Source organism: Chlamydiota bacterium (assembly GCA_016178055.1).
Taxonomy (GTDB): domain Bacteria; phylum Auribacterota; class JACPWU01; order JACPWU01; family JACPWU01; genus JACOUC01.
In genome coordinates this window covers 1-49,367 of sequence record JACOUC010000013.1, presented here as the reverse complement: position 1 = coordinate 49,367, position 49,367 = coordinate 1, and the positions used below count along the sequence as shown (strand labels likewise).

Below are 49,367 nucleotides of genomic sequence, written 5' to 3'. Positions count from 1 at the left end.
TAATCATGTTAGTCTCCTTAAAAATATGTTGATTCTCGATGCTCGATTGTAACTTTTAATTTTTCACTTTTCACTTTTAATTTCTTTTTCTTTTGAACGAATCAAGTTTAGTGCCGAGCCCGCTTTAAACCATTCAATTTGATCCGGGGTGAATGAATGTTTGAGTTCTAGTATTTCCATTTTTCCGTCTGCATGATGAAGGATCATAATAACAGGTTTTCCCGGGGTTAATTGAGCTAAATTTTTAATGCTGATCCGATCGTCTTCTTTGATTTGGTCATAGTCGGAGGGGTTCGAAAATTTAAGAGCTAAAATCCCTTGTTTTTTAAGATTGGTTTCGTGAAGCCGTGCGAAACTTTTAGCAATGACGACCTTGCAGCCTAAATGCCGTGGAGACATGGCGGCATGCTCACGACTCGAGCCTTCTCCATAATTTTGGTCTCCGATAGCCACCCAGCCCAGGTGATTGGCTTGATAATGCCGAGCCGTGGCAGAAAAATTCTTGATTTGCCCATCTAAAATATCTTTTCCAATGCCTGTCTCTCCATTGAAAGAATTAATGGCTCCTGAAAACATGTTGTCACTAATTTTGTCCAAATGCCCGCGATATTTGAGCCATGGACCTGCTGGGGAAATATGGTCTGTGGTGCATTGTCCTTTGGCTTTCACTAAAATGGCCAATTTCTCAAAATCTTGGGGCTTCCATTTTTCGAAAGGTTGCAAAAGTTTCAGGCGCTCACTTTGAGGAGAAACTTCAATCTCAATTTTTGCTCTTTCTGATTCTGGAATGGGGGGAATGAATCCCTGTTCTCCCTCGACAAATCCCTTGGAAGGAAGTTCAGGGGCCGATGGGGGCGTCAGTTTTATTTTTTGTCCGTTAGGGGCCGTTAAAGTATCCTTGAGAGGATTGAAGCGTAAATCGCCGGCCAGTGCCATGGCGGTGACAAGCTCTGGACTTCCAATAAAGGCCAGTGTCTCTGCGCTTCCATCGTTCCTCTTAGGAAAGTTACGGTTGAAAGAGGTGATGATGGAGTTACGCGTGCCAGGTTTAATGTCTTCTCGCTTCCATTGTCCAATGCAAGGACCGCAGGCGTTAGCCAAAACGGTTCCACCCATTTCTGTGAGGGTTTTTAACTGTCCATCTCTTTGAATCGTGTTATAAATTTGATCAGAGCCGGGTGTGATGAGAAAATAAGATTTCGCTTTGAGCCCCAAAGATTTTGCTTCGGCTGCGACGGCGGCGGCCCGTCCGATGTCTTCATAAGAAGAATTGGTGCAGCTCCCGATCAGAGCGGCCGAGAGATGGCTTGGATATTTCTTCTCATCCACCTCTTTGGCCATTTGTGAAATGGCCCTTGCTACATCAGGAGAATGAGGGCCGACCACATAAGGTTCTAAAGTAGATAAATCAATTTCGACAATTTCATCAAAAAAATCTTTGGGATTTTTTTCGATTTCGGGATCGGCCTGAAGCTCTTTTTGAAAAGGTTCTAGTACTGTGACAATTTCTCCACGGCGTGTTGCCTTTAAATAAGTCGCAATTCTTTCATCATAAGGAAAGAGAGATGTGGTGGCTCCGAGTTCAGCTCCCATGTTCGTGATGGTCCCTTTACCCGTGGCGCTGATCGAACGTGTGCCAGGCCCAAAATATTCAATGATTTTGTCTGTCCCGCCGCTGGTAGTGAGAATCCCGCAAAGTTTTAGAATCACATCTTTGGAGGCGGTCCAGCCATTGAGAGCCCCTTTTAAATGAACGCCGATGAGTTTGGGACATTTCACTTCCCAGGGAAGACCGGACATGACATCTGCTGCGTCTGAACCTCCCACGCCGATGGCGAGCATGCCCATTCCACCGCCATTGGGGGTGTGTGAGTCTGTCCCAATCATAAGGAGCCCGGGCATGGCATAATTTTCAAAAATCACTTGATGAATGATCCCCGCGCCCGGATTCCAAAAACCGATGCCATATTTTTGAGAGGCGCTTCTCAAAAAATCATAAACCTCTTTATTAACTTTGAGTGCTTGCTGCATATCTTGAGCAGCCCCTATTCGGGCTTGAATCAGATGATCACAGTGAACGGTGGTAGGAGAGGCCACTGTTTTTCGACCTGCCAACATGAATTGCAAAATGGCCATTTGGGCCGTGGCATCCTGCATGGCCACACGATCAGGCTTTAAAACCAAATAACTTTCACCTTTTTTAAATTCTTGGGTTTCTATATCTATAACATGCGTCGCGAGAATTTTTTCAGCCAAGGTGAGTGGGCGATTAAATTTTTTTCGAGCGAGCTTTAGTTGATCAGCAAAATTTGAATAAAAATTTTGGATAAAATTTTCTTTTTCCATGTCCACATCTCTCCTCATTAAATGGAATATTGGGGAGAAGCATAGCATGGGATCTTTTTCAATTCAACAGAGTCGTGAGGAATTGAGAAATTCTTCCCATCTTTTCTTTCTTCCTTTTTCTGTCTTTTTCAATTTTTGATGTTATTTTTTGCTTCTCTTTGGTACAATTGCCCCAATTTTTCTTAAGGAGTTTGTATGGGAAAGACCATCCGAATCAAAGTACCTGCTTCAACCAGTAATTTAGGATCAGGTTTTGATACCTTAGGCCTTGCCTTAGAACTAGTTAACGAAATTGAAATTTCCATTTCCGGGAAATCTCTTTCAGTGGAGATTGAGGGTGAAGGGGCTCAAGAATTACCTAAGAATGGAAGTAATTTGTTTGTTCAGGCTATGGATTTAGGCTTTAAATCTTGTGGGAAGACGCGTCCTAAGGGATTACAAGTTCGAATGGTTAATCATATTCCCTTGGCTCGAGGTTTGGGAAGCAGTGCTTCAGCGATCATTGGTGGCCTTTTAGCTGCTCAGAAAATTTCTCACAAATCTCTTTCGGATCAAGAGGTTCTTCAGTTGGCTTTAAAGTTAGAGGAACATCCTGATAATCTTGTTCCCGCTTTGGTTGGAGGATTATCTCTCTCTATTTTGGAAGGAAGAGAGGTTGTTTTTTTAGCGCTTCCTATTCCTGTAGGGCTTCAAGTGGTTATGACTATTCCAGAATTTAAGCTCTCGACTAAAAAGGCTCGAGCGGTCCTTCCTAAAAAGGTTCCTTTTCGAGATGCTGTCTTTAATTTGGGTCGTTCCTCTTTCTTGACAGCAGCTTTAGTTGCGGGTAGGTATGATTTATTGAAACTGGCTGTGAAAGATAGGCTTCATCAGCCTTATCGCTTTGTCCTGACCCCCAAAATGAAGAAAGTCTTTGATCTGGCATCTGAAGCTGGAGGATGTGGAACGGTTGTCAGTGGATCAGGCCCCTCGATTCTCACCTTTCTTAATCATCATGATGTTCCATCTGATCTTGTCAAGGCTTTGACGGAACAGTTAGATCATCAAAAAATTCAAGCTCAAGTAAAGGTTTTGAATATTTCTCGCCAGGGGGCAGTGGTGGAGGAAGTATAATCCTATTGAAAAGCCATTGCTTCGTAGGCAGTTTTGCCTCTGATATATCGCTCATAAAGATTTTTGATGATGTTTCGAATTCCGTGGGAGAATTCGAATCGGATCGGTAGCGGCTCGGCTTTAATAAAATCTTGCACTTGAACTTCCTGGATAGAACTTCCAACAATAGAAATTTTGGAAGAGTCCTGGCACCCCACGTTCATTTCTTCGGCTGCTCTTAAGGTAGGAATCTTATGGGGATCCAGTTTGAGAATTTCGCATAAAATACGGTCTATTGCGACGCAATCCTTTCCTCCCATTAGGATGTCTAAAGGTCGGGGCTTCCCATATTCTTCTTTAAAAACAACAAAAACAAAAAAGGTGACATTTCTACTTTTGGTAGAAAGGTGACATTTCTAAATTGGCTTTACATTTAAGAAAAAAAGATTGACTTTCATCAATGTATATTCTAGATTCCTCTACTAATATTTAGCATTTAGCAAGGGGAGAAGACTTGACCAAAGTAATCTTGAAAAAGAATGAATCGGTAGATAAGGCCCTCAGGCGCTTGAAAAAGAAGATTGATAAAGAGGGGATCATGAAGTCGTTAAAACAGCATCGCCATTATGAGAAGCCCAGTCAGAAAAAGCGCCGGAAAATGAAGGAGTCTCGGAGGAAGCGATAAAAAAGTTCGTTGGAAATATTTTAAGGATCCTGGTGAGCTGCGGGATCCTTTTTTATGTCTTTACCCGTCCAGGTATTGATTTTCAATCCTTATCTAAGGCTGTTAAAGACGTGCCTTTCTGGTGTTTTTCCATTGCAGGGCTTCTTTATGGAGCTGTTCTTTTAGTGGGTTGCTTGCGTTGGTGGATTTTACTTCATTCTTTTGGTATTCGTACAAAATTTAATTTAGCCCTTCAGCTTCTTTTCATTGGCCTTTTCTTTAATAACATGATGCCGAGTTTAACCGGTGGGGATGTTGTAAAGGCTTACTATACAGCCCAAGGGACCTCCAAAAAATTTGAAGCGGTTGCCTCTATTTTGCTCGATCGGGTTTTTGGTTTTTTGGCCATGTTTATTTTGGCAACGATTGGAGCCCTGCTCGCATTGAAAGAGGGTGTTTTGACAAGACCGGCAGAAGTCGTTCTCGTAAGTACTCTGTCTTTTTTCCTGGGACTACTCGTTTTTTTGAATTTAGGTTTTTTAAGAAAATTTTCCAGTTTAAGAGATTTTTTTAAAAAATGGACTTGGATGGAAAAAATCCAAAAATTTTACGATGCTTTTACGGCTATTCGCCATAATATAAAAGCAGCCGTTTTAGTTTTCATTTTATCTTTGTTTGTGCAGAGCTTGCTTGTCATTGCCAATTTTGTTTTGGCCAGGGGACTCGGAATAACGGAGATTCCCTTAAAGCAATTTTTCATTCTGATTCCCATGATTGGGTGTGTCAGTGCTTTACCTGTTTCCTTTGCGGGTTGGGGGATTGGGGAGGGGGCGTACCGCACCTTTTTTATGATGGTGAATCCTCTTTATGGAGCGACGGCTGTTTTTCTCTCAATTTTTTATCGATTAATTTCTCTGGGGTATAGCCTCGTTGGTTTTCCGCTTTCTCTGATTTACCGAAAAGGATCAATTGAGGATGGTTAATGGTGAGTGGTGAGTGGAAAAAGCATTTGGTAGAATGTATTAATTTTTTTAGGAGGCTTTTATGAAAGGGATTATTCTGGCAGGGGGTCTGGGGACTCGGCTTTATCCTCTCACTAAAATCACCAATAAACACCTTCTCCCCATCTATGATAAACCGATGATCTATTACCCACTTCAGACTTTGGTCGAAGCAGGAATTGAAGATATTATGATTGTGACAGGTGGAAACCATGCGGGCGATTTTCTAAAGCTTTTGGGGAATGGCAAAGAGTTTGGCTTGAAGGATCTTAATTATACCTATCAGGAAGGAGAAGGAGGCATTGCCGCGGCCCTTTCTTTGACAGAGCATTTTGCAGACAGTCAAAAGATTGTGGTTATTTTGGGAGATAATATTATTGAGCAATCAATTAAAGAATATGTTAAGGCTTTTGCAAAACAGGAAAAGGGGGCAAAAATTTTATTAAAAGAAGTCCCTGATCCTGAACGTTTTGGCGTTCCTGCCTTTGAAGGGAAAAAAATTATTCGAATTGATGAGAAACCTAAAAAACCTCAAAGCCAATATGCTGTCACGGGTGTCTACATGTATGATCCAACAGTTTATGAAATTGCCAAAACTTTAAAACCTTCAGGGCGAGGTGAGCTTGAAATTTCAGATGTGAACAATGCCTATATCCAACAAGGGACGATCACCTATGATCTTTTGAGTGGATGGTGGACAGATGCAGGGACATTCGAATCCCTTTATCGAGCCAGTCAACTGGTTGTAGAAAAAAGGGTCGTTGTACAAAATTTGGTTGGTTAAGGTTTAGCATAGAGTTAATTTAAAAATCAAAAGTCAAAATGCAAAATGACAACCTAAAATCCAAAATTTCTAATGCCATTGCAAGGGAGATATTTTGAGTTTTGATTTGTCATTTTGATTTTTGATGTTTGATTTTTGGATTTCCATGGCCAAGGAGGCAAAAAATATGTCAACGTATCTCATTACCGGTGGAGCAGGTTTCATTGGTTCTAATTTTGTCCATTATCTTTTAAAAAATCACAGTGATACACAGGTGATTAATTTTGATAAATTGACCTATGCGGGTAATCTTGAAAACTTAAGAGATGTTGAAGATGATTCTCGCTATCAGTTTGTTAAAGGGGATATTGCGGATCAAGTTTGTGTAGAGGCTATTTTTAAAAAAGGAATTGATGTTGTTGTCAATTTTGCTGCCGAGACTCATGTGGATCGATCGATTGCAAACCCGACTGATTTTATTCAAACGGATGTTTTTGGGGCGTATACCCTCTTGGAATCCGCCCGAAAATATGGTGTCAAAAAATTTATTCAGATTTCTACCGATGAGGTTTATGGCAGTATTGAATCTGGTTCCTTCAGGGAGACAGATGCTTTAATGCCGCGTAATCCCTATTCAGCGAGTAAGGCAGGGGCGGATCGGCTCGCCTATTCGTACTGGGCCACCTATGAGCTGCCTGTGATCATTACCCGAGCTTCCAATAATTTTGGCCCTTATCAATATCCGGAAAAATTTATTTCTTTGGGGGTTTCCAATTTATTAGAAGGAAAACCTATTCTTGTTTATGGGGATGGCAAAAATATTCGAGATTGGCTTTATGTGGAAGATCACTGCTCCGGAATTGATCATGTGATTCGGCAGGGCCAGGATGGGGAGGTCTATAATATTGCGGGCGGGAACGAGCGAGAGAATATTGAAATTGCTCAGGAGATGGTTCGTTATTTGGGGAAGCCACAGAGTTCCATTCAATTTATTAAGGATCGCCTGGGCCATGATCGGCGTTATTCTTTAAATGCGGATAAATTAAAAAGTCTTGGCTGGCAGCCGAAATCTTCGTTTTTAGAGGCTTTGCATGGTACGATCGATTGGTATCGGGACCATGGTGATTGGTGGAAGAAAATTAAAACAGGCGAATTCAAAGAGTATTATAAGAAGCAGTATGAGCTAAGATAAATGAAAAATTTAAAATGCAAAATGCAAAATATAGGTAGTCATTGATTAAAAACTTGGTTCTACAAGTTAAACTTTACAATTTTCACTTTGAATTTTATGTTTGTGATCCACAACTGTTATGAAACAAAAAATATTGATCACGGGTGCCAGCGGCATGCTGGGTTCGGATTTAGTTGAGGTTTTGAAAGATGAATTTCAGGTGATTCCCCTCAATCATCACGATCTAGATATTTCTGATTCTCATCAAGTGATAAAGATTTTAGAGTTAGAACATCCTTCCATTTTGATCAATGCAGCTGCCTATACCAAGGTTGATCTTTGTGAGACAAATTTTGATCAAGCTCGAAGAATCAATGGGGAGGCGGTCGGTATTCTGGCTCGGGCTTGTGAAGAAAGAAAAATAAAGCTTGTTCACTTCAGCACCGATTATGTATTTGATGGAAAAAAGAAAAATCCCTATGTCGAAGAAGACCTTACCCATCCACTCAATGCTTATGGGCGTTCAAAACTCGAAGGCGAAAAACAAATTTTGACCTGTATAAAGGATTTTTTATTAATAAGAACATCCTGGCTTTTCGGCCTGAAGGGTCCCAATTTTGTTGATAAAATTGTTGAACGGGCTCATGAATATGGCCTCGATTCTCAAAAAGAACTCAAGGTCGTCACAGATCAAATAGGTTCTCCAACTTATTCCCTGGATTTGGCAAAAGCCCTTTGCTTCCTTATAAAAGGAGGCATTCGAGGGGTTTTCCATATCACGAATAGCGGTGTATGCAGTTGGTATGAATTTGCAGTCCAGATTTTAAAAAGAGCAGGTTTAGGAAATGTCCCCGTGAAGCCTGTTCAATCAGAAGAATTTCCTTCCCCTACCCAAAGACCTTCCTATTCTGTTCTTTCAAATGCTAAACTTGAAGGAGAGGGATATTTTATGAGGCTTTGGCAGGTGGGGTTAGAGGCATATTTAAGTCAAGAATCGAAATAAAATAGAATTTTTTATGGATATAAAAAAGATAAAAAATATTTTAAGAATGGGAGAATCCCAAAGTATTGAATTCAAAAAGAACTTTGGCGATGAAGTGATCGAAACCCTTTGTGCATTTGCTAATACAAAAGGAGGAAAGATTTTTCTAGGGGTGAGTGATGACGGGAAAATCGGCGGTCTTAAAATTGTTCAAGAAACCCTGCAAGGATGGATCAATGAAATTAAAAATAAAACAAATCCTTCTCTTTTCCCAGATATTGAAACTCTGAGTTATTCTGGTAAAGAAATTTTGATTTTTAGCATAGAAGAATATCCTGTCAAACCCGTTTCGTTTAGAGGGAGATATTATAAACGGGTTAAAAATTCAAATCACGTGATGGGGGTTGATGAGGTGGTGAGAATCCATCTTCAAACTTTTAATTCTAGCTGGGATTACCACTTAGATCCCAGCCATTCCATGGAAGATATTTCTTTAGAAAAAGTAGATAAATTTATACATCTAGTTAATCAAAATAAAGATACTCCAATAACCGATGATGCCCTTTCGGTCCTTAGAAAATTCGAATTGCTCAGATCAGGAAAAATATCTCATGCTTGTTTCTTGCTCTTTATGAAGGAGGAGTCACTTTTAAGTGCGATTGAGATTGGCCGATTTCAAACAGAGACCCTTATTAAGGATAGTATCAGGATTAAGACAGATCTTTTTTCAGAACTTGAAGGTGTGTTAGGCTTTATTAAGAAGCATTTGAATAAGGAGTACATCATTTCGGGGAATGCTCAACGACAAGAAAGATGGGAATATCCTTTGGAAGCCTTGCGTGAGATTATCATTAATGCCATCGTTCACAGAGATTATTCTAAATCATCGGACTCTGTTATCAAAATTTTTGATGACAGGATAGAATTTTATAATCCGGGCCGGCTCACCCACGGACTGACTATTTCCAAATTAATCAAAGGGGACTACGTCTCTACCATTCGAAATAAGCAAATTGCTGATTTATTTAAAGAAGCCGGAATGATTGAAAAATATGGATCAGGTATTAAAAGAGTGATCGAGGCTTTTAAAAAATACGGTCTTAAATCCCCTAAATTTAAAGAAGTACAAGACGGTTTTTTAATCACTGTTTATCGAAAGACCCCCCAGAAGACCCCCCAAAACACCCCCCAGAAGACCCCCCAGATAAACCCCCCAGAAGTTCAGGGTAAAGTTTCTCTTTCTCGAAAGATTTTAAGGGTTGTAGAGGAAGATCCCACTGTAACGCGCGAGATGATTGCCCAAAAGCTTTCAATCAGCCGAGAAACTGTGAAGGAATACATCCAAAAATTAAGAAAAGAAGGGGTGCTTGAAAGGATTGGGAGTGATCGAGGAGGTTATTGGAAGAGGGTTGAGGAGAAAAGGAATTATGGGATATCTATCCCCCCAGAACCTTTTAAAAATACCCCCCAGAAGACCCCCCAGATAAACCCCCCAGAAGTTCAGGGTAAAGTTTCTCTTTCTCGAAAGATTTTAAGGGTTGTAGAGGAAGATCCCACTATAACGCGCGAGATGATTGCCCAAAAGCTTTCAATCAGCCGAGAAACTGTGAAGGAATACATCCAAAAATTAAGAAAAGAAGGGGTGCTTGAAAGGATTGGGAGCGATCGAGGAGGATATTGGAAGTTGAAAAATCAAAAGGAGAAACGTTTATGATCGACAAAGAGCTTTTAGAAATCTTAGCTTGCCCTGCCTGTCATGGCGATATTGAACTTAAAAATGAAAAAATCTGCTGCAAATCTTGCGGCCGGCGCTACCCCATTAAAGAAGGAATCCCTGTGATGCTGGTGGAAGAGGCGGAGATGGGAACATCAGTAAAACCTTGATTTTTAACCAAAAAATTTCATATTACATCTGAAATAGGACCATTTATATTAATATTAGTCTGATATTTGACCAAAATATGAAACGCTTGATCAATTTTCACTCTATCCCTATTCTGTTTTTGAGAAAATAGATTCCAGGCCTCTTTATGCCGTTGCTTCTTTGGCACACGAAGAACAATTAAACCCAGAATTTGCAATAGGCCGCGGAATTCGACGCAAGATCTTGGCCGCCTAGCCTTTCAGAAAGCCTCGACGTACACTATCATGTACGTCTACGTTTTCTTCAAGGCTATTCGGCTCAAGCTTTTGCGTCTCGGTTCTCGCGTCTATTGCAAAATCTGGGTTAAATAGTTTGAGCACTTTAGTAACGGCTTAATATGAATAAAAAAGGGGTCAGTGTTGGTTGCGGATGTGGAGATTGTAATACCCTAAGCTGCAGGTTATTATAAATAATATTTATGTTTTAATCATAATTTTCATAAAATAACCCTGTATTTTATACAATTTTTGATTAAAATAAGGTTATATAATTTTTTGTTATGAAAGTTAGGCTCATTTTGTAGTCGCCCCATTTATGGGGCCGCACGGACTGCCCGATGAATCGGGCGACTACAAAAAAAGCATGATGGAAAGAATTTTCATCGTACACGATGATCTCGAAGGGTCATTGGAATGATAAGGATAAGTAGTGATGAAAAGAAGTATCGAAAACTATTTTTTAAAGTGGAAGATGGAAAAAGACCGCAGGCCCCTTCTTGTTCGTGGAGCTCGGCAGATAGGTAAATCATTTACAATCAATAAGTTTGGTAAAGAAAATTTTAGAAATCATATTGAAATTAATTTTGAGTTTCGACCCGAATTCAAATCTATTTTTCAGACTTTAGATCCTCAAGAAATCCTTCGCAAAATTAATTTGATGTTGAATGTGAAAATTCATTCAGGGGAAGATTTACTCTTTCTCGATGAAATTCAGGAATGTCCTCAAGCGATCGGTTCCCTTCGTTACTTCTACGAAAAAATGCCTGAATTGCATGTTATTGCGGCAGGATCTCTCTTAGAATTCTCTTTATCTTCGGGCCTTTTTGAAGTTCCTGTCGGAAGAATTCAATACCTTTACATGAACCCTCTTTCATTTGATGAGTTTTTGGAAGCGATCGGCGAACTAGACTTTATGGAGTATTTAAGAAATTTAAATGTCAAAAAGGTCATCGATGAGGCGCTTCACCAGAAAGGGCTTAAACTCCTTAGAGACTATTTGGTGATTGGGGGGATGCCCGCTGCTCTCAAATCTTATGTTTGCGAAAAAGAGTCTGGAAATTATCAAAGAATGCAGCTTCTCTTGCTTCAAACCTACCGCGATGATTTTGGAAAATATGCAAATAAAGTAAAACACTTGTATTTGCAAAAGGTTTTTGCAAGGGCCCCGTTTATGGTGGGTGAGCACTACAAATATGTGAATGTAGATCGAGAAATTCCTTCGAGGGAGCTAAAGGAGGCTCTACATTTACTGACTCAAGCAGGAGTGATCTCTAAAATATGTGCAACCTCGGGGCACGGACTCCCTTTTTCAGTGCATTCTAATGAGAATAAATTTAAAATATTATTTTTGGATGGGGGATTGCTGCAGAGGTCTTGTGGTCTGGATGTTGAGCTTGGATTGACGGATGACTTTTTGGCGGTGAATTCCGGTTCCCTTGCAGAACAGTTTGTGGGGCAGGAATTGATCGCTTACGGAGAGCCTTATGAACGGGGTGATCTCTATTTTTGGAAGAGGGAGAAAATAGGAAGCAATGCTGAGGTTGACTACCTTGTAAGAGCAGGATCCCAGATTGTTCCTATCGAGGTGAAGTCGGGAGTCACTGGAAAGTTAAAGAGTCTTAAGCTCTTTATGGGGGCACATTCGAGTAAGCTGGGCGTTCGGTTTTCTCAACTTCCACTCTCCTTTCATGAGAAAATACTGTCTTTGCCGCTTTACGCTGTCCAGGCAATGCCAAAACTGATGAGAGAACTTTTATGAATGAAATTGACGATGATTCTCCTTATGAAATGATTATTGAGGCTCACCCAAAGGGGTTGGGACTTGATTTAAAATCTCTTTTCCATTATCGCGATCTTTTATGGCTCATGGTGAGACGGGATTTGGTGTTGAAGTACAAGCAGACCTTTCTAGGTCCTCTTTGGGTTGTTCTTCAACCTCTCTTGGTGACCCTTGTTTTCAGTGTTGTATTCGCTAGAATTGTTCGCGTTCCAACAGGGGGAGTGCCTGCGGTTCTTTTTTACTTGAGCAGTTTATTGCCGTGGCTTTATTTTTCTCAATCATTTAATGCGATTTCTGTATCACTTCTGGAACAGGCCCCCTTGTTTGGAAAGGTTTATTTTCCTAGATTAATTGTTCCCATTTCACTGGTTCTCTCTCATTTAATAACTTTCTTAATTCAACTGCTTGTTTTTTCGGGTGTCTATTTTCTTTTTAAAGAAGGAATTGTTGGAGGGGAAAATCCCCTTTCTTTATCTTTGGGAGGGCTTCCCTTTTTACTCCTTCAAACCGCAAGTTTAAGTTTAGGTGTGGGTCTTTTGTTTTCTGCAGTGACAGTGAAATACCGGGATTTAAAAAATCTGCTGGGTATTTTAACCCAAATCTGGTTATACGCGACCCCTGTGATTTATCCTCTCTCAATTGTTCCAGAAAAATGGAAATGGTTAATGGCGATTAATCCGATGGCCTGGATCATAGAAACTTATCGCCATGTATTTTTAGGGTTAAATACGCTTCATCTTGGGTTAGGGATATTATCGATTCTGATGACTTTATTGATTCTGGCAGCGGGAATCATTGCTTTTCAGAAGGTGGAGCGAACATTTGTAGATACGGTGTAAAAATGTCAAAACCTATTATAGAAGTGCAGAATCTTTCAAAACTATATCATTTTGGCTCTCTACGCCCAACCACGCTTAAGGAGGTATTTCAATATGAATGGAGTCGGCGAGTTAAAAAAAGGCTCGAGGCTCGAGGCTCGCCCGCCTCGCCAGACTCGTCCGTTAGGCAAGTCGAGGCTGGGAGGCTCGAAGTAAAAGCCCCACCTCTTCGGTCTTTAGATCGACAAAATTTTTCAGAGGGTCCTAGTCCGGAAACTTTTTGGGCGCTAAAGGATGTTTCATTTTCTCTGGAACCAGGGGAAGTGGTTGGTATTATTGGGAACAATGGGGCAGGGAAATCAACCCTTTTAAAAATTTTATCTCAAATTACCCTTCCGACTGAGGGCCGAGCCATTTTAAGAGGCCGTGTGGGTTCACTTTTAGAGGTGGGTGCAGGTTTTCATCCGGATTTAACCGGCAGAGAGAATATTTATTTAAACGGGGCTATTTTAGGGATGAAGAAATCTGAAATTCAAAAAAGATTTGACGAGATTGTTTCATTTTCTGGGATCGAGAAATTTATTGATACACCTGTAAAACATTATTCCAGTGGAATGTATGTGCGATTGGGCTTCTCAGTTGCAGCCCATTTGGATTCTGAGATTTTGTTTGTCGATGAGGTTTTGGCTGTGGGGGATGTAGAATTTCAAAAAAAGTGTTTGGACAAAATTGAGGAGCTTGTAGGTAAAGGTCGAACAGTTCTTTTTGTGAGTCATGATATGGAAAGGGTTCAGCGGTTGTGTCGGAGGGCCATTTTGATTAAAAAAGGAGCTCTTTCTTTCGATCGATCTTCTGAAGAAGCATTGAACCAATATTTAGGGGGTTCTGAGGATCTTCTAAAACCGAATCTTTCGGATCATAAAATTTCGGGAGTTCAGCTTCATATTCAAATTCTTTCTGAAAATGGAGAACCTGTAAGCGAAATTCCGAGTGGGAAAGGTTTGCGTTTTGTCATTGAGGTCCGTAGTGAAAGACCTATTCAGAAAGCAGATCTGGGAATTGGTATTAATGATGTTTGGGGGCATCGAATTGTAACTTTCCATACGCACTACCAATCTTCTTTGCATTCAAATATTCATGAGAGCGCTGTATTTAAGGTTTTTTGGCCAGAGGTTTTTCTTTGCCCTGGGCTCTATGGCGTAGCAGTAGGACTTCATGAGGATGAGAATATGATTGCTTATTGGCCTAATATCGCTCTCTTAAAAATTTCCACCAGTGACTACTTTAAAACAGGGAAACTACCTAACCCTGATCACCAAGGGCATGTTTTGGCTCGGGCGGTATGGGAAGTTTCAACTGCGTGAATAGTACCCATTCAGATGATCGTAACGTGACTCTTAAAAGGCGTTTAATCAACGTTTTTAAGCATTTTTATTATTCCAGAAAGAAACGTTTTTTCCGGTTCTTCAATGAAAATTTTTATTTAAAACGCTACCCGGATGTTCATGCGGCCGTTGAAAAAGGCCGATTTTCTTGTGGTTTAGAACATTATATTCGTCGTGGACAGGGCGATGGACTCCTCGCGAATTTTCCCTATGAAACTCTTTCATCTTCGTTTTACCAGGAAATAAGTCAGGTTCAGGATGAGTGGGTTTTTTTAAAGGATTTTTTGGCGTCAGATCACCAAATGAAAATTTTGCCTGCACAACACCCTCAGCTTAGTATCATTTTAGATGTTCAAGCAAATTTGGAATGGATTCTGAATATTATTTTGTTGGTCATGAAAGAGAATTTACCTTCGTTTGAAATGATCCTGATTGATCGAGTGGGTCAGGGGGCTCGATCAAAAGATTTATTGGAGAGGATTCAGGCCCTAAGAATTTGTCAAGTGAACCGAAAGGAAAATTTTGTTACGGCTTGTGATCGGGCAAGTGGTTTGGCAAAGGGGGAATATTTATTGTTTTTAGAGCCAGAAATACTCTTCGCCCCTAAGAGTATCACGTCAGCCTTGGAATGCATAACTTCTTCCCATGATGTAGGTGCAGTTGGGGGAAAAGTGGTTTCAAGAAATGGTGTTTTGGAAGAAGCAGGACAATTTTTTTGGAAAAATGGGTCTTTAGTTCGTTACGGATCTTTCAACTCTCCCTTGAAACCCATGTACATGTTCAAACGTGAGATGGATTGTTGTTCAAGCCCATTTTTATTGACAAAGCGAGATTTATTTCTACATCTGGGAGGTTTGGCGAAGGGTTTTAAAACTTTGCAGGCGAGTTTGGCGGATTACAGCATTCAATTGTCCAAATTGAGAAAAAAAATTATTTATAATCCTGATACAGTCATCATTTCTCGGCGGACGTCAGAAGGGTTTCTGAAAAGATTTTTTTTAAAATTTTCAACCAGAGATCGAGGTGTTTTATGCAGACGGCATCAAGATTGGTTCGAAACAAGATACGAATATAAGGAAGAAAATAAGCTTTTGGTGAGACTTCCAAGATCTCAAATAAAAATTTTATATCTGGATGATTTTGTTCCTCATCTATTTTTTGGAGCAGGGTTCCCTCGAACAAATCAGATTCTGTCTGGAATGGTTCACTTGGGGTATTTTGTTACTTTTTATCCTATGAATTCTACAGATGAGAATTGGTCTAGTATTTATAAAGATATTCCCAGGGAAGTGGAGGTGATGGCGGACAATCAAACAATGGGTTTTGATCAGTTTTGGAATGAAAGGGGAAGTTATTATGATCTTGTCTTTGTGAGCCGTCCTCATAGTATGAAAATTCTAAAATCCATTCTTTTAAAGAGTGCTCATGGTGTTAAAAAACCCAAAATTGTGTATGATGCAGAGGCACTCTTTTGTTTGAGGGAAATTGGGCGTAAGCGAGTGATGGGAGAAGGGCTTTCTCCTGAAGAGATGACGGGGCAAATAAGGGAAGAGGTGCAAATGACGGACGGAAGTGATTGTGTTGTTTCTGTTTCAGAGAACGAGAGTAAGCTATTTTTAGAACATGGGGTAAAAAAAGTCCATATTTTGAGCCATTCTGCTCCAGTTATTTTTTCGAAAAATTCTTTCGAAATGAGGAGTGATATTCTCTTTGTTGGACGTCTTGACGGTCTTCTCTCTCCGAACTTCGATGCACTTTCTTGGTTTTTAGATAAAATTTTCCCCCTTTTCTCAAGTTGCCTAAATGAGGATGCTTTCTTCAGAGTTGTGGGATTAAATGCGGATAGCCATAAGGGATTAGAAAAGAATAATAAAATTAGAGTGATGGGGGCGGTGGCCGATTTGAAAAGTATTTATGAGGGGGCCCGAATTTTTGTTGCGCCCACACGTTTTGGAGCAGGAATTTCACTTAAGGCTATTGAAGCAGCGGCTTTCGGAGTTCCTGTCATTGCAACCTCCCTGGTTGCTAATCAACTGGGATGGGAAAATGGGGCTGAAATTTTGATTGCGGATGATCCGAAAATTTTTGCTGAGCAGTGTCTCAAGCTTTATCAGGATAAAGCACTTTGGAAACAGATACAACAGGGCGCTTTTGAAAGAGTTAAAAGAGAATATTCCGAAAATGTTTTTTTGTCTCATTTGAAAGAGATTTTGGACGCAGCGCTTGAGAGATGAGGTGTGATGAATGTCATGGGCTTGATGAATCAAAGATGGTTTAACATTCGTTTGCTTTCCAAAATCCTTCCAGGAGGGGCATGGAAAAATTTTTTGAAGAGGTGCTATTGGAAGTTAAAAAGAAAATGGCAACGGGTTTGGCTATATCAATACTGGATTTATAAGAATACACCGGACAAAAAGGAGTTAAAAAGGCAAAAGGAACTTTCTTCGCAATATAACTATCATCCTCTCCTCAGTATCATTGTGCCGGTCTATAATCCTAAAAAACTGGATCTCATCCAGTGCATTCAGTCCGTTCTCAATCAATCCTACGATCACTGGGAACTTTGCCTGGCGGATGGAGGATCTGATCAATCCTATGTGAGAAAAATTCTGGAAAAATTTTCCAGGCAGGATTCTAGGATCAAAGTATCTTTTCTTCCCCAAAATTTAGGTATTGCTGGAAATTCGAATGAGGCATTGGCCCTCGTAACAGGGGAGTATGTGGGACTTCTGGATCACGATGATTTGCTTGCACCTTTCGCGTTATTCGAAGTGGTTAAACTTTTGAATCAGGATCCAACCTTGGATTTCATTTATTCAGACGAAGATAAGGTTTCCAGAAGCAGCAGGAGGAGACATACGCCTCACTTTAAGCCTGATTGGTCACCAGATACGTTATTGTCTTGTAATTATATTACCCATTTTTCCGTGATGAGAAAAAGGCTTGTCGAGGATGTAGGTAGATTTCAAAAGGGTTTTGATGGTTCTCAGGATTATGATCTTATTCTTCGCGTGACAGGGAAAACTTCTCGAATAGCCCATATTCCCAAGATTCTCTATCACTGGAGGGAATCAGATGCATCTGTTGCTTCGGGTGCCAGTAATAAGTTGTACGCTTATCCTCATGCGAAGAAGGCACTCGAGAGCTATCTCGGTAGAAAGGGGGTAGAGGCTGAGGTTCTGGATGGAAAGGCGCTGAGTCTGTATCGGGTGAAATATCATCTTTCACCGGGTCAAAAAATAACGATTATTATTCCGACCCAAGATAAAGTGGATTTGCTTAAAACCTGTATTGATTCGATTTTTAGGAAGACGGACTACAAGGATTTTGAAATTCTGATTGTTGATAATCAAAGCGTTAAACAGGAAACGTATGATTTTTATGAAAGGATTGGCAAGGAAAAGAGGGTAAGAATAATCCATTATCCTAAACCCTTTAATTTTTCTGCTATGAATAACTTTGCGGTTAGTCATGTTACTTCGGAACATATTCTCTTCTTGAACAATGATACAGAAGTGATCAACAATGAATGGCTTTCGGCCATGCTGGAATTTTCTCAGAGAAAGGATGTAGGGGCTGTCGGGGCAAAACTTTATTATCCAAACGATACAGTCCAACACGCAGGGGTCATTATAGGATTATGGAGGGGAGCTGGACATTCTCATAAATACGCTGCTCGTTCAAGTCATGGTTATATGGGAAGACTAAGTATCATACAGAATTTAAGTGCGGTGACGGCGGCTTGTATGATGGTTCGTAAGGAGGTGTTTGAAGAGGTTGGAGGATTTGATGAGAAGATGGCAGTTGCTTTTAACGATGTGGATTTTTGTTTAAAAATTTGCGAAAAAGGATATCTCATTATCTTTACCCCTTATGCAGAACTTTATCATGATGAATCGACAAGTAGGGGGCGTGACGACACACGTGAAAAAAGATTAAGGTCTCTTCAAGAAATAGAATATTTAAGGGAGCGCTGGAAATTCATCTTTGAAAAAGGGGATCCTTACTATAATCCCAATCTGACTCTGGATAGTGAAGGCTTTGATTTAAAGTTTTGACCTTGGTGCTGGAAGTAGATGAATTTTCAGATGGTCTTTAATCAAACGGTAAAATTTTCTGTGAAAAAAATCCTTTTTTTTACCCAAGGTCCTTTCGAAAACGCCTCTAGCCGTGTGCGTGTTTATCAGTTTCTGCCAGGCTTAGAGAGTTATGGGTATCAGTGCCAAGTTCTTCCTGCGCTCCCTGAAAAGGAGTTTCATCGTTATTATCTTGATTCAACTTTTTTGGGAAAGTGTTCTTTTTTTGGAAAGATGGGACTAGAAAGAATAAAACATCTTTTTCAACTGGGAGGATACGATATTATTTTTTTACAACGTGAGATATTTCCATGTCTTCCTCCCTTTTTTGAAAAAATTATTTCTCTGAAAGCGAAAAAAGTGGTTTTTGATTTTGACGATGCTATTTTTTTTTCCAAAAGAAAGCCCTGGTTATCAGGGTTCCAGGAGTTTAAGATTCGCCGTATTATGGGATGGAGTGATCTTGTGCTTGCTGGAAATGAAACGCTTGCTTCATTTGCGCTTGACTCTCATTCCAATGTTCATCTTTTGCCTTCTGCTGTGGATACGCGGCGTTATGTTCCCCTTGATAAACAGGTAAAATCTTCAGAACTTGTGATTGTATGGATGGGATCTCCCAGCACGCTACATTATTTAGAGGAGATTAGGCCGGTGTTGGAAGAACTTTCTAGAGAGACACCTTTTCAGCTTCGTGTTATTGGGGCTTGTCCCTCGTCTGATTGGGGTATGGGTGCGAAATTCATTCCATGGGATTGGAAGACAGAAGTTCAATATTTACAAACTTCTGATGTAGGCATTATGCCCTTGAAAGATGGGTTGTGGGAAAGAGGGAAGTGCGGCTATAAACTTCTTCAATACATGGCTTGCGGTCTTCCCGTGGTGGCTTCCCCTGTGGGGGTCAATCAAGAGATTGTTGAGGAGGGTGTTAATGGGTTTTTAGCCAAGGACGAGAAGGAGTGGAAGAAAAAACTGATATTGTTACTAAAAGATGCGTCTTTAAGAAAAAAACTGGGAGAGGCAGGTCGAAAAACAGTTGAGGAAAGATACTCACTTGAGCAAGTCTTTTCCTGTTTGCTGAATTTGCTCAACAATTTGATTGAATCATGACGAAGAATTTCACGCGGGATAGAAAGAAAGTTTGTTTTTTTACCACGGACTCCTCTTGGGGTGGGGCGGAAAAGATTGTTTGTGGTTTGATTCGCAGGCTGTCTAGGAAAACCTACGATATTTCTTTGGTGACCTTGAAGGGTGACGATAGATTAATTGAACGTGTGAAGCCTTTTTGTGAGCGCACATTAAATCTTCGTGTTCGAGGTATATTTGACCTTCGGGCGTTTTTCAGATTAGTTCAATTTTTAAAAGAAGGGCAATTTCATATTTTTCATCTTTTTCTCTTTCATGCCAATCTGATCGGCCGTATTTTGGGGCGTTTGCTTCGAATCCCCGTGATTGTTGCGGCTCAGCAGAGCATGGATGTATGGAGGCGATATCCCCATGTTCTTCTGGATAGATGGACCTCCCATCTTTGTGATGCGATTATTTCCTTTGCCCAAATTGGTAAGGAAAGACTTGTTGCGGTAGAAAAGATTTCACCAGAGAAAATACATGTGATTTATAACAGTTTAAATTTGGAGGAAGTACCCAAAAAGCTAGAAGCTGGAGGCATGGAGCTAGAAAAGAAAGAGAAAATGTGTGATGGAAGAGGCGCGAGGGAAGAAAGACGAGGGGAGAAGGACGCAAGGTTTCGAGCCGCAAGCCAGAAGTCATTGGGTATATCTTCCAATGCTGTTGTCGTGGGCATGGTTGCCAATTTTAGAAAAATGAAAGGTCATCGCTATTTTATAGAAGCGGCAGATATTTTATTAAAGGAGAGAAAAGATTTTTATTTTGTGATTGCAGGGGAGGGAAAGGATCGTGAGAAATACGAACTTGAGGTTAAGAAACGGGGGATTACTGGGCGTTTCCGCTTTCTAGGATTTGTAGCGAATATTTATGAGGCCTTGGCTTTGATGGATATTTTTGTTCTTCCCTCTGAATGGGAGGGGCTTCCCCTTTCAATCCTTGAGGCGATGGCGTTTGGGGTTCCTGTGATTGCAACAAATGTGGGAGGAGTTCCTGAAGTGATTGAACATGAAAAGACAGGGCTCTTGATTTCTCCAAGGGATCCGATTGCAATTCGGGATGCTGTTCTTAAAATATTAAATCATCCTGAAAAGACTCAAAAAATGGTTGAAGCAGGATGTTGCCAAATTCAGCAGAATTTTTCCGAAGAGAAGATGATTCGTCAGACCCTTGAGATTTATGAGGATTTGCTGGGGAGAAAAAAATTTTTCTTTAGAACAACCTGATGTTCATGAAGTTTCGGTTTGTAATGGGTCAGTTATGGAGATTTTTGTAGGGGTCCGATTTATCGGACCTGTTCCGCGGTGGCAGGTCACATAAATGTGACTTCTACATAACTGACCCATTATTTCGGTTTATGATTTGTTCTTGACGCTGCATGAAATTTGGTTAAAATTATTTATGTATTAAAATTATCTTAGATCGTTTTAGAAACGAATTACGAAAATAATAATACAATGAACAAAAGATTTGGTCCTAAAGAGATAGAGGTCATTGCCCGGTTGTCTTACGAGAAAATGGACATTATCACTAAAGAGCGGTTTGAAAAGTTCTTTGGCAAATCCATGTTGACCCGTCAAGTCATCTATCAACTCAAGAAGAAGGGGATTTTGGCGTCCATCAGAAAAGGGGTCTACTATTATTCGCCTTTGGAGGCCGGGCCTTTTGGAAGGAAGATCAACGCTTACTTGATCCCGCCTATTCTTTTTCCAAAAGGGAACTATTATGTTGGCTACTCGACGATGTATAACCTCTACGGATTTACAGACCAAATATTTCAGATGTTTCATATTTTAAACACGTCATATCAGGCGAAACGCGTTATCTGCGGTTCCCAGTTCAAACTGATCAGAGTTTCCCCCCGTCGTATGTTTGGTCTTGAAAAAGTCAAAGTCCAAGGATCAGAAATTATCGTGAGTGACCGGGAAAGGACTCTCGTCGATCTTTTCTATTTTCCAGATCCCGTTGGAGGGTTAGGCCAGGCGTTTGAAATCCTAAAATCGCAAGTAATGACGCGGAAAATGGACGTGAAAAAGTTGATCAAATATGCACTTTGGTTTCCCAGTATTTCCACGCGTAAAAGGATTGGTTATATCCTTGAAAAATGCGGGATTCTGGACTCAACACTAAAACCGATATTAAAAAACGTAGCCAAAACTTCGCTGGGGTCTCTTTACGGTACAAAATCACGTCGTGGCAAGATTAATCAGAAATGGAAAGTGATTATCGATGATGCACAAAGATAAAGAGGAATTCCTAAGGGTTCTTAAGAGCACGGCTGCGCAAACACCTTTTGAGATAGACCTTTTAGAAAAAGACTATTACCTTTCTCTTCTTTTGTCAGGCATTCACTCTTTAAGTGATATTGGATAACCATGCTTGTGTACTTGACTTAAAGATGTCGTCCATTATGTAGTCGCCCCATTCATGGGGCAATGCGCTCTTAGCATGAATTTGCCCGATAAATCGGGCGACTACGCTTGACGGATCAAGGTATTTAACGTCAAGTGCACAAGCATATTGGATAAATTTCTAATGGGACTTATATAGATGGAAGAGACTAAAATACTTAACATGATCATATGACAGAAAAAAAGTTCTTAAAACAAAAGTCAATCTCAACCCTTCTGGTTGTTGTCCTTGCTGTTTTGTGGATAAGTTATCTGACCCGTTCGCTTCTTCTCAATGAGTGGGGGATGGAGTTTGGGATTTTACTTGGGAGAAGGGTTTGGGAACTGCTCGAGTTTGGATCAGTGATTTTTGTTTCGGGACTTGTTGGGATAAAGGTGACACGTTTATTTTTACCTCGAATCTCCTATGCCTTATGCTGTGCATATGGAGTGGGACTCGGGTTAGGATTCTTAGCTCTTTATATCTTTTTTTGTGGTCGTCTAGGATTTTTAAGAATGGAGACGGTCATTTATTTCTTTCTTTTTTCGAGTCTTGTGGGGTTTAAGGAAGCTCTTTTATTCATTCGTAAGACGAAAGAGAAATGGATTCGCATCCGGTTAATAGAAAATGCTGATCTTACAACATGGATTCTTCGCGGGGTTGTCATTCTCTCTGGAATCATGCTTTTGACTGGGGCTTATAGTCCTATTCTTGACTATGATTCTTTGGAATATCATGTAGGTATTCCAGATCTTTATCTCAAGGCCGGAAAAATATTTCCCATTTCGAGTAATATGTTTTCCCATTTTCCGATGAATGTCGAAATGTTATATTTGGTTTTTTTACTTTTAGGAAAAGTTGGATTTATAAAACTTTTAAATGTATTTTTTGCGGGGCTCTCAGGTTTTTTGATTTATCAATTTACAGGTCCAATTTGGGGCAAAAAATCGGCTCTTCTTTCACTTGCACTTTTTTTATGCTCCATCCATCTTGCGGGCGTTGCGTGGCTCGGTAAATCGGACCTTGGACTCGTTTATTTCTCTCTAGCAGCCCTTCTCTTGTTTTTGGAGGCAAATTCCAGAAATAGAATGCTTTCAGGTATTTTCGCTGGACTGGCTTTAGGGTCAAAAACGACGGCCTTAATTTATGTTTGGGCCTGTTTATTTTTGGTTGGGGGTTTTCAATTTATCAGGGAAAAGAAAAAAGGAAAAATTCTTTTAAGCGGCCTTCTTTTTCTGATTTTTTCTCTGCTTGTGGTTTCGCCCTGGTGGTTAAAAAATTGGATCGAAACAGGAGATCCGATTTTTCCATTTGGATATCCTCTTTTTCAAAACCATTTTTGGCCTCTTGAACTGTATCAACGCCTCAAGGTTCATTATGGAACCCTATCCTTGACTCATCAAACGAACCTTGCAAATTCTTTTACCTGGATGATTCAACATGCGGATGATTTTATTCCAACGGCTTATATTGGACTGCCCCTGATTTTTCTGTCGCTTAAAGAGCCCAAACTTTTAGCTTTGTTCATCTATGTTAGCGCAGGATATATACTTGGATTTTTGAAAACCACGGGGGACAGTCGTTTTCTCTTACCTGTTTTTCCTGCCCTTTCCATACTCGCAGGGGTATCGTTCACCCAGTTTCGTTCGTCAGTGCCCTTAAGAAGGATCATGGCGTGTGCTTTTTCTATTTTCATGATTTGGAATTTGGGGTTCATGACCCTTTATTTAGAAGGTTTAGGGGCAGAACGTTCTCTCTTCAGCCTGGAATCTACTCCAAAATATTTGCGGCATCGACTCCCTCCCTATCGGGCGGTAGAATTTCTCAATCGAGCAATGAAGCCTGGTGAAAAAGTCCTTTTGGTGGGTGAAGCACGTGTATTCTATCTGAAGAGGGATGTTCTTGCCTCCACTCCCTTTGATGTTCCGGTGATTGTACAGTATCTGGAAGGGGCAAAAAATAGCGGGGAAATTTATCAGCGCCTTCGATCCGATGGGATTTCATACATTCTTATTCATCAGAATGAAATGAGGAGGCTGGATCACTCGTTCCCGCATTGGAGTGATAGAATAGACGGGAGAAAGTTAAATCTGTTTCTTCGAGATTATTCTAAACCTGTTTTTCACCAGGAAAAAGGCGGGATCGATATTTATAAAATTATAAAACCCTGACATTTCTTATCTTATTCTTTTACAATCAGTTAAAGAATTTTTTGTAATATGAAACTTTCACTTTCAATTTACAAGTGAGAATAGGCTTGATTTATGGGGGGATGAAGGCTCTCTTGCAAAATGTGCATTACCCGTTATTCTTCGAGCCGAGTCTCGAGAAGTCGAAGATTTCGAGCCGAGTCGAGAAGAGTCGAGCTCAAAACATTTGTTCTCGACTAGGCTCGAACGGTAAAACTTGCATTTTGTAACAGGCCCATGAAGTAATGAAGCGATCGGATGTGTCCATTTATCCAATCAAAATGATCGATGAGATGTTGAGGAAGAAAATAAAATATGATTAAAGTCAAAGTTTGCCATGTGATTACCCGTATGATTATTGGAGGGGCTCAGGAGAACACGCTTCTTACGGTGGAAGGCCTTTGTCAAAAATCAAATTACGAAGTCACTTTGATTACAGGGCCTGAAAAGGGGCCTGAAGGGGATTTATTAGATCAGCTTCAAACCAACCCATCTTTTCAACTCATTATTGAACCTTCTTTAAGACGAAATATTCATCCTATTCGGGATGTGGTGGCATGTTTAAAACTATTCTTTCTTTTTCGCCGATCGCATTTTGATATTGTTCATACCCATAGCTCTAAGGCTGGAGTTCTTGCAAGACTTGCAGCCCATGGGGCAAGGGTTCCTGTGGTGATTCACACGATTCATGGTCTTCCATTTTATCCGTATCAAAATAAAATGATCAATTTGCTGTATCGCATTTTAGAACGTTGGGCTGCCCGATGGACAGATCGAATTATTACCGTGGCTGATGCCATGCGAGATCAAGCCGTTCAAGCAAAGGTAGCCCCTCTTGAAAAGTTTACCACCATTCGAAGCGGAATGAATTTAAATCCATTTCTTCGAAGAGATTATGATGTAACAAAAATCAGGAGCCGTTTAGGAATAGGCCCCCAAGATTGTGTGATCGGGAAAATTGCACGTCTGTTTCATTTAAAGGGCCATGAATATTTAATCGAAGCTGCCCAAAAAGTGGTGGCTCAATTTCCTGAAGTGAAATTTTTGCTCGTAGGGGATGGAATTTTAAAAGAATCATTGATCGAGAAAATTAAAATGGGGAATCTCGAAAGAAATTTTATTTTTACAGGTCTTGTGCAACCAGAAGAAATTCCTCAACTTATATCAGCGATGGACCTTGTCGTCCATGTCTCTCTTAGAGAAGGCCTAGCAAAGGTTTTGCCGCAAGCTCTTGCTTCTGGAAAGCCCGTCATTTCTTTCGATATTGATGGGGCACGAGAGGTGGTTCAGGAGGGGATAAACGGATTTTTGATCCCTCCATGTGATACATTATCTCTGTCTGAGGCCATGATCAAGTTTTTAAAGGATGCTGATCTATCTCATAAAATGGGTCAGAAAGGAATGAAATTTGTGGATCCTTATTTTAGAAAAGAATACATGGTTGAACAAATCGAGGCCCTGTACTCCAAGCTTTTAACTTTGAACCTTAAACTTTAAACTTTTACCCCGTTGGATAACGGGGTTGAACTGTTTATCATGTGGTTTATCACTTATCTTTATTTAATCGCATTTTCATTTTTGCTTTCCCTTCTTTGTGTAAAGGGATCGATAGGGCTTGCCTTAAAAACACATCTTTTTGATGATCTATCCCCCAGAAAATTGCAAAAAAAACCTGTTCCGCTTTTGGGGGGATTGGGAATCATGGGGGCATTCTTTGGAACGGTTTTCTTTAATGTTATTCTCTTGAGCTTTTTTAAAAATTCACCTGTTTTTCAAGCTTGGATCCCTCAAGATGTCGTTCGATATATTCCAGGGGCTTTATCGACCGTTCATAAACTGTTTTTTATTTTACTTGGGAGCCTCATCGTTTTTTTTGTAGGACTGATCGACGATATTGTTGAACTGGGGGCATGGCCTAAGTTAATCGTTCAAATCATCGCGGCTCTCTTTTTATTTTTTTCAGGGATTCGCATTACCCTTTTTACACACGTTCCGGGAATGAGTCTTTTCCTAACGGTGCTTTGGGTCGTGGCGATCACCAATGCTTTTAACCTCTTGGATAATATGGATGGCCTTTCTGCCGGAATTGCAGTGATCTCAGGCCTTTTTCTCCTTGTGATCTCGATGGCTGAGGGCCAGTATTTTGTCAGTTTATTTCTTTGTGTTTTTATAGGCTCTGTCTTGGGATTTTTAATATTTAATTTTCACCCGGCAAGGGTTTTTATGGGGGATGCGGGAAGTTATCTTTTGGGATTCTTAATGGCCAGTATGACTATTTTGGGCACTTACTATCGAAGAGGAGGATCAACCTCCTTTTCGATTTTAATGCCGGTCCTTGTTTTGGGTGTTCCCCTTTATGACCTTTTAAGCGTTATTTTAATTCGACTTCATCAAAAACGCCCCATCTTTAAAGGAGATAAAACCCACTTTTCTCATCGTTTAGTCCATTTGGGAATGAGTCAGAGAGGAGCCGTGCTATTTCTCTATCTTGTTTCTTTTGCCTTCGGTACTTCCTCTCTTTTGTTGGGGATGATTGAGCCTTGGGGCTTTCTCTTTATTTTTTTACAGGCATCTGCTTTTGTAATGATTATTGCAATGTTAGAGTATTTTGGGAGGATCCATTCAACTTAACGGTATGATTATAAAATCGGAATATTTAAATCGCGGCAAATTTTTCTCCCGAGAAAATCATTTACTTCTGTGTGACGAGGAACAGAGGAGGTTTTTTGGTTGGTGGGATTCCAATAAATCGAATGCTTTTTCCCCTCACGAAAGAGAAGACAGCCATACGATTGAAGATGACGAAGAAGTTCCTTTCGTTTCATTAGACGGCAATCGAAATGGGTTCTTCAATTACATTCTTACCATGACTTCGGTGAGCAAGTGCACGGTTAGCTTCCAAAACCATTTGCAATGCCTCTTTCAAATTTTTTTTCGCTTCGGAAAGTGTTCGTCCTTGGGTATTGACTCCAGCTATTTCCTCAACATAAGCGACATACCACTTTCCCTGTTTGCTGTAAACTGCAGTAAATTGTCCAATCATAATAAAATACTCCTCAAGGGAAATACTATCACATGAACTTGTCTTTTTCAATAGACGGGGTTTTAAAGCGGATATTGATCTATGGGGTTTGTCTAATGGTTATTCTACGCCCCTTAGTGTCCGGTCTTGTCTATCCCAACTCAAATTACCTTTTTTTGATCAGTGCCCTTTTTTTAGGATTTGTTGGGTGTTTGAGATCTATTTTCCTTGGAAAATTTTTGGTTCAAAAATCGGTGAATCATCTTTTTCATCTTATTTTTCTAATCCTCTTTTTACTTTCATGGTTTCATTCCCAGAACATTCAGGATGGGATTCAATTTTTTTTAAATGTTGCAACGGCTCTTTTGATCTACTTTCTCGTTGTTCATGTTTTTGAAGATGAAAGGGATTTGCTTAAACTGATAGGGACGCTTCTGGTCACGGGTGGGATCGTTAGTTTCTATGGTCTTTATCAAAGTTTTTTTGGCCTGGCAGAGACCCGGCAATATGTGATGGAACGAATCCCCCTCGATCAACTTTCTCAATCTTTTAGAATTCGGTTAGCGAGTCCACGTATTTTCTCGACTTTGATTTATCCAAATGCGTTAGCCGGGTATTTATTAACGCTTCTTCCTTTATCGCTCAGCGCATTTGGCATTCGAAACCGCAGATTTAAGTGGGTTGTAATGATCTCGATCGCTTTTTTTGGCGCGGTCATTTTTTTGTTGTTTGAGAAGCCTCTTTGGATATGGGTTACGGGTGTAGGTGCATTCGTTTATCCTTTGCTTTATTTTTTTATTTTTTTTCTCTCTTTTTCGAAGGGAGGATTAGTCGTTTTTTTCTTTGTGAGGCTGGCGGCCTACCTTATTTTATTTTTTCGATTAAACCTAAAACCTCCCTTTAGGAAGCGTTTTTTTTGGAGTGTGTTTATTTTAGAGACGTTGATTATTTTTTTCTTTTTGATCAAGGGAGAGAATTTTACTCTAGGAGTTTTTAAATCATCGAGTGCCCGCTACGAATATTGGAAAGCCGCTTTTAAAATGGTTCATGACTTTCCTTTATGGGGGTCAGGGCCTGGAACATTTGGTTCCGTTTATGCCCATTACAAACTCCCAGGGGCCGAGGAAACCCGAATGGCTCACAATAATTTTCTTCAAGTCACTTCAGAGTTGGGGTTGCTCGGAGGGATTGTTTTTTTACTCATCTGGTGTTTTCCAATGGTGACTTATTTTTGTCGAACGGTGAAGCGTGAAAAGGTTTCTTGGATAGGATTGGGGGCTTTTTTAGGAATTTTAGGTTTTTCCATTCATAGTCTCATTGATTTTGATCTTTATGAACCCTCTATTGCGTTGAATGCCTGGACTCTTCTAGCTATTTTACATCAATGTAACTTATCGAAAAAATCAGGGTACACATTTCAAATCTCAACTTCTTTAGGGAAGATGATCAGCATTCTTCTAAGTCAGGCGATGGTGATTTTATTATTGCTGGTTGTAAGAAATTTTTATGTGGCCGATGGACTTTTTCAACAAGCCCAGAAGGTCTCTTTGGAAAAGGATTGGGCGCTTACTTTAGATTTTCTAAATGAGTCGATTGAAAAAAATCCTCTCAATGCCCAAGCCTATTTTTTGAAAGGATCCATTTTGCAAATAGAAAAGAACGAGGCTAAAGCCATTCAGTATTATGGAGAGGCCTGCCAAAAAGATCCTTTTAATCCAGCTTATCCTTATCGTTTAGCCCTTCTTTTTAAACAATCGAAGGAAAAATCATCCAAAGAGATCATCCAAGAAGCGGAATTTTATTTTAAAAAGGCCATCGAAAACTATCCGACTCATCCTCAACTCCATTTTGCATTGGCCCAATTTTATGAAAGCATTGGACGGGCTCAACAGGCCTTGCTAGAATATCGCAAGGTTCGTGAATTTGGAGGAGATGCTCTGGAAGTTCGAAAAAGGATGAGAAAGTTGAAAAAAGAAGTAGGATGTTGCAGATAGATTTGAGAGAAATGGGTCAATAAATCTATGACTAAAGTTCTAATTATTCATGGCCCCAATTTGGGTCTTCTGGGTGAACGAGAGCCTGAAGTCTATGGCCACATGAGTTTAGAGAAGATCAATGAGGATTTAAAGAAGACTGCAAAATTATTGAGCCTTGAAATTAATTTTTTTCAGTCGGATCACGAGGGAGACATTGTTTCCAAGATTGGAAGTCTGTTAAAACAAAAATATAATTATCTTGTGATTAATCCTGCGGCCTATACTCATACCAGTGTGGCGATTCGAGATGCCATTCAGGCGGTAAAAATTCTAACCATCGAAGTCCATCTTTCCAATATTTATGCCCGAGAAGAATTTCGGCAAAAGTCTATGACGGCTCCTGTTGTCTTGGGGCAAATCTCAGGTTTTGGTCCCCAGAGCTACGTTCTTGCTTTACAAGCCATTTCCCTTCTGGAAAAAAAGCATTCGTAAGTTTACATTTTGTTCAAATTAGAACTTTATTGATTCTTGACTCCCTAAATTTTATAATGAGATGCTTTATAAGAGGGTCAACAAACGAGGAATAAAATGCTTGAAGAGTCCTATTCGGAATCAGTTGGAGATGATGTTCATCCGTTCGAAAAGAGTTTAACTCAGATTGAAAATGCTTTGGCAAAAGGAGCGCCAGTAGGTTTGGTCTATCTCGATGCCTCCAAGTTTTGGGCAGTTGAAGAGCATCAAGGTTGGGAATTTGTCGATAAACTCTTTCGCGAAACGGCCAAGTGTCTTTTAACGTTAAAAGAAAAAGTTCCTAGCTTTCTTGAAGTCCTTCCAACAAGCCGTATTTGGAGAGATGATTTTATCGTTTTTTTCGTTTCTAGAGCGAAAACTTGTCTTCAATGGACTGAAGGTTTGCTAACGCGAATGTCAGATATCGTACGAGAACAACTCACCCAACATTTTAAAAACTATCCGGGGATTCAAAATGGTGACATGTTGCAATTTTTCTTGGGCTGGTCATCGATTACTCCAGTTAAGGGACTTCCTCTGGGTGGATTGATTGGGCGGGCGATTCGTGAAGCTATTGATTTTGCGGCTGAGCAGCGTTTTTCAAAAGTTCCTCATTTGGCCTCTGAACTTAAAAAACTGATTGATAATGGGGAAATGACAACTGTTTTTCAGCCCGTGATTTATTTGGCTTCCAAGACCATTTTAGGTTATGAGGCTTTAGCAAGAGGGCCTGAAGGGACTGTTTTTAAAGATCCAGAGACGATCTTTCGGATTGCTTCTCAGGGACGATTTTTAATGAAGGCAGAACGACTGGCAAAAATATCGGCAATGGAATCTGCATATTTGATTCCTAATCAATACAAAATATTTTTGAATATTGAGTCGGAGCTTTTGATCCGTCCCGATGAGATTTTTAAAATGTTAAGGGAAGTGGGCTGTACTTCTGGAAGAATTGTTTTTGAAATCACCGAACGCAAGGCAGTGAAAGATTTTGAGCAGCTTCAAACCATGATTAAACTCATGAAAGAAGAAGGCTATCAATTTGCCATTGATGATGCGGGAAGCGGCTACGCCTCCATGGAATCCATTGCTATTTTAGATCCTCACTATATCAAGATTGATCAATCTATTATTAGGGGGATTGAATCGAACCATGTGAAACAGGACGTGGTTCGAGCTTTTATTAATCTTGTTAAATCTCGTCAAGGGACGCTGATTGCGGAGGGGGTTGAAACCCAAGGAGAAGCTGATATTCTGACCTCTTTGGGGGTCGACTGTGCTCAAGGGTTTTTCTTTGCTCATCCTGCCTTTCCTCCACCGATGTGGGAGGAGAAAACAATTAAAAATTAAAAATTGAGAATTGAAAATTTTCGATAGGAGAATTTATTCATGGTATTTGGAATAGGGGCGGGGATGATCGGTTTATTGATAGGGATTTTTGGGGGGCTTCTTTTTTTTCTTTTGAAATCGAAGTTCTCTCAATCTCAAACTCAGGAGCTTTTGATCCAAAAAACATTGGACAGTTTTCGCTCCGAGGTTAGATTAAGTCTCGATGGGAATGCTCAAGTGGTTCAACAACAATTAGTGGGTATTTTGAAACAGGTGGGTGATCAATTGCATCAAACCCGTCAGGATATTGGAGGGAGGCTTGAGGGTACGGCCCGGGTGGTGGGAGAGGTTCAAAATAAATTGGGCAAGCTTGAAGAGTCTAATCGGCAGATCTTTGAAGTAGGAAAAGACATTGCCCGTCTTCAAGAAATTTTACGAGCTCCAAAATTGCGAGGAGGATTGGGAGAATTTTTTTTAGGAGATCTTTTAAGTCAGATTATTCCTCCAGAATATTATCAGTTACAATATGGTTTTAAATCAGGGGCAAAGGTGGATGCCGTTATTCGTCTTGGTGGAAGGCATCTGGTCAGTGTGGATTCTAAATTTCCTCTAGAAAATTTTTTAAAAGGATTAAGCGCCTCATCGGATCTAGAAAAGAAAACGTATCGTAAGCAATTTCTGACCGATGTCAAAAAACATATTGATGCCATTGCCTCTAAATATATCTCCCTGGATGAAGGAACGTTTGATTTTGCTCTCATGTATATCCCTGCCGAGAATGTCTACTATGAAACCATTATTAAAGATGATACGAGTGAAACAAGTCATTCGCTTTTCCATTACGCTTTAGAAAAGAGGGTCATCCCTGTTTCTCCCAATAGTTTTTATGCGTACTTACAAGTCATTCTTTTGGGACTTAAAGGGATGAAAATTGAAGATAAGGCCTTGGAGACTTTGGGTCAATTGCATCGTTTAGCGGATGAGTTTGGAAAATTTAAAGAAGATTTTGACCGGGTTGGCGCCCATCTTTCTAATGCGTCTGGAAGTTTTGAAAAGGCTGAAAAGCATATGGGAAAGTTTGAAGAAAAACTTTTGCAGGTGGATGCGTTGGAAGGTACGGGCGTTAAAGAACTTGTCTAACCTTAACTGAATGAAACCTTCGGTGCTTGTTTTTCAGTCTCAGGGGCTTGAAAAAATTCTTCAGGAGAAAATTTAAAAAGATTGGCAATGAAGTTTGTAGGGAAGGATTGAACTTGAGTATTATATCTTGCTGTTGAATCGTTATAGAATTCTCTGGCCGATGCAATTTTATTCTCTGTTGAAGTGAGTTCTTCTTGTAAGGCCAGCATGTTTTGATTTGCTTTAAGATCTGGATAATTCTCCACAACGGCAAAGAGGGATTTCAGGGTATCGGTCAGCATGTTATTCGCTTCGGCCTGGGCTTTGACCCCAGAGGCTTGAAGTCCCATGTTCCTTGCCTGAATCACCTTTTCGAGGGTTTCTCTTTCATGCTTGAGATACCCTTTACACGTCTCCACCAAATTAGGAATGAGGTCATATCGCCGCTTTAGCTGCACGTCAATTTGTGCCCAGCCATTTTTGACGCCATAACGGCCTTTGACCAAACTATTATAAGCCCCGATCAGCCATAGGACGATAATCCCAACAACTCCCAACAAAACCCATGTTGCCATATTCTCACTCCCTAATTCTGAAACTCAAGGGAATTGTACAACAATCGTCTTCGGTAGTGTTAATTTAAAATTCAAAAATCAAAATTCAAAATGACAACCTAAAATCCAAAATTTTAAATGCCATTGCAAGGGAGACATTTTAAGTTTTACATTGTCCGACAAGATTTTTGATATTTGATTTTTGGATTTTCACGGTTGTAATGAGAAAATCATATTCGTGACTTTAGCGCTTGTGATATCATGAGTCCTCTTTATAGGAGTCATAAGCCATGATCAAAAATTTAAAACATCGAAGCGGTGCCTTAACAGATGGCCCGGATCGTGCACCTACTCGGGCGATGATGAAGTCGATTGGATTTACGGATGAGGATTTAAAAAAGCCCCTGATTGGAGTTGCGAATACGTGGATTGAAGTGATGCCCTGCAATTTTCATTTGAGAAGGCTTTCTGAAAAGGTCAAGGAAGGGATTCGTCGAGCTGGGGGAACCCCAATTGAATTTAATACCGTTTCTGTTTCGGATGGAATTTCCATGGGAACAGAAGGAATGAAGGCCTCTTTAATCAGCCGAGAGGTGATTGCAGATTCCATTGAATTGGTGGCTCGAGGACATTTGTTTGACGCGGTGGTGGCTCTTTCAGGATGTGATAAAACCATTCCTGGTACTGTCATGGCGCTGGCTCGTCTCAATCTTCCTTCCCTGATGCTTTATGGAGGGTCGATTATGCCAGGACAATATCAAGGGCATGATGTCACGATTCAGGATGTTTTCGAGGCGGTGGGTGCGTGTGCGGCCGGTCGAATGACGGAAAAAGAACTTCATAAACTCGAAGATGTTGCATGCCCGGGTCCTGGAGCCTGCGGTGGACAATTTACGGCTAATACCATGGCGATTGCAATGGAAATGCTGGGGATTTCTCCCATGGGGAGTGCTGGTGTTCCCGCTATGGATCCCAAAAAAGATGAAGTCGCTTTTAAGGCAGGACAATTAATCATGGAGGTCCTAAAAAAAGGACTTACTCCTTACCAAATTATCACTTATAAAGCGATCGAAAATGCCATTGCCTCGATTGCTCTTACAGGAGGATCGACCAATGGTGTTCTTCATTTTTTAGCCATTGCTGATGAAATGGGTCTTCCTTTAAATATTGATGATTTTGACCGCATTAGCTCAAAGACGCCGCTTTTGGCTGATCTTAAGCCCGGGGGCCGTTACGTGGCGCCTGATTTATATCGAGCGGGTGGAACCCGTTTAGTGGCTAAAAGGCTTTTAGATGGGGGACTTCTTAATCCGGATGAAATGACCGTCACAGGAAAAAAAATTGGAGAAGAGGCCCATCTTGCCAAAGAGGCTAAAGGACAATTAGTGGTTAGACCGTTAAATAATCCAATTAAGCCGACAGGAGGTTTTGTCATTTTAAAAGGGAATTTGGCTCCAGAAGGATGTGTGGTAAAGGTTGCGGGTCATGAAAGAATGCTTCATAAAGGGCCTGCGCGGGTTTTTAATTGTGAAGAAGATGCCTTTCATGCAGTTGAGAGTCGTCAAGTTAAGGTGGGTGATGTCGTTGTCATTCGTTACGAAGGTCCTAAGGGAGGACCTGGAATGCGTGAGATGCTGGCCATTACAGCGGCTTTGGTGGGAGAAGGTTTAGGGGATCAAGTGGCACTCATGACCGATGGCCGTTTCTCAGGAGCCACTCACGGTTTAATGGCAGGACATGTTGCGCCTGAAGCTGCTGTAGGAGGTCCCATTGCATCTTTAAAAGATGGGGATATGATTATTTTTGATATTAAAAATCGTCAGTTGAATGTTGAACTTTTAGACACTGAAATCCGTCAAAGGCTTGAAAAATGGAAAGCTCCAGCTTCTCATTATACGAAAGGGGTCATGGCCAAATATGCCCGCATGGTTTCTTCAGCGTCTAGGGGAGCGGTGACGGGATGAGACAATTGCGGATTTCGAATTGCGGATTGCGGACTCGAAAAGCAAAACTTTTTTAGATATTTATTCCTAAAGTCCGAAATTCGAAATCCGAATTCCGAAATTAAAAGGTGGTTAAGAAGAAATGAAAAAACTAATTCTAGCTATTCTTTTCTTAACAGTGCTCAGTGGATCTCTCGTTCACGCCTCTGACCCTTACCGGATCGATATCGAAGGCCCTATTAATTCTGTTCTTGCTGATTTTGTGGTTCAGGCCATGGATCAGGCGCAATCAGAGCGAGCGCCTTTTGTTATTTTACGCTTGAATACTCCCGGTGGTTTTGATGAAGGGATGCGTAAAATTATTGGAAAAATTCTTTTAAGTGAAATCCCGGTGATTGTTTATGTGGGTCCTTCAGGAGCTCGAGCGGCGTCTGCTGGGTTTTTTATTTTGCTCTCAAGTGACTTGGCTGTCATGGCCCCCGGAACCAATACAGGTGCCGCCCATCCCCTTTTGGCGCTTGGGGGTGTTTATCCCTTGGAAGAAGGGAAGGCCTCTACTTTAGTTGAAAAGGTGACCAATGATGCCAAGGCTTATTTAAAAAGCATTGTTGAGAAAAGAGGCCGTAGCCAAGAATTGGCTGAAAAAGGAATTACCGAAAGTAAATCTTTTACAGCTCAAGAGGCACTCGACGGAAAATTAATTGAATTCATTGCAAGGGATGAAAACGAGCTTCTTCAATTCTTGAAAGGAAAAGTGATCAAACGATTTTCAGGGGAAGAGGTCACTTTGCCAAAAGAAATCGGCCCCTTAAAGCCTTTTCAGATGACGCTTCGCCAGAGAATTCTATTGGCCATCAGTGATCCTAATCTAGCCCTTCTTTTAGGACTTTTGGGCCTTCTTCTTCTCTATTTTGAGTTCGCTCATTCTGGAATGATTGCCCCCGGTGTGTTAGGAACCCTTTCTATACTCCTTTCTTTAATCGGTTTTTCTCTCCTTCCCATCAATTTTGTAGGTGTTCTTTTAATTTTATTGGCCTTCGGTCTTTTTATAGCAGAAATTAAGGTTCAGGGGTTCGGAATTTTGGGAATCGGAGGGATTATCTCCATGCTGATAGGGACCTTGATTTTGGTGGATGCTCCTCAGCCGGAACTTAAAATAACTCCTTCTGTTGCGCTGGCTGTCGTTATTCCCTTTGGTTTGATTTTGATGCTTTTGATGAGACTAGCGATTAAGACGTTTAAACGAAAGGTTGAAACGGGCTTAGAAGGAATGGTTGGAACTTTGGGGGTTACGCAGACTGCTCTTTCTTTGGAAGGCAAAGTTCTCATTCGCGGTGAATATTGGGAGGCTGTTTCTTCTCGGCCCATTCCCCAAGGTCAAAAGGTTCGAGTTGTTAAAATTGAAAATTTGAAATTAACGGTTGAGGAAATAAAATAATAAGGAGGCATTATGATTTTTTCGCCCTTGGTGATTATGGTTGGAGTCGTTATTTTTTATTTAATCAGTGTCATTAAAATACTCAATGAATATGAACGGGGTGTCATTTTTAGGCTCGGACGAGTTCTGGGAGAGGCCAAGGGCCCTGGCTTAATCTTTGTTTTCTGGCCCTTAGACCGGATCGTCAGGGTTTCTTTAAGGACCATTACATTAGATGTTCCACCTCAAGACATTATTACAAAAGACAATGTTTCCGTGAAAGTAAATGCGGTCTGTTATTTTCGTGTGGTCAATCCTGTGCGGGCGATTATTGATGTAGAAAGTTATCTTTATGCAACTTCGCAATTGGCTCAAACGACGTTGAGATCTGTATTGGGGGAAGTCGAGTTAGATGATCTTTTAAGCAAAAGAGAAACTTTAAATGTAAAGTTGCAAAATATTTTGGATCAGCATACGGAACCTTGGGGAATTAAGGTCAGCTCCGTTCAAGTTAAACAAGTCGATCTTCCTCCTGAAATGATTCGAGCCATTTCTAAACAGGCCGAAGCCGAGCGTGAAAAACGTGCAAAGATTATTCATGCTGAAGGCGAATTTCAAGCGGCTGAAAAACTTTATCAGGCCGCGAGTGTTATTGCTCAAGAGCCTGCGGCCATTCAGCTGCGTTATTTACAGACATTAACCGAAATTGGCGTGGAAAAAAATACGACGATTGTATTTCCATTGCCGATTAATATTCTTGAAAATCTCTTAAAAAAAGAAAAACGGGACGTTCATTGATTTATTGATTTTCTTATCCCTCGCTTCGAAAATTCTTCTAAAAAACCCTTGAAAGTAGTAAAGAAGTAGAATAGTATTTTTTTGGAGCTAAAAATGATATCCAAATCTCATATCAATGTTACGATCGATCAATCTATTCTTCGCTGGATAGATGCGTTTCGAGGGCAGACCCCGCGATCAACCTTTATCAACCAGCTTCTTTCGAGTTTATCCAGGAAATCCAAGGCCATCTTTGACTGGGGGCTAGAAGAACATCTTGCAGCTGAAGACATCAAACATGGAAGAGTCAACAGATTTAACAACGCAAAAGACGCCGTTCGATGGCTAAAAAGCCGGTAGATTTTACAGACACCTTCAAGCAAAACTATCAACGCATGCCTTTTTCTATCCAGAAACGCTTCGATGAAAAATTGAAATTATTCATGGAAAACCCAATGCATCCTTCCTTAAATATCCATCGGTACAATGAGATATGGGAAGGGTATGTCACCTCTAAGTACCGCTTTACTTTTAGCAGCACCAAAGAAGCCTATCTTTTTAGGAATATTGGACCCCATGGCATCATTGACAAGGGCAAAGTTTAATTTTTAGAAGACAAATTCCTTGATTTTTTGATACCCTTAGCACCAATTCGGGAGCAATTTAGGAGCCTTGTAAAAATGAAACATACGATTTCTGTTTTAGTTGAAAATAAGTTTGGAGTTTTGGCACGGGTGGCGGGACTTTTCAGTGGTCGGGGATTTAATATTGATAGTCTTGCTGTGGGAGAGACTCATGATCCTACTGTTTCAAGAATGACGATTGTTGTTCAAGGGGATGACCTCGTTTTGGAACAAGTGGTTAAGCAGCTCAATAAACTGATAGATGTTATTAAAGTTATTGATATGAAAGGTAAGGAAAGAGTTGAACGAGAATTGGTTTTGATCAAAGTGACTGCAAGCGCTAAAACGCGTTCTGAGATTATGCAGATGGTGGATATTTTTAGGGCCAAAATTGTCGATGTGGCTCATGAGTCTTTGACCATTGAAATTACAGGTGATGAATCTAAGATCCATGGTTTTTTTGATTTGATGAAAGGTTTTGGAATTGAAGAGGTTGCCAGAACAGGGAAAGTAGCACTTTTAAGAGAATGAAAATCAAAAATCAAATTTCAAAAATCAAAATGACAGATCAAAATCCAAAATTTTATAAAGCCTTTGGTTTTTAACTTTTTAAATTTTAGTTTGTCATTTTGCATTTTGATTTTTGGATTTAAAGTTATAAAAGGAGATCGTTATGACCAAGATGTATTACGACAAAGATGCAGATTTAAAATATTTGAAAAATAAAACCGTTGCTGTTTTAGGGTATGGAAGCCAGGGCCACGCCCATGCGCTTAATTTAAAGGATAGCGGCGTTAAGGTCGTGGTAGGCCTTTATCAGGGGAGTCCCTCATGGAAAGAGGCTGAGAAGGCCGGGCTTGAGGTTTTAACCTCTTTAGAGGCAGCAAAAAAAGCGGATTGCATCATGTTCTTAGTTTCAGACATGAAGGCGCCGGAGGTTTATCAAAAGGATGTGGCCCCTTTCCTTAAGCCGGGGAAGTCGATTGCTTTTGCGCATGGATTTAATATCCATTTTGGTCAGATTGTTCCACCCAGCGATGTGGATGTTTTTATGATTGCTCCGAAAGGGCCTGGTCACTTGGTTCGAAGGACGTATACTGAAGGAGGAGGTGTTCCTGCTCTTTTGGCGATTTATCAGGACTCTACGGGTAAGGCCCATGAAGTCGCTTTGGCCTATGCGAAAGGAATTGGAGCGGCTCGGTCTGGAGTGTTGGAGACGACGTTTAAAGAAGAAACAGAAACCGATTTATTTGGCGAGCAAGTGGTTCTTTGCGGTGGATTAACCGAATCGATTCGAGCGGGTTTTGAAACCTTGGTGAATGCGGGTTATCAGCCTGAAGTGGCTTATTTTGAATGCCTTCATGAGGTGAAGCTGATTGTTGATTTAATCTATGAGGGTGGAATTTCGAATATGAGAAAATCTATCAGTGAGACGGCCAAATACGGGGATATTACACGTGGCCCTCGTGTTGTGAATGCTGAGACGCGGGCTCGGATGAAAGAAATTTTAACCGAAATTCAAACGGGTGAATTTGCTCGGGAATGGATTTTAGAGAACAAGGCCAATCGCCCTGTTTACAATGCAATTTTAAAGAGGGATTCGGAACATTCTATTGAAAAAGTGGGTGAAAAGTTACGTAAGTTGATGCCATGGTTGGGTGGAAAAGAGATTAAGAGAAAGCTGTATTAATACTTATTGCGGATTTCGGATTTAAGGAGATTATTCATTAAAAGAGTTGCTGTTTTCAAAAATCAAAATGACAGATCAAAATCCAAAATTTTATAAAGCCTTTGGTTTTTTAACTTTTTAAATTTTAGTTTGTCATTTTGCATTTTGATTTTTGTCATCATGAACTTTCAGTCCACCCAAGTGGGTGAAAATAAAGAACATTATTGTACATTTTTTCTATTTTCATGACTGAATTTTGGATTTTTCGGTCTCGACTATGAACAGTAAATCTGTAGAAAAAATTATTATCTTCGATACCACTTTGCGTGATGGTGAGCAATGTCCGGGCGCAAGTTTGAATCTGCGCGAGAAACTGGAAGTGGCTCATCAATTGGCCGCTCTTAATGTGGATGTCATTGAAGGGGGATTTCCCATTGCCTCTCCGGATGACTTTGAGGCGGTGAAGGCTATTTCTCTTGAGGTCAAAGGGCCCAGAATTGCTGGGCTCGCCCGCTGTGTGGATAAGGATATTGAAAAGGTAGCGCAGGCTTTGGAGAAGGCTTCTCTTTCCCGTATTCATGTTTTTTTGGCAACTTCTAAAATTCATATGCAGTATAAATTAAAAAAAGCAGAAGATGAAATTTTGAAAATGGCGGTAGAAGGGGTTAAAAAGGCAAGGAAGTATGTCGAGGATGTCGAATTTTCTCCAGAGGATGCTTCCAGGACAGAGCCTGCTTTTTTGGCCAAAGTGGTCGAGGCCGTCATTGAGGCGGGGGCAAAAACTGTCAATATTCCGGATACGGTAGGTTATGCCTTTCCAGAAGATTTTGGAAAATTGATTTATTATCTTCGACAAAATGTCAGAAATATGGCTCAAGCTGTGATCAGCGTTCATTGCCATAATGATTTGGGGTTGGCGGTTGCAAATTCCTTGATGGCGATTCGAAATGGGGCTCGCCAAATTGAGTGCACGATCAATGGAATTGGGGAACGTGCAGGAAATGCCTCACTTGAAGAAATTGTAATGACCCTCAAGACGCGAAGGGATATTTTTAAAGATGTAGAAACGCATGTCCGTACGAAAGAAATTATTAAGACCAGTCGCTTGGTGAGTAATTTAACAGGAATGGTTGTTCAACCCAATAAAGCCATTGTGGGCGAGAATGCGTTTGCCCATGAATCAGGGATTCATCAAGATGGGGTATTAAAAGAACGAACGACTTATGAAATTATGAGTCCTGAAGACGTAGGGCTTTCCGCCAGCAATTTGGTCTTGGGAAAACATTCAGGGCGTCATGCCTTTCGTGAAAGATTGAAATTGCTTGGATTTTCCTTGAATCAGGAAGAAATTGACAAGCTTTTTGAAAAATTTAAAGTTCTGGCCGATAAGAAAAAAACGGTTTATGACGAAGACTTGGTTGCCTTAGTGGAGGATGAATTGGCCCAAGTTCCTGAAATTTTTCAATTGGAATATCTTCATATTGCCAGTGGAAATACGACTGTTCCTACGGCTACGGTTCGCCTCAGGAAAGATCAGGAGGTTTTTGAAGATGCGGCCTGTGGAGATGGTCCGGTCGATGCAAGTTACAATACCATTGATCGACTTACTGGGATTAAAGGAAAACTATTGGACTATTCCTTAAGGTCCATCACAAGTGGGAAAGATGCCTTGGGAGAGGTCGTGGTCAAGGTTCAAATTGATTCCCGTACGGTGACAGGGAAGGGAACTTCGACCGACATTCTTGAGGCGAGCGCTCGAGCTTATTTAAATGCCATTAACCGGATTCTTTTTATTAAAGAGAAGAAGGATGTGAAGGGAGTCTAGAGAATTGCGGATTTTGGATTGCGAATTGCGGAGTGAAAAGCAAAGACAGAACGGATTTTAAATAAATAACCTCCTTAAATCCGCAATTCGAAATCCGCAATCCGCAATATTTTTATATGGGTTTTTCATGATGCTTCAAAAAAAATACATCTGTGGTATCTTTGGTTTTCCGATTCGTCACACGGCTTCTCCAGCCATGCATCATGCGGCCTTCCAGTATTTAAAAATGGATGGGGTTTATCTTGCTTTTCAAATTCTTCCTGATGATTTAAAAAAGGCGATTGAAGCTCTTCGTGCTCTTCATCTGAATGGCGTGAATGTCACTATTCCTTATAAGGAGAAGGTGTGTCATTGGCTTGATGAGCTCAGTCCCGAGGCGGCTCAGGTTGGGGCTGTGAATACCATTAAGAATGAGGATGGCAGGCTCATTGGCTTTAATACCGATGTCCAGGGCTTTAAAAAGGCGTTGGAGGAAGGGTGGGGGAGATCTCTTAAAAATGCTCGTTTATTGGTGATCGGAGCAGGGGGAGCCGCTCGAGCGGTGGCCGTTCAAGGAGCCCTATCGCGAGTTCGCTCGATCAGCATTCTGAACCGTAGTGAAATTCGTCTCAAAATTTTAATCCGGCATCTTAAAGTGCATTTTCCGGAAATTGAAGTGACCGGATGTGTTTTAGGAAGTACCGAAAGTCGTACTGAAATTGGAGCGGCTGATTGTGTTGTCAATGCCACGAGTTTAGGAATGGCGAAAGACGATCCCATGCCCATTTCTCCGAACTGGCTTGATCCCAGGACTTATGTTTATGATTTAATCTACAATCCATCTGAAACAACATGGATACGAGAGGCGATTGCTCGAGGTTGTCGAGCTTCAGGAGGAATGAATATGCTTCTGTATCAAGGGGCGTTGTCCTTTCAGATTTGGACGGGAAGACGGGCTCCGATAGAGGTAATGAGAAAGGCGTTAAAAAACAGTTTAAAGTTTAAGGTTTAAAGAGGAAAAGCATAAAAACGGCTGGAGGCTCGAGGCTCGAGGCAAAAACAGAAAGACTTTTTTAACTTTGAACTTTAAACTTTAAACCTTGAACTGTTTTTTGGAGTAGCCATGATTCTTATTCTTTTATTTTTGGGTGCGTGTATCGGAAGTTTTTTGAATGTGTGTATTTATCGCTTGCCGCGGGAGCGGTCCATTATAACGCCCCGGTCCTACTGTCCTCGCTGTTCCAGGACTATTTCGTGGTATGACAATATTCCCATTATCAGTTATTTAAATCTTTCAGGACGATGTCGATTTTGTGAAGAAAAAATTTCATTTCGTTATCCCTTGGTTGAATCCATCAGCTCCCTTTTAACACTTTGGGTCTGGAATGAATCGATTCAATCCAATCTCACCATTCTTGAAATTGTTGCAAGGCTTCTTCTGACTTATGCCTTGATTGTGGTGACAGTGATTGATTGGGATTTTTATATTATTCCAGATGGAATCACTTATCTTTTTTTATTTTTGGCTGTTGTGTTAGGGCTATTTTTTCCGTCTCATCTTCATGCCGCTACGCGCTTAGATTCTTTAGGAAAATTGGCTTTGGGGATCTTTGCAGGTGCAGGATCTTTATGGTTCATTGGCTGGCTTGGAAAGATTTTTATGAAGAAGGATGCGATGGGGCTAGGGGATGTGAAATTGATGGGTATGGTCGGTGCTTGGTTAGGATGGAAGGCTGCTCTTTGCTCAATCATGCTTGCTTCAATCATGGGATCTATTTTTGGAATCGCGTTTATTATTTTTAAAAAGCTAAAAATGGAGAGTCGGATTCCTTTTGGCCCTTTTCTTTCGATGGGCGTTTTTATTTTTATGATGTGGGGAGATTGTATTCTAGATTGGTATATGAGTTTTTTGAATGACTTTAGAGTTTAATGACAGGCCATTTTTAAACGGGTTAAATTTAAAAATCAAAGATCAAAAGTCAAAATTAAGGAGGGATTTAATAAATGAACTCCTTCATTTTGCATTTTGACTTTTAAATTTTGAATTTCTAATATGAACATTGTCCTTTTTGGTTTCATGGGTACAGGAAAAAGTGCTGTGGCTCCCGTCCTTGCAAGGCGTCTTGGACTTCGCTGGGCGGATATGGATGCCTTAATTGAAGAGAGAGAAGGATCTCGGATTGAAGAGATCTTCGAGAAAAAAGGGGAGCCCTATTTCAGAGAGCGGGAACGAGAATTGGTAAAGGAATTAATTTCTCAAGAGGGATGGGTTGTTTCCACAGGAGGAGGGGCTATTTTAGATCCCAAAAATATCGAAGATTTTGAAAAATGGGGTTTAGCTATTTGCTTAAATGCAAGCATTCAGACGATTTTTGAACGGACCCGGCATCGTCAAGACCGTCCCCTTTTAAGAGGAAGTGAACCTCTCAAAAAAATTGAAGATCTTTGGGCTTCCCGTCAACCCTTTTATCGAAGAATTTCAAATCAGATTGATACCACGCATAAGTCAATTCATGATATTGTAGAGACCATTTTAGAATGGGCGAAGGAATATAACTATAAAAATCCAAACATCAAAAATCAAAAATCAAAATGACAAATCAAAAATTAAAATATTTCTATAATGTTGTTGCGTGGAAAACTCAGCCCTTGTTGATAAAAGGCTGAGAACGACAAAACAATCTTAACAGTGAAGATGCGTTTTCAATTGCCAGAGACAGACGAAGATTTACTGTGCAGCAATAAAATTAAAAATGAAGAATTAAAAAGGAAAAATTGTGGAAATTGTAAGAGTAGACTTGGGGCATCGCAGTTATGAGGTCATGGTCGGGAAGGATTTATTAGGCCGTCTCGATGAGCTTGTTTCTCATTTAGGTCTTGGAACTTCGTGTGCTCTTGTCACTCATGAAAAATTATTTGGATTATTTAATGAGCCCCTTTTACTTGCTCTTAAGAGAAAACGGATCAGGGTTTATCCCATTTTTGTTCCTGAAGGCGAAATCTCTAAAACTTTTGAATGGGCTGAAAAGGTTTATCAGGTGATGTTGGATAGTAATCTGGATCGAAGTTCCTTTATGATTGCTTTGGGGGGAGGAGTCGTAGGAGATTTGGCTGGATTTGTGGCTGGAACTTACATGAGGGGAATTGATGTGGTTCAAATCCCGACTACGCTCTTGGCTCAGGTCGATGCCAGTATTGGAGGGAAAACTGGGGTCAATCTCCCTGCAGGGAAAAATTTGGTTGGCGTTTTTCATCAACCTCGTTTGGTTTTGGCCGATGTCAGTACTTTGTCTTCCTTGAGTGAAGAAGAGTTTCGTTCAGGATTGGGGGAAGTCGTCAAGTATGGAGTGATTCAAGATGTAGAGCTCTTTGATTTTTTGGAAAAAAATGTTCGGCTGATCATGGATCGTGACCCAGAGGCCTTACAATGGATGATTCATCGATCCGCCAAAGTGAAGGCCTATGTCGTGTCAGAGGACGAGAAAGAATCTTCTCTCAGAGCCATTCTCAATTTTGGTCATACCTTTGGCCATGCATTAGAAGCCTCAACAGGGTATTCCATGTATAAGCATGGTCAAGCTGTTTCGATTGGAATGGTTTGTGCTGCATGGATGTCAAAGGAAAAAGGGGTGCTGAGGGAAGAGGAATTTGATCGGCTGGTTCATCTTTTGAAATTGTATGGCCTTCCTACTTCTTACAAAAGACCTCGTGCCCGAGATGTCTATCCTTATCTTTTCTCTGACAAGAAAAAGAAAAAAGGGGTTTTAACCTTTGTTTTGATGAAAAAAATTGGCGAGGTTTTCCCGTCCAAAGATGTTTCACCGAAACTGGTTAAAAATGCGTTGGAAAAAATTCATAGATAACTGTGAAAATTCAAACATCAAAAATCAAAATGACAATGTAAAATTTAAAATATTTCCTTTGTAATAGCATTAGAAATTTTGAATTTAAATATGTCATTTTGCATTTTGATTTTTGGATTTTAAATTAAAAAGGGAAATCGGAGGGGTTATTTTCATTGGCAACAACTATGAAAACAGCTGTGGGATTTAGTGGGCATATTCTTCTATGACTGAAAAAGAAGCCCTTATTTTACTCAACATGACTCCAGGAGTTGGGCCCGTCTCCCTTCGGAAAGTCAAAGCATTTTTCCCCAATGTTGTTGATGTTTTTGGTGCAAAGGCAGAAACATTGTCACAGAATCTCGAGCTTCGTTTAGACATCGCTTCTCGGATTTTGGAAGCCCCTCAAAAAATAGACTGGAAGAAAGAGTTAGATTTTATATTTCAAGAAAAGATTCAGGTGATGAGTCTTTGGGAGTCAGATTATCCATCCTTGTTGAGCCAAATTTATGATCCTCCACCGCTTCTTTATCTCAAAGGAAAGAATCCTTTCAAAGGTGTTTTATCGATTGCCTTGGTGGGAGCCCGCTCATCCACTCTCTATGGAAATCAAACGGCTTATCGCCTAGCGTTTCAACTTGCTTCTTATCAATTCGCAGTCGTGAGTGGATTGGCTCGCGGGATTGATACCCATGCCCATCAAGGGGCATTAGCAGCAAAAGGGGTCACAGTGGGGGTGATGGGGTGTGGTATGCGTCATTTTTACCCCCAGGAGAATCGATTTTTAAGTGATTCTATTCTTGAGCGGGGTTGTGTCGTCACTGAATTTCCTTCTGAAGTTCCTCCATTGGGAGCCAATTTTCCGAAACGAAATCGTATGATCAGTGGTTTATCTCTAGGGGTTGTTGTGGTTGAAGCGGCCAGGCGAAGTGGTTCTCTCATTACAGCGAGTCTTGCTCTGGAACAGGGCCGCTCTGTTTTTGCAGTTCCAGGAAGAATTGATATTCCTTCTGCCTCAGGAACCTTAGGATTAATTAAAGAGGGGGCAAAATTGGTTCAGAGTGTAGAAGATATTTTGGAAGAATTGGGAATAGAGATCACTGTAGAGAAGGATGAAACTCTTATAGAAGCTTCCTTGACTGAGGAAGAAAAAAGCATTTTAAGGGGTTTGAATTCTGAACCTGTCAGCGTGGATGAACTTGCTCGTCATGTAAAATTTGAAACTTCACGGCTTTTGTCTTTGCTCTTTGGCTTGGAATTAAGACATTTTGTGAAACAACTCCCTGGGAAATATTATATAAAAAACAGTCCACAGTCCACGGTCCATCGTCTACAGAAATAAATAATTTCTTAAAATTGAACGATTGATTTTAGCCTCTAAAGAATAGTTCGATCCAATTCTAGGAAAAACAGTTATGTTATAATCTTTGTATGAAAAAGCATGAGGTCTAAGAGATTCTGTGGATAAAAATTAAGATAAGCTATAAGCTTTGTTGTCACCCGTCTCCAGTAACCGGTGACAGGCGACCGGTAAACGGCGACCCAGTTAAAGAAAGGGGTAAGAAGTGGCAAGTCGTGAGAATAAGGTAAAAACTGAAGGGGCTCTGGTCATCGTAGAGTCTCCTGCTAAGGCCAAGACCATTAATAAAATTTTAGGAAGTCATTTTCAAGTCAAGGCCTCGATGGGGCATGTTCGGGATTTACCTACCAGTAAATTTGGCGTTGATGTTGAGCATGGTTTTATTCCTCAGTATCGAGTTTTGGTTGCTCGGAAAAAAATTGTGTCTGAATTGAAAACGGCTGCTGATCAATGTGCTGAGATTTTCCTAGCGCCTGATCCTGATCGGGAAGGGGAGGCCATTGCCTGGCATTTATCTGAAATTTTGACCGATAAATCACAGAAGAAAATCCAGCGGGTGAGTTTTAATGAAATTACAAAGAGTGCTGTTTTAGAGGCCTTTAAACATCCGAGGGAAATTAATATGCATCGGGTGGATTCCCAGCAAGCCCGTCGAATTTTGGATCGTATGGTTGGATATAAAATTAGTCCCCTCCTATGGAGAAAAGTGGGAAAGGGTCTTTCGGCTGGACGTGTTCAATCGGTTGCCGTTCGTTTGGTTTGTGATCGCGAAGAAGAAATTAAAAGTTTTATTTCTAAAGAATTTTGGTCCATCGAGGCGCTTCTAAAGAAAAACCCTCAAGAATCGGTTTTCGAAGCAAAACTCGATCGGATTAAGGGAGAAAAAATCGAGATCCCTGATTCTAAAAAAGCTCATGAGATTGTGGCGGATCTTGAATCTCTTAAAAGTACATTCTTTGTCGCAAATGTCGAAAGCAAGGATAAAACCCAAAAGGCCTATCCACCCTTTATCACCAGTCAATTACAGCAGGCCGCTGCTAATACTCTACGATTTCCAGTTTATAAGACCATGAAAATTGCTCAGGAACTTTATGAGGGAATTGAATTAGGCGATGAAGAGAGCGTCGGATTAATCACCTATATGAGAACCGATTCTTATCATATTTCTCAAGAGGCTTTTAATGAGGCCCAAGCGTATGTCGCGGGACGTTTCGGAAAGGAATATTTGCCGGAAACTCCCAATGTGTATAAAAGTAAGAAAGGGGCTCAAGAGGCCCATGAAGCGATTCGACCTTCCTTCGTTCAGAAAGAGCCTGACAAAATTAAAGGCTATCTTACAGGGGATCAATATAAACTCTATCGACTCATTTGGAGGCGTTTCCTACAAAGCCAAATGTCTCCGGCTCGTTTAAAGGTTCATACCGTAGAAATTTCAGTGGGATTAGACCCAAAAAATCTAGATCAGTTGGAAAAGGCCCCTTATCTTTTTAAATCTTCGGGCTCTGAAGTTCTTTTCCCAGGTTATCTGGTTTTGGAGGAACCGAAAGGGGAAGAGGAAGAAGATACGGACAAGGAGGATAAAGAAAAGAAAGAAAAAGAAGTCATTCTTCCAAGTTTTGCGGTGGGAGAAAAATTGATTTTGGATCAATTAAAACCTAATCAGCATTTTACAAAACCTCCTCCGCGTTACAATGAGGCAAGTTTGGTAAAGGCTTTAGAGGAGAGGGAAATTGGGCGTCCGAGTACCTATGCGCCGATTATTCAGACCATTTTAAAGCGGGATTATGTGATAAAGGATCGTGCAAAGTTAATGCCAACCGAGTTGGGCTTTACGGTGACGAAAATTTTAACCGAGCACTTCCCGACCATTATGGATATTGAATTTACTGCAAAAATGGAAGGGGATTTAGATCGAGTTGAAGAAGGAGAGGAAAATGGGGCTCATTTATTGGAAGAGTTTTATAAGCCCTTTATTCAAACAGTTGAAAAGGCCTCTAAAAATATTCCGACTGTGAAGCAAGAACCCATTCCAACGGATCAGGTCTGTGAAAAGTGCGGTTCAATGATGGTGATTCGTACCGGACGTTATGGGAAATTTCTGGCTTGTTCAGGTTTTCCAAAGTGCCGTAATATCAAGTCGATTGATACAGGGATTGCTTGTACGAAGCCCGGATGTACTGGAAAAATTGTTAAGAGGCGCTCTAAAAAGGGAAGAACCTTTTTTGGCTGCACCCGCTACCCGGAATGTGATTTTACGACTTGGGATCTTAAACAAATTCAAGGCCCTGAAAAATCCAGCGAAGAAACTTCTTCTGAGGGACCCCAGACCCCAGATCAGGGACCGGGGACCGGGGACGGAATAGAAGGGCGTCTTTAAATTTGCGAATCTATTTTTATGAATGAATCACTCGAGCGCTTCTTCAAATATCTGTCGGCCGAGAGAAACGCCTCCGAGCACACCCTGTCCAACTACAGAAGAGATTTAAATCAATTCGTTAAGTTCTTGGAGAAGAATGCTCAAACGATTCAATGGAAGCAAGTGCAACATTTTGATGTTCGAAGATTCCTGGGCGATCTTCAAAAGAAAAATTATGCACGTTCTTCGATGATTCGAAAAGTGGCTGCTCTTAAAAGTTTTTTTAAATATCTGTGGAGGGAAGGGCATCTTTCCGTAAATCCTATGCGCTTTGTTGCTTCACCCATGGGGAAACGTTCTCTTCCCTCATTTTTAGCGGTGGACGATATGACTCGTCTACTGAATGTTGTTCAAGGTTCGGATTGGATGGCGCTTCGTGATAAAGCTATTTTAGAATTTCTCTATGGAGCAGGTATTCGGGTGAGTGAACTGACTTCCCTTCATTTGGATGATGTTGATTTTGGAAGTGAGTTGGCAAAGGTTCGTGGGAAAGGAAAAAAGGAAAGACTGGTTCCGATAGGAAAAATAGGACTTCAGGCCTTAAAAAAATATTTGGTGGAACGAGGGGCGATTCGTTCTCAGGCCCTTTTTGTAAATAGATTTTATGAACGGCTTTCGAGCCGAAGTGTTGAAAGAATGGTCAAAAAATATGTGCTTTCGGCCGGACTTCTTCAGCATGTCACTCCTCATACCCTTCGTCACAGTTGTGCCACGCATATGCTGGATCGTGGAGCAGATTTAAGAGCGGTACAGGAGATTTTAGGTCATCAAAATCTTTCCACCACTCAGATTTATACCCATGTGACGGCTGAAAGATTAAAGAAGGTCTATGATCAGGCGCATCCAAGGGCGTGATAAAACAATGAAAAATGTAAAGTGAAAAATGTAAAAATGGTTCAACCCCGTCATGCGACGGGGTTGAAGTTTAAGGTCCAAAGTTTAAGGTTTAGTGCGCCAAGCAAGCCAACAAAAGCAAGCCGAAATAAGGAGCCTGAGTAAAGGCTAACCACCGACTCAGAACTGAACTCTGCACTTGGAGAGGCAACGAACCGAGTGAAGCCAGAGGGAAGGAGATTGACGACCG

At 40.7% G+C, this 49,367-nt stretch carries 44 protein-coding genes; 39 read left to right on the top strand and 5 right to left on the bottom strand.

What is annotated here, in order from left to right; all coding sequences use genetic code 11:
- Positions 1 to 63: 63 nt before the first annotated feature.
- A complete protein-coding gene (locus tag HYS07_01910; GenBank protein MBI1869930.1) occupies positions 64 to 2,346 on the bottom strand; it encodes an aconitate hydratase in 2,283 nt (760 codons plus the stop codon).
- A gap of 195 nt (positions 2,347 to 2,541) precedes the next feature.
- Here HYS07_01910 and HYS07_01905 point away from each other — a divergent pair, with 195 nt between their 5' ends.
- Positions 2,542 to 3,459, top strand: coding sequence for a homoserine kinase (locus HYS07_01905; protein MBI1869929.1), 918 nt, complete (start codon positions 2,542 to 2,544; stop codon positions 3,457 to 3,459).
- Between the two features lie 2 nt (positions 3,460 to 3,461).
- On the opposite strand, the gene HYS07_01900 is transcribed toward HYS07_01905, so the two are convergent.
- The gene (locus tag HYS07_01900; GenBank protein ID MBI1869928.1) at positions 3,462 to 3,758 is read right to left on the bottom strand and encodes a hypothetical protein; all 297 of its coding nucleotides are present in this window, start codon (positions 3,756 to 3,758) and stop codon (positions 3,462 to 3,464) included.
- A 194-nt stretch (positions 3,759 to 3,952) separates the two neighbouring features.
- Here HYS07_01900 and rpsU point away from each other — a divergent pair, with 194 nt between their 5' ends.
- The 19 genes from rpsU to HYS07_01805 all read left to right on the top strand — a co-directional run bounded on the left by rpsU (position 3,953) and on the right by HYS07_01805 (position 26,553).
- Complete coding sequence (rpsU, locus tag HYS07_01895; protein MBI1869927.1) at positions 3,953 to 4,123, top strand: 30S ribosomal protein S21; 171 nt, start codon at positions 3,953 to 3,955, stop codon at positions 4,121 to 4,123.
- Between the two features lie 32 nt (positions 4,124 to 4,155).
- Complete coding sequence (locus HYS07_01890) at positions 4,156 to 5,085, top strand: flippase-like domain-containing protein (protein ID MBI1869926.1); 930 nt, start codon at positions 4,156 to 4,158, stop codon at positions 5,083 to 5,085.
- A gap of 61 nt (positions 5,086 to 5,146) precedes the next feature.
- Positions 5,147 to 5,887, top strand: a complete 741-nt coding sequence (locus HYS07_01885; protein MBI1869925.1) for an NTP transferase domain-containing protein — start codon at positions 5,147 to 5,149, stop codon at positions 5,885 to 5,887.
- Positions 5,888 to 6,053: 166 nt separating this feature from the next.
- Positions 6,054 to 7,058 (top strand): dTDP-glucose 4,6-dehydratase, encoded by a 1,005-nt coding sequence (rfbB, locus tag HYS07_01880; GenBank protein MBI1869924.1) that lies wholly within the window; start codon positions 6,054 to 6,056, stop codon positions 7,056 to 7,058.
- 118 nt (positions 7,059 to 7,176) lie between these two features.
- Entirely contained in the window at positions 7,177 to 8,040 is an 864-nt protein-coding gene (gene rfbD, locus HYS07_01875; protein MBI1869923.1) for a dTDP-4-dehydrorhamnose reductase, read from the top strand.
- A gap of 13 nt (positions 8,041 to 8,053) precedes the next feature.
- Positions 8,054 to 9,733: a putative DNA binding domain-containing protein gene (locus HYS07_01870; GenBank protein ID MBI1869922.1), complete on the top strand. Its 1,680-nt coding sequence runs from the start codon at positions 8,054 to 8,056 to the stop codon at positions 9,731 to 9,733.
- The gene (locus tag HYS07_01865) at positions 9,730 to 9,903 is read left to right on the top strand and encodes a Trm112 family protein (GenBank protein ID MBI1869921.1); all 174 of its coding nucleotides are present in this window, start codon (positions 9,730 to 9,732) and stop codon (positions 9,901 to 9,903) included. The genes HYS07_01870 and HYS07_01865 overlap by 4 nt, the downstream gene beginning before the upstream one ends.
- Before the next feature lie 691 nt (positions 9,904 to 10,594).
- A complete protein-coding gene (locus HYS07_01860; protein ID MBI1869920.1) occupies positions 10,595 to 11,920 on the top strand; it encodes an ATP-binding protein in 1,326 nt (441 codons plus the stop codon).
- Complete coding sequence (locus tag HYS07_01855) at positions 11,917 to 12,780, top strand: ABC transporter permease (GenBank protein MBI1869919.1); 864 nt, start codon at positions 11,917 to 11,919, stop codon at positions 12,778 to 12,780. The genes HYS07_01860 and HYS07_01855 overlap by 4 nt, the downstream gene beginning before the upstream one ends.
- 2 nt (positions 12,781 to 12,782) lie before the next feature.
- The gene (locus HYS07_01850; GenBank protein MBI1869918.1) at positions 12,783 to 14,123 is read left to right on the top strand and encodes an ABC transporter ATP-binding protein; all 1,341 of its coding nucleotides are present in this window, start codon (positions 12,783 to 12,785) and stop codon (positions 14,121 to 14,123) included.
- On the top strand, positions 14,120 to 16,378 hold the full coding sequence (locus tag HYS07_01845) for a glycosyltransferase (protein MBI1869917.1): 2,259 nt from the start codon (positions 14,120 to 14,122) through the stop codon (positions 16,376 to 16,378). Before HYS07_01850 ends, HYS07_01845 begins: the two co-directional genes overlap by 4 nt.
- 6 nt (positions 16,379 to 16,384) lie before the next feature.
- On the top strand, positions 16,385 to 18,202 hold the full coding sequence (locus HYS07_01840) for a glycosyltransferase family 2 protein (protein ID MBI1869916.1): 1,818 nt from the start codon (positions 16,385 to 16,387) through the stop codon (positions 18,200 to 18,202).
- Positions 18,203 to 18,262: 60 nt separating this feature from the next.
- A complete protein-coding gene (locus HYS07_01835) occupies positions 18,263 to 19,327 on the top strand; it encodes a glycosyltransferase family 4 protein (GenBank protein MBI1869915.1) in 1,065 nt (354 codons plus the stop codon).
- Positions 19,324 to 20,568: a glycosyltransferase family 4 protein gene (locus tag HYS07_01830; GenBank protein MBI1869914.1), complete on the top strand. Its 1,245-nt coding sequence runs from the start codon at positions 19,324 to 19,326 to the stop codon at positions 20,566 to 20,568. Before HYS07_01835 ends, HYS07_01830 begins: the two co-directional genes overlap by 4 nt.
- A 231-nt stretch (positions 20,569 to 20,799) precedes the next feature.
- The gene (locus tag HYS07_01825) at positions 20,800 to 21,588 is read left to right on the top strand and encodes a hypothetical protein (GenBank protein ID MBI1869913.1); all 789 of its coding nucleotides are present in this window, start codon (positions 20,800 to 20,802) and stop codon (positions 21,586 to 21,588) included.
- Positions 21,572 to 21,715 (top strand): hypothetical protein, encoded by a 144-nt coding sequence (locus HYS07_01820; GenBank protein MBI1869912.1) that lies wholly within the window; start codon positions 21,572 to 21,574, stop codon positions 21,713 to 21,715. The genes HYS07_01825 and HYS07_01820 overlap by 17 nt, the downstream gene beginning before the upstream one ends.
- A 209-nt stretch (positions 21,716 to 21,924) precedes the next feature.
- Complete coding sequence (locus HYS07_01815) at positions 21,925 to 23,904, top strand: glycosyltransferase family 39 protein (protein MBI1869911.1); 1,980 nt, start codon at positions 21,925 to 21,927, stop codon at positions 23,902 to 23,904.
- A 369-nt stretch (positions 23,905 to 24,273) separates the two neighbouring features.
- Entirely contained in the window at positions 24,274 to 25,419 is a 1,146-nt protein-coding gene (locus HYS07_01810) for a glycosyltransferase family 4 protein (GenBank protein ID MBI1869910.1), read from the top strand.
- Positions 25,420 to 25,458: 39 nt separating this feature from the next.
- Positions 25,459 to 26,553, top strand: a complete 1,095-nt coding sequence (locus tag HYS07_01805) for an undecaprenyl/decaprenyl-phosphate alpha-N-acetylglucosaminyl 1-phosphate transferase (protein MBI1869909.1) — start codon at positions 25,459 to 25,461, stop codon at positions 26,551 to 26,553.
- A gap of 8 nt (positions 26,554 to 26,561) precedes the next feature.
- Here the strand turns inward: HYS07_01805 and HYS07_01800 are convergent, their stop codons facing one another.
- Together HYS07_01800 and HYS07_01795 are read right to left on the bottom strand one after the other, a co-directional pair.
- Positions 26,562 to 26,747: a type II toxin-antitoxin system HicA family toxin gene (locus HYS07_01800; protein MBI1869908.1), complete on the bottom strand. Its 186-nt coding sequence runs from the start codon at positions 26,745 to 26,747 to the stop codon at positions 26,562 to 26,564.
- Complete coding sequence (locus tag HYS07_01795; GenBank protein ID MBI1869907.1) at positions 26,747 to 26,965, bottom strand: type II toxin-antitoxin system HicB family antitoxin; 219 nt, start codon at positions 26,963 to 26,965, stop codon at positions 26,747 to 26,749. The genes HYS07_01800 and HYS07_01795 overlap by 1 nt, the downstream gene beginning before the upstream one ends.
- A gap of 95 nt (positions 26,966 to 27,060) precedes the next feature.
- Here HYS07_01795 and HYS07_01790 point away from each other — a divergent pair, with 95 nt between their 5' ends.
- From HYS07_01790 to HYS07_01775, 4 genes are all read left to right on the top strand, one after another.
- Complete coding sequence (locus tag HYS07_01790; GenBank protein ID MBI1869906.1) at positions 27,061 to 28,938, top strand: O-antigen ligase family protein; 1,878 nt, start codon at positions 27,061 to 27,063, stop codon at positions 28,936 to 28,938.
- Between the two features lie 27 nt (positions 28,939 to 28,965).
- Positions 28,966 to 29,412: a type II 3-dehydroquinate dehydratase gene (gene aroQ, locus HYS07_01785; protein ID MBI1869905.1), complete on the top strand. Its 447-nt coding sequence runs from the start codon at positions 28,966 to 28,968 to the stop codon at positions 29,410 to 29,412.
- Between the two features lie 96 nt (positions 29,413 to 29,508).
- Entirely contained in the window at positions 29,509 to 30,780 is a 1,272-nt protein-coding gene (locus HYS07_01780) for an EAL domain-containing protein (GenBank protein MBI1869904.1), read from the top strand.
- A gap of 39 nt (positions 30,781 to 30,819) precedes the next feature.
- Positions 30,820 to 31,899 (top strand): DNA recombination protein RmuC, encoded by a 1,080-nt coding sequence (locus HYS07_01775; GenBank protein MBI1869903.1) that lies wholly within the window; start codon positions 30,820 to 30,822, stop codon positions 31,897 to 31,899.
- Positions 31,900 to 31,901: 2 nt separating this feature from the next.
- On the opposite strand, the gene HYS07_01770 is transcribed toward HYS07_01775, so the two are convergent.
- Positions 31,902 to 32,453 (bottom strand): LemA family protein, encoded by a 552-nt coding sequence (locus HYS07_01770; protein ID MBI1869902.1) that lies wholly within the window; start codon positions 32,451 to 32,453, stop codon positions 31,902 to 31,904.
- A 269-nt stretch (positions 32,454 to 32,722) separates the two neighbouring features.
- On the opposite strand from HYS07_01770, the gene ilvD reads away from it, so the two are divergent.
- From ilvD to xerC, 15 genes are all read left to right on the top strand, one after another.
- Complete coding sequence (gene ilvD / locus HYS07_01765; protein MBI1869901.1) at positions 32,723 to 34,396, top strand: dihydroxy-acid dehydratase; 1,674 nt, start codon at positions 32,723 to 32,725, stop codon at positions 34,394 to 34,396.
- A gap of 121 nt (positions 34,397 to 34,517) precedes the next feature.
- A complete protein-coding gene (locus tag HYS07_01760) occupies positions 34,518 to 35,813 on the top strand; it encodes a nodulation protein NfeD (GenBank protein ID MBI1869900.1) in 1,296 nt (431 codons plus the stop codon).
- A gap of 12 nt (positions 35,814 to 35,825) precedes the next feature.
- Entirely contained in the window at positions 35,826 to 36,590 is a 765-nt protein-coding gene (locus tag HYS07_01755; protein MBI1869899.1) for a slipin family protein, read from the top strand.
- A 93-nt stretch (positions 36,591 to 36,683) separates the two neighbouring features.
- Positions 36,684 to 36,929, top strand: coding sequence for a hypothetical protein (locus HYS07_01750; protein ID MBI1869898.1), 246 nt, complete (start codon positions 36,684 to 36,686; stop codon positions 36,927 to 36,929).
- On the top strand, positions 36,911 to 37,174 hold the full coding sequence (locus HYS07_01745) for a hypothetical protein (protein ID MBI1869897.1): 264 nt from the start codon (positions 36,911 to 36,913) through the stop codon (positions 37,172 to 37,174). The genes HYS07_01750 and HYS07_01745 overlap by 19 nt, the downstream gene beginning before the upstream one ends.
- A 75-nt stretch (positions 37,175 to 37,249) precedes the next feature.
- Positions 37,250 to 37,723, top strand: coding sequence for an acetolactate synthase small subunit (gene ilvN / locus HYS07_01740; GenBank protein MBI1869896.1), 474 nt, complete (start codon positions 37,250 to 37,252; stop codon positions 37,721 to 37,723).
- A 142-nt stretch (positions 37,724 to 37,865) separates the two neighbouring features.
- Complete coding sequence (gene ilvC, locus HYS07_01735; GenBank protein ID MBI1869895.1) at positions 37,866 to 38,882, top strand: ketol-acid reductoisomerase; 1,017 nt, start codon at positions 37,866 to 37,868, stop codon at positions 38,880 to 38,882.
- Between the two features lie 256 nt (positions 38,883 to 39,138).
- Entirely contained in the window at positions 39,139 to 40,686 is a 1,548-nt protein-coding gene (locus HYS07_01730) for a 2-isopropylmalate synthase (protein MBI1869894.1), read from the top strand.
- A gap of 127 nt (positions 40,687 to 40,813) precedes the next feature.
- On the top strand, positions 40,814 to 41,677 hold the full coding sequence (locus tag HYS07_01725; GenBank protein ID MBI1869893.1) for a shikimate dehydrogenase: 864 nt from the start codon (positions 40,814 to 40,816) through the stop codon (positions 41,675 to 41,677).
- 111 nt (positions 41,678 to 41,788) lie between these two features.
- Complete coding sequence (locus HYS07_01720; GenBank protein MBI1869892.1) at positions 41,789 to 42,595, top strand: prepilin peptidase; 807 nt, start codon at positions 41,789 to 41,791, stop codon at positions 42,593 to 42,595.
- 123 nt (positions 42,596 to 42,718) lie between these two features.
- Positions 42,719 to 43,261 (top strand): shikimate kinase, encoded by a 543-nt coding sequence (locus tag HYS07_01715; protein ID MBI1869891.1) that lies wholly within the window; start codon positions 42,719 to 42,721, stop codon positions 43,259 to 43,261.
- A 181-nt stretch (positions 43,262 to 43,442) separates the two neighbouring features.
- Positions 43,443 to 44,528 carry a 3-dehydroquinate synthase gene (locus tag HYS07_01710; protein ID MBI1869890.1) on the top strand — a complete coding sequence of 362 codons (1,086 nt, stop codon included), beginning with the start codon at positions 43,443 to 43,445 and terminating at the stop codon, positions 44,526 to 44,528.
- A gap of 205 nt (positions 44,529 to 44,733) precedes the next feature.
- Complete coding sequence (gene dprA, locus HYS07_01705) at positions 44,734 to 45,849, top strand: DNA-protecting protein DprA (GenBank protein ID MBI1869889.1); 1,116 nt, start codon at positions 44,734 to 44,736, stop codon at positions 45,847 to 45,849.
- A 223-nt stretch (positions 45,850 to 46,072) separates the two neighbouring features.
- Positions 46,073 to 48,244, top strand: a complete 2,172-nt coding sequence (topA, locus tag HYS07_01700) for a type I DNA topoisomerase (GenBank protein MBI1869888.1) — start codon at positions 46,073 to 46,075, stop codon at positions 48,242 to 48,244.
- 18 nt (positions 48,245 to 48,262) lie between these two features.
- Entirely contained in the window at positions 48,263 to 49,138 is an 876-nt protein-coding gene (xerC, locus tag HYS07_01695) for a tyrosine recombinase XerC (protein MBI1869887.1), read from the top strand.
- The last annotated feature ends 229 nt before the right edge of the window (positions 49,139 to 49,367 follow it).

Bases quoted from the DNA above. Each gene is read 5' to 3' on its own strand.
- HYS07_01910 (MBI1869930.1), bottom strand. From the start codon at position 2,346: ATGGAAAAAGAAAATTTTATCCAAAATTTTTATTCAAATTTTGCTGAT.
- HYS07_01905 (MBI1869929.1), top strand. From the start codon at position 2,542: ATGGGAAAGACCATCCGAATCAAAGTACCTGCTTCAACCAGTAATTTA.
- HYS07_01900 (MBI1869928.1), bottom strand. From the start codon at position 3,758: ATGGGAGGAAAGGATTGCGTCGCAATAGACCGTATTTTATGCGAAATT.
- HYS07_01885 (MBI1869925.1), top strand. From the start codon at position 5,147: ATGAAAGGGATTATTCTGGCAGGGGGTCTGGGGACTCGGCTTTATCCT.
- rfbB (MBI1869924.1), top strand. From the start codon at position 6,054: ATGTCAACGTATCTCATTACCGGTGGAGCAGGTTTCATTGGTTCTAAT.
- rfbD (MBI1869923.1), top strand. From the start codon at position 7,177: ATGAAACAAAAAATATTGATCACGGGTGCCAGCGGCATGCTGGGTTCG.
- HYS07_01870 (MBI1869922.1), top strand. From the start codon at position 8,054: ATGGATATAAAAAAGATAAAAAATATTTTAAGAATGGGAGAATCCCAA.
- HYS07_01865 (MBI1869921.1), top strand. From the start codon at position 9,730: ATGATCGACAAAGAGCTTTTAGAAATCTTAGCTTGCCCTGCCTGTCAT.
- HYS07_01860 (MBI1869920.1), top strand. From the start codon at position 10,595: ATGAAAAGAAGTATCGAAAACTATTTTTTAAAGTGGAAGATGGAAAAA.
- HYS07_01855 (MBI1869919.1), top strand. From the start codon at position 11,917: ATGAATGAAATTGACGATGATTCTCCTTATGAAATGATTATTGAGGCT.
- HYS07_01850 (MBI1869918.1), top strand. From the start codon at position 12,783: ATGTCAAAACCTATTATAGAAGTGCAGAATCTTTCAAAACTATATCAT.
- HYS07_01840 (MBI1869916.1), top strand. From the start codon at position 16,385: ATGAATGTCATGGGCTTGATGAATCAAAGATGGTTTAACATTCGTTTG.
- HYS07_01830 (MBI1869914.1), top strand. From the start codon at position 19,324: ATGACGAAGAATTTCACGCGGGATAGAAAGAAAGTTTGTTTTTTTACC.
- HYS07_01825 (MBI1869913.1), top strand. From the start codon at position 20,800: ATGAACAAAAGATTTGGTCCTAAAGAGATAGAGGTCATTGCCCGGTTG.
- HYS07_01820 (MBI1869912.1), top strand. From the start codon at position 21,572: ATGATGCACAAAGATAAAGAGGAATTCCTAAGGGTTCTTAAGAGCACG.
- HYS07_01815 (MBI1869911.1), top strand. From the start codon at position 21,925: ATGACAGAAAAAAAGTTCTTAAAACAAAAGTCAATCTCAACCCTTCTG.
- HYS07_01810 (MBI1869910.1), top strand. From the start codon at position 24,274: ATGATTATTGGAGGGGCTCAGGAGAACACGCTTCTTACGGTGGAAGGC.
- HYS07_01805 (MBI1869909.1), top strand. From the start codon at position 25,459: ATGTGGTTTATCACTTATCTTTATTTAATCGCATTTTCATTTTTGCTT.
- HYS07_01800 (MBI1869908.1), bottom strand. From the start codon at position 26,747: ATGAAACGAAAGGAACTTCTTCGTCATCTTCAATCGTATGGCTGTCTT.
- HYS07_01795 (MBI1869907.1), bottom strand. From the start codon at position 26,965: ATGATTGGACAATTTACTGCAGTTTACAGCAAACAGGGAAAGTGGTAT.
- HYS07_01790 (MBI1869906.1), top strand. From the start codon at position 27,061: ATGGTTATTCTACGCCCCTTAGTGTCCGGTCTTGTCTATCCCAACTCA.
- aroQ (MBI1869905.1), top strand. From the start codon at position 28,966: ATGACTAAAGTTCTAATTATTCATGGCCCCAATTTGGGTCTTCTGGGT.
- HYS07_01780 (MBI1869904.1), top strand. From the start codon at position 29,509: ATGCTTGAAGAGTCCTATTCGGAATCAGTTGGAGATGATGTTCATCCG.
- HYS07_01775 (MBI1869903.1), top strand. From the start codon at position 30,820: ATGGTATTTGGAATAGGGGCGGGGATGATCGGTTTATTGATAGGGATT.
- HYS07_01770 (MBI1869902.1), bottom strand. From the start codon at position 32,453: ATGGCAACATGGGTTTTGTTGGGAGTTGTTGGGATTATCGTCCTATGG.
- ilvD (MBI1869901.1), top strand. From the start codon at position 32,723: ATGATCAAAAATTTAAAACATCGAAGCGGTGCCTTAACAGATGGCCCG.
- HYS07_01760 (MBI1869900.1), top strand. From the start codon at position 34,518: ATGAAAAAACTAATTCTAGCTATTCTTTTCTTAACAGTGCTCAGTGGA.
- HYS07_01755 (MBI1869899.1), top strand. From the start codon at position 35,826: ATGATTTTTTCGCCCTTGGTGATTATGGTTGGAGTCGTTATTTTTTAT.
- HYS07_01750 (MBI1869898.1), top strand. From the start codon at position 36,684: ATGATATCCAAATCTCATATCAATGTTACGATCGATCAATCTATTCTT.
- HYS07_01745 (MBI1869897.1), top strand. From the start codon at position 36,911: ATGGCTAAAAAGCCGGTAGATTTTACAGACACCTTCAAGCAAAACTAT.
- ilvN (MBI1869896.1), top strand. From the start codon at position 37,250: ATGAAACATACGATTTCTGTTTTAGTTGAAAATAAGTTTGGAGTTTTG.
- ilvC (MBI1869895.1), top strand. From the start codon at position 37,866: ATGACCAAGATGTATTACGACAAAGATGCAGATTTAAAATATTTGAAA.
- HYS07_01730 (MBI1869894.1), top strand. From the start codon at position 39,139: ATGAACAGTAAATCTGTAGAAAAAATTATTATCTTCGATACCACTTTG.
- HYS07_01725 (MBI1869893.1), top strand. From the start codon at position 40,814: ATGATGCTTCAAAAAAAATACATCTGTGGTATCTTTGGTTTTCCGATT.
- HYS07_01720 (MBI1869892.1), top strand. From the start codon at position 41,789: ATGATTCTTATTCTTTTATTTTTGGGTGCGTGTATCGGAAGTTTTTTG.
- HYS07_01715 (MBI1869891.1), top strand. From the start codon at position 42,719: ATGAACATTGTCCTTTTTGGTTTCATGGGTACAGGAAAAAGTGCTGTG.
- dprA (MBI1869889.1), top strand. From the start codon at position 44,734: ATGACTGAAAAAGAAGCCCTTATTTTACTCAACATGACTCCAGGAGTT.
- xerC (MBI1869887.1), top strand. From the start codon at position 48,263: ATGAATGAATCACTCGAGCGCTTCTTCAAATATCTGTCGGCCGAGAGA.